The sequence below is a fragment of the Ruegeria sp. ABD4_443 genome (assembly GCF_056160865.1).
In genome coordinates this window covers 1-56,141 of the sequence record NZ_JBSWYA010000010.1, presented here as the reverse complement: position 1 = coordinate 56,141, position 56,141 = coordinate 1, and the positions used below count along the sequence as shown (strand labels likewise).

The 56,141-nt window shown below is 60.9% G+C and carries 56 protein-coding genes (1 of these 56 running past the window's edge); 26 read left to right on the top strand and 30 right to left on the bottom strand.

Annotated features, from left to right (window positions below; all coding sequences use genetic code 11):
* The 8 genes from ACXAG8_RS16495 to ACXAG8_RS16460 all read left to right on the top strand — a co-directional run.
* A protein-coding gene (locus ACXAG8_RS16495) for a MaoC family dehydratase (protein WP_475229397.1) crosses the window boundary here: on the top strand, window positions 1-757 show its 3' portion. It extends 272 nt beyond the left edge of the window; 757 of the gene's 1,029 nt are visible here — the last part of the coding sequence; its start codon lies off the left edge, out of view; its stop codon occupies window positions 755-757.
* 78 nt (window positions 758-835) lie between these two features.
* Window positions 836-1,501 carry a DUF1194 domain-containing protein gene (locus ACXAG8_RS16490; RefSeq protein ID WP_475229216.1) on the top strand — a complete coding sequence of 222 codons (666 nt, stop codon included), beginning with the start codon at window positions 836-838 and terminating at the stop codon, window positions 1,499-1,501.
* A gap of 215 nt (window positions 1,502-1,716) precedes the next feature.
* The gene (gene sdhC / locus ACXAG8_RS16485; RefSeq protein WP_475229209.1) at window positions 1,717-2,100 is read left to right on the top strand and encodes a succinate dehydrogenase, cytochrome b556 subunit; all 384 of its coding nucleotides are present in this window, start codon (window positions 1,717-1,719) and stop codon (window positions 2,098-2,100) included.
* A gap of 11 nt (window positions 2,101-2,111) precedes the next feature.
* Entirely contained in the window at window positions 2,112-2,483 is a 372-nt protein-coding gene (locus ACXAG8_RS16480) for a succinate dehydrogenase, hydrophobic membrane anchor protein (RefSeq protein ID WP_475229206.1), read from the top strand.
* A 24-nt stretch (window positions 2,484-2,507) separates the two neighbouring features.
* Complete coding sequence (sdhA, locus tag ACXAG8_RS16475) at window positions 2,508-4,316, top strand: succinate dehydrogenase flavoprotein subunit (RefSeq protein ID WP_475229203.1); 1,809 nt, start codon at window positions 2,508-2,510, stop codon at window positions 4,314-4,316.
* Window positions 4,317-4,327: 11 nt separating this feature from the next.
* The gene (locus ACXAG8_RS16470) at window positions 4,328-5,107 is read left to right on the top strand and encodes a succinate dehydrogenase iron-sulfur subunit (RefSeq protein ID WP_475229200.1); all 780 of its coding nucleotides are present in this window, start codon (window positions 4,328-4,330) and stop codon (window positions 5,105-5,107) included.
* Window positions 5,108-5,242: 135 nt separating this feature from the next.
* The gene (locus ACXAG8_RS16465; RefSeq protein ID WP_475229197.1) at window positions 5,243-5,389 is read left to right on the top strand and encodes a hypothetical protein; all 147 of its coding nucleotides are present in this window, start codon (window positions 5,243-5,245) and stop codon (window positions 5,387-5,389) included.
* 350 nt (window positions 5,390-5,739) lie between these two features.
* On the top strand, window positions 5,740-6,585 hold the full coding sequence (locus tag ACXAG8_RS16460; RefSeq protein ID WP_475229194.1) for an urea carboxylase-associated family protein: 846 nt from the start codon (window positions 5,740-5,742) through the stop codon (window positions 6,583-6,585).
* 46 nt (window positions 6,586-6,631) lie between these two features.
* Here ACXAG8_RS16460 and deoD read toward each other — a convergent pair whose 3' ends face one another.
* The 3 genes from deoD to ACXAG8_RS16445 all read right to left on the bottom strand — a co-directional run bounded on the left by deoD (window position 6,632) and on the right by ACXAG8_RS16445 (window position 9,768).
* On the bottom strand, window positions 6,632-7,345 hold the full coding sequence (gene deoD, locus ACXAG8_RS16455) for a purine-nucleoside phosphorylase (protein WP_475229189.1): 714 nt from the start codon (window positions 7,343-7,345) through the stop codon (window positions 6,632-6,634).
* Window positions 7,346-7,363: 18 nt separating this feature from the next.
* Window positions 7,364-7,681, bottom strand: a complete 318-nt coding sequence (locus tag ACXAG8_RS16450) for an H-NS histone family protein (RefSeq protein ID WP_475229186.1) — start codon at window positions 7,679-7,681, stop codon at window positions 7,364-7,366.
* A 119-nt stretch (window positions 7,682-7,800) separates the two neighbouring features.
* On the bottom strand, window positions 7,801-9,768 hold the full coding sequence (locus tag ACXAG8_RS16445) for a methylmalonyl-CoA mutase family protein (RefSeq protein ID WP_475229178.1): 1,968 nt from the start codon (window positions 9,766-9,768) through the stop codon (window positions 7,801-7,803).
* 146 nt (window positions 9,769-9,914) lie between these two features.
* Between ACXAG8_RS16445 and ACXAG8_RS16440 the strand changes: the two genes are divergently transcribed.
* From ACXAG8_RS16440 to ACXAG8_RS16415, 6 genes are all read left to right on the top strand, one after another.
* Window positions 9,915-11,303, top strand: a complete 1,389-nt coding sequence (locus tag ACXAG8_RS16440) for a 1-acyl-sn-glycerol-3-phosphate acyltransferase (protein WP_475229171.1) — start codon at window positions 9,915-9,917, stop codon at window positions 11,301-11,303.
* A 115-nt stretch (window positions 11,304-11,418) separates the two neighbouring features.
* Window positions 11,419-12,705: a crotonyl-CoA carboxylase/reductase gene (gene ccrA / locus ACXAG8_RS16435; RefSeq protein ID WP_475229164.1), complete on the top strand. Its 1,287-nt coding sequence runs from the start codon at window positions 11,419-11,421 to the stop codon at window positions 12,703-12,705.
* A gap of 206 nt (window positions 12,706-12,911) precedes the next feature.
* Window positions 12,912-13,130, top strand: a complete 219-nt coding sequence (locus ACXAG8_RS16430; RefSeq protein WP_475229159.1) for a hypothetical protein — start codon at window positions 12,912-12,914, stop codon at window positions 13,128-13,130.
* Window positions 13,069-13,788 (top strand): helix-turn-helix transcriptional regulator, encoded by a 720-nt coding sequence (locus ACXAG8_RS16425; protein WP_475229151.1) that lies wholly within the window; start codon window positions 13,069-13,071, stop codon window positions 13,786-13,788. The genes ACXAG8_RS16430 and ACXAG8_RS16425 overlap by 62 nt, the downstream gene beginning before the upstream one ends.
* An 83-nt stretch (window positions 13,789-13,871) precedes the next feature.
* Window positions 13,872-14,510: an acyl-homoserine-lactone synthase gene (locus ACXAG8_RS16420; RefSeq protein WP_475229144.1), complete on the top strand. Its 639-nt coding sequence runs from the start codon at window positions 13,872-13,874 to the stop codon at window positions 14,508-14,510.
* A 59-nt stretch (window positions 14,511-14,569) separates the two neighbouring features.
* Window positions 14,570-16,102: an ATP-dependent DNA helicase gene (locus tag ACXAG8_RS16415; protein ID WP_475229139.1), complete on the top strand. Its 1,533-nt coding sequence runs from the start codon at window positions 14,570-14,572 to the stop codon at window positions 16,100-16,102.
* A 26-nt stretch (window positions 16,103-16,128) separates the two neighbouring features.
* Here the strand turns inward: ACXAG8_RS16415 and ACXAG8_RS16410 are convergent, their stop codons facing one another.
* The 13 genes from ACXAG8_RS16410 to ACXAG8_RS16350 form a co-directional block, all read right to left on the bottom strand.
* Complete coding sequence (locus ACXAG8_RS16410; protein ID WP_475229136.1) at window positions 16,129-16,893, bottom strand: TIGR02186 family protein; 765 nt, start codon at window positions 16,891-16,893, stop codon at window positions 16,129-16,131.
* 1 nt (window position 16,894) lies between these two features.
* Window positions 16,895-17,815, bottom strand: coding sequence for a sulfite exporter TauE/SafE family protein (locus ACXAG8_RS16405; protein ID WP_475229128.1), 921 nt, complete (start codon window positions 17,813-17,815; stop codon window positions 16,895-16,897).
* 362 nt (window positions 17,816-18,177) lie between these two features.
* The gene (locus tag ACXAG8_RS16400) at window positions 18,178-19,146 is read right to left on the bottom strand and encodes an ABC transporter permease (protein ID WP_475229124.1); all 969 of its coding nucleotides are present in this window, start codon (window positions 19,144-19,146) and stop codon (window positions 18,178-18,180) included.
* The gene (locus tag ACXAG8_RS16395; protein ID WP_475229117.1) at window positions 19,146-20,240 is read right to left on the bottom strand and encodes an ABC transporter permease; all 1,095 of its coding nucleotides are present in this window, start codon (window positions 20,238-20,240) and stop codon (window positions 19,146-19,148) included. Before ACXAG8_RS16395 ends, ACXAG8_RS16400 begins: the two co-directional genes overlap by 1 nt.
* Before the next feature lies 1 nt (window position 20,241).
* A complete protein-coding gene (locus tag ACXAG8_RS16390; protein ID WP_475229108.1) occupies window positions 20,242-21,771 on the bottom strand; it encodes an ABC transporter ATP-binding protein in 1,530 nt (509 codons plus the stop codon).
* 94 nt (window positions 21,772-21,865) lie between these two features.
* Complete coding sequence (locus ACXAG8_RS16385) at window positions 21,866-22,864, bottom strand: BMP family lipoprotein (protein WP_475229099.1); 999 nt, start codon at window positions 22,862-22,864, stop codon at window positions 21,866-21,868.
* Window positions 22,865-23,024: 160 nt separating this feature from the next.
* Window positions 23,025-23,423, bottom strand: a complete 399-nt coding sequence (locus ACXAG8_RS16380; RefSeq protein WP_475229090.1) for a GNAT family N-acetyltransferase — start codon at window positions 23,421-23,423, stop codon at window positions 23,025-23,027.
* 11 nt (window positions 23,424-23,434) lie between these two features.
* Window positions 23,435-24,025, bottom strand: coding sequence for a tRNA (adenosine(37)-N6)-threonylcarbamoyltransferase complex dimerization subunit type 1 TsaB (tsaB, locus tag ACXAG8_RS16375; protein WP_475229083.1), 591 nt, complete (start codon window positions 24,023-24,025; stop codon window positions 23,435-23,437).
* Window positions 24,015-24,575: a NifU family protein gene (locus ACXAG8_RS16370; RefSeq protein WP_475229075.1), complete on the bottom strand. Its 561-nt coding sequence runs from the start codon at window positions 24,573-24,575 to the stop codon at window positions 24,015-24,017. Before ACXAG8_RS16370 ends, tsaB begins: the two co-directional genes overlap by 11 nt.
* Window positions 24,576-24,644: 69 nt before the next feature.
* Window positions 24,645-25,238 (bottom strand): DsbA family protein, encoded by a 594-nt coding sequence (locus ACXAG8_RS16365; RefSeq protein ID WP_475229069.1) that lies wholly within the window; start codon window positions 25,236-25,238, stop codon window positions 24,645-24,647.
* Between the two features lie 9 nt (window positions 25,239-25,247).
* On the bottom strand, window positions 25,248-25,703 hold the full coding sequence (locus tag ACXAG8_RS16360; protein WP_475229065.1) for a universal stress protein: 456 nt from the start codon (window positions 25,701-25,703) through the stop codon (window positions 25,248-25,250).
* A gap of 75 nt (window positions 25,704-25,778) precedes the next feature.
* Window positions 25,779-26,642, bottom strand: coding sequence for a branched-chain amino acid aminotransferase (locus tag ACXAG8_RS16355; RefSeq protein ID WP_475229060.1), 864 nt, complete (start codon window positions 26,640-26,642; stop codon window positions 25,779-25,781).
* A gap of 58 nt (window positions 26,643-26,700) precedes the next feature.
* Window positions 26,701-27,162: an Lrp/AsnC family transcriptional regulator gene (locus ACXAG8_RS16350; RefSeq protein ID WP_475229054.1), complete on the bottom strand. Its 462-nt coding sequence runs from the start codon at window positions 27,160-27,162 to the stop codon at window positions 26,701-26,703.
* Window positions 27,163-27,291: 129 nt separating this feature from the next.
* Between ACXAG8_RS16350 and ACXAG8_RS16345 the strand changes: the two genes are divergently transcribed.
* Window positions 27,292-28,341, top strand: coding sequence for a Glu/Leu/Phe/Val family dehydrogenase (locus tag ACXAG8_RS16345; protein ID WP_475229048.1), 1,050 nt, complete (start codon window positions 27,292-27,294; stop codon window positions 28,339-28,341).
* Window positions 28,342-28,402: 61 nt separating this feature from the next.
* Here the strand turns inward: ACXAG8_RS16345 and trpS are convergent, their stop codons facing one another.
* Window positions 28,403-29,431, bottom strand: a complete 1,029-nt coding sequence (gene trpS, locus ACXAG8_RS16340) for a tryptophan--tRNA ligase (protein ID WP_475229041.1) — start codon at window positions 29,429-29,431, stop codon at window positions 28,403-28,405.
* Window positions 29,432-29,517: 86 nt separating this feature from the next.
* Between trpS and ACXAG8_RS16335 the strand changes: the two genes are divergently transcribed.
* Window positions 29,518-30,204: a rhomboid family intramembrane serine protease gene (locus ACXAG8_RS16335; RefSeq protein ID WP_475229034.1), complete on the top strand. Its 687-nt coding sequence runs from the start codon at window positions 29,518-29,520 to the stop codon at window positions 30,202-30,204.
* Here ACXAG8_RS16335 and murJ read toward each other — a convergent pair whose 3' ends face one another.
* Genes murJ through ACXAG8_RS16320 form a run of 3 tightly spaced genes read right to left on the bottom strand, consistent with a single transcriptional unit; the run spans window position 30,205 to window position 35,694 of the window.
* Window positions 30,205-31,746, bottom strand: a complete 1,542-nt coding sequence (gene murJ / locus ACXAG8_RS16330; RefSeq protein WP_475229025.1) for a murein biosynthesis integral membrane protein MurJ — start codon at window positions 31,744-31,746, stop codon at window positions 30,205-30,207.
* Window positions 31,743-34,562, bottom strand: coding sequence for a [protein-PII] uridylyltransferase (locus ACXAG8_RS16325; RefSeq protein ID WP_475229018.1), 2,820 nt, complete (start codon window positions 34,560-34,562; stop codon window positions 31,743-31,745). Before ACXAG8_RS16325 ends, murJ begins: the two co-directional genes overlap by 4 nt.
* Window positions 34,522-35,694 carry a penicillin-binding protein activator gene (locus tag ACXAG8_RS16320; protein WP_475229015.1) on the bottom strand — a complete coding sequence of 391 codons (1,173 nt, stop codon included), beginning with the start codon at window positions 35,692-35,694 and terminating at the stop codon, window positions 34,522-34,524. Before ACXAG8_RS16320 ends, ACXAG8_RS16325 begins: the two co-directional genes overlap by 41 nt.
* Window positions 35,695-35,782: 88 nt before the next feature.
* Here ACXAG8_RS16320 and rsmI point away from each other — a divergent pair, with 88 nt between their 5' ends.
* From rsmI to gshB, 3 genes are all read left to right on the top strand, one after another.
* A complete protein-coding gene (gene rsmI / locus ACXAG8_RS16315) occupies window positions 35,783-36,640 on the top strand; it encodes a 16S rRNA (cytidine(1402)-2'-O)-methyltransferase (protein ID WP_475229011.1) in 858 nt (285 codons plus the stop codon).
* A gap of 1 nt (window position 36,641) precedes the next feature.
* Window positions 36,642-37,013: a YraN family protein gene (locus tag ACXAG8_RS16310; RefSeq protein ID WP_475229003.1), complete on the top strand. Its 372-nt coding sequence runs from the start codon at window positions 36,642-36,644 to the stop codon at window positions 37,011-37,013.
* A gap of 61 nt (window positions 37,014-37,074) precedes the next feature.
* Window positions 37,075-38,007, top strand: coding sequence for a glutathione synthase (gene gshB, locus ACXAG8_RS16305; protein ID WP_475228995.1), 933 nt, complete (start codon window positions 37,075-37,077; stop codon window positions 38,005-38,007).
* Here the strand turns inward: gshB and ACXAG8_RS16300 are convergent.
* From ACXAG8_RS16300 to cobU, 4 genes are read right to left on the bottom strand one after another with little or no spacing between them, the layout of a single operon-like run.
* On the bottom strand, window positions 38,004-39,518 hold the full coding sequence (locus ACXAG8_RS16300; RefSeq protein ID WP_475228989.1) for a YifB family Mg chelatase-like AAA ATPase: 1,515 nt from the start codon (window positions 39,516-39,518) through the stop codon (window positions 38,004-38,006). The two genes, gshB and ACXAG8_RS16300, sit on opposite strands and share 4 nt — an antisense overlap.
* A gap of 47 nt (window positions 39,519-39,565) precedes the next feature.
* Window positions 39,566-40,450, bottom strand: a complete 885-nt coding sequence (locus ACXAG8_RS16295; RefSeq protein WP_475228984.1) for a glutathione S-transferase — start codon at window positions 40,448-40,450, stop codon at window positions 39,566-39,568.
* 58 nt (window positions 40,451-40,508) lie between these two features.
* Window positions 40,509-41,087, bottom strand: coding sequence for a histidine phosphatase family protein (locus ACXAG8_RS16290; protein WP_475228977.1), 579 nt, complete (start codon window positions 41,085-41,087; stop codon window positions 40,509-40,511).
* Window positions 41,084-41,605, bottom strand: coding sequence for a bifunctional adenosylcobinamide kinase/adenosylcobinamide-phosphate guanylyltransferase (cobU, locus tag ACXAG8_RS16285; RefSeq protein ID WP_475228970.1), 522 nt, complete (start codon window positions 41,603-41,605; stop codon window positions 41,084-41,086). Before cobU ends, ACXAG8_RS16290 begins: the two co-directional genes overlap by 4 nt.
* Before the next feature lie 100 nt (window positions 41,606-41,705).
* Between cobU and ACXAG8_RS16280 the strand changes: the two genes are divergently transcribed.
* From ACXAG8_RS16280 to ACXAG8_RS16255, 6 genes are all read left to right on the top strand, one after another.
* On the top strand, window positions 41,706-42,584 hold the full coding sequence (locus ACXAG8_RS16280; protein ID WP_475228963.1) for an RNA polymerase factor sigma-32: 879 nt from the start codon (window positions 41,706-41,708) through the stop codon (window positions 42,582-42,584).
* A gap of 59 nt (window positions 42,585-42,643) precedes the next feature.
* Window positions 42,644-43,405 carry a ChaN family lipoprotein gene (locus tag ACXAG8_RS16275; protein ID WP_475229394.1) on the top strand — a complete coding sequence of 254 codons (762 nt, stop codon included), beginning with the start codon at window positions 42,644-42,646 and terminating at the stop codon, window positions 43,403-43,405.
* A gap of 73 nt (window positions 43,406-43,478) precedes the next feature.
* Window positions 43,479-44,675, top strand: a complete 1,197-nt coding sequence (gene coaBC, locus ACXAG8_RS16270) for a bifunctional phosphopantothenoylcysteine decarboxylase/phosphopantothenate--cysteine ligase CoaBC (protein WP_475228956.1) — start codon at window positions 43,479-43,481, stop codon at window positions 44,673-44,675.
* 15 nt (window positions 44,676-44,690) lie between these two features.
* The gene (gene dut, locus ACXAG8_RS16265; protein WP_475228948.1) at window positions 44,691-45,146 is read left to right on the top strand and encodes a dUTP diphosphatase; all 456 of its coding nucleotides are present in this window, start codon (window positions 44,691-44,693) and stop codon (window positions 45,144-45,146) included.
* Window positions 45,146-46,195: a HesA/MoeB/ThiF family protein gene (locus ACXAG8_RS16260; protein WP_475228941.1), complete on the top strand. Its 1,050-nt coding sequence runs from the start codon at window positions 45,146-45,148 to the stop codon at window positions 46,193-46,195. Before dut ends, ACXAG8_RS16260 begins: the two co-directional genes overlap by 1 nt.
* Before the next feature lie 322 nt (window positions 46,196-46,517).
* Window positions 46,518-48,533, top strand: coding sequence for a M3 family metallopeptidase (locus ACXAG8_RS16255; protein WP_475228934.1), 2,016 nt, complete (start codon window positions 46,518-46,520; stop codon window positions 48,531-48,533).
* 3 nt (window positions 48,534-48,536) lie between these two features.
* Here the strand turns inward: ACXAG8_RS16255 and ACXAG8_RS16250 are convergent, their stop codons facing one another.
* From ACXAG8_RS16250 to ACXAG8_RS16225, 6 genes are read right to left on the bottom strand one after another with little or no spacing between them, the layout of a single operon-like run.
* The gene (locus ACXAG8_RS16250; protein WP_475228927.1) at window positions 48,537-49,469 is read right to left on the bottom strand and encodes a 2-hydroxyacid dehydrogenase; all 933 of its coding nucleotides are present in this window, start codon (window positions 49,467-49,469) and stop codon (window positions 48,537-48,539) included.
* A gap of 15 nt (window positions 49,470-49,484) precedes the next feature.
* Entirely contained in the window at window positions 49,485-50,624 is a 1,140-nt protein-coding gene (gene rodA / locus ACXAG8_RS16245) for a rod shape-determining protein RodA (protein WP_475228920.1), read from the bottom strand.
* Window positions 50,621-52,570: a penicillin-binding protein 2 gene (gene mrdA / locus ACXAG8_RS16240; RefSeq protein WP_475228912.1), complete on the bottom strand. Its 1,950-nt coding sequence runs from the start codon at window positions 52,568-52,570 to the stop codon at window positions 50,621-50,623. Before mrdA ends, rodA begins: the two co-directional genes overlap by 4 nt.
* Complete coding sequence (locus ACXAG8_RS16235) at window positions 52,567-53,103, bottom strand: rod shape-determining protein MreD (RefSeq protein WP_475228905.1); 537 nt, start codon at window positions 53,101-53,103, stop codon at window positions 52,567-52,569. Before ACXAG8_RS16235 ends, mrdA begins: the two co-directional genes overlap by 4 nt.
* Window positions 53,096-53,998, bottom strand: coding sequence for a rod shape-determining protein MreC (gene mreC / locus ACXAG8_RS16230; protein WP_475228900.1), 903 nt, complete (start codon window positions 53,996-53,998; stop codon window positions 53,096-53,098). The genes ACXAG8_RS16235 and mreC overlap by 8 nt, the downstream gene beginning before the upstream one ends.
* 58 nt (window positions 53,999-54,056) lie before the next feature.
* Window positions 54,057-55,103, bottom strand: a complete 1,047-nt coding sequence (locus ACXAG8_RS16225) for a rod shape-determining protein (protein WP_039523195.1) — start codon at window positions 55,101-55,103, stop codon at window positions 54,057-54,059.
* A 154-nt stretch (window positions 55,104-55,257) separates the two neighbouring features.
* On the opposite strand from ACXAG8_RS16225, the gene ACXAG8_RS16220 reads away from it, so the two are divergent.
* Window positions 55,258-56,043, top strand: a complete 786-nt coding sequence (locus tag ACXAG8_RS16220; protein WP_475228896.1) for a 23S rRNA (adenine(2030)-N(6))-methyltransferase RlmJ — start codon at window positions 55,258-55,260, stop codon at window positions 56,041-56,043.
* The last annotated feature ends 98 nt before the right edge of the window (window positions 56,044-56,141 follow it).

Genomic DNA, 56,141 nt, shown 5'->3' with positions numbered 1-56,141 from the left:
GGGCCGCTGGCTGATGCCGGTTTACCCTGGCGACACCCTGCGGGCCGAGTCCGAGGTGATCGGTCTCAAGCAGAATTCGAACGGCAAGACAGGCGTGGTCTGGGTCCGCACCCGCGGCTTGAATCAGCGCGACGAGGTGGTGATCGAATATGTACGCTGGGTGATGGTGCGGAAATCGGACCTTGGTGCATCGGCCCCTGAAACCGTCGTGCCCGATCTGAAGGCAGTGTTGGCGCCGGGGGACCTGGCGATTCCCGACGGTTTGGATTTTTCGGGCTACGATTTCGCGCTGGCGGGCGAGGCGCATCGCTGGGGCGATTACGTGATCGGCGAAACCATAGATCACGTCGATGGCGTGACGGTGGAAGAGGCCGAGCATATGCTGGCCACGCGCCTGTGGCAGAATACAGCCAAGGTTCATTTTGACCTGACATTCCGGCCCGATGGCCGTCTGATTTACGGGGGCCATGTGATCTCGATGGCGCGGGCGCTTTCCTTCAACGGATTGGCCAACGCACAGATGATTGTCGGCTTGAATGGCGGCGCGCATGCCAATCCCTGTTTTGCGGGTGACACGATCAAGGCCTGGTCCGAGGTGCTGGACAAGGCGGAAACGGGCGTTCCGGGTGTCGGCGCGCTGCGACTGCGGCTGGTCGCAACCAAGGGTGGCGCGCCCTTTGATCTGCGCAACGCCGAGGGGCGGTACAATCCCGACGTTCTGCTGGACCTCGATTATTGGGCGCTGATGCCGACCTGACTGGGGCGGGCAGGCGGTTGAGGGCTGCGTTGACGGTCAAGTGAACGCAGGTCCGGTTTTTCGTGATACCCTGCGACCATGAACCGGGTCTGCAACTTTGTCGCCGCCGTCTTTTGCATCGCACAGCCTGCGGGCGCCTGCGATCTTGCCCTGGCCTTGGCGGTGGATGTGTCAGGGTCGGTCGATGGCAGCGAATTCCGGGTTCAGATGGACGGCCTTGCGGCGGGTCTGCGCGATCCGGTTGTCTCTGAGGCGCTGGTGCGCGGGCAGGCCATGCTGATGCTGGTGCAATGGACCGGGTCTTCGCGTCAGACGGTGTCCATTCCCTGGACGCAAGTGGACAGCTTTGTCAAGCTTGACGGTTTTGCCGACCAGGTCGCATCCACGCCGCGGACCTGGCGCAATTTCTCGACCGCCATCGGTGAGGCACTGGAAATGACAATGGCCAGCTTTGATGCCGTAGGCCCCTGCGCGCGCCACCTGATCGACCTGTCCGGTGACGGCGTATCCAACGAAGGGGTCGAGCCGTCCTCGGTTCACGGCGCGCTGCGACGCCGCGACATAACCGTGAACGCAATCGCGATTGAGGAAAGCGAACCCGAACTGACCGCCTATTTCTTTGAGAACGTGATCGTGGGTGAGGGCGCGTTCGTGGTCTCGGCCTCGGGGTTTGAGGATTACCCCGAGAAAATCCGCCGAAAGCTGCTGCGTGAGGTGACACAGCAAACAGCAGAGGTCAGATGACCTGACCGAGGAATCGGGCTGACCCGCCCGGCGCGCTGAAAACGCTAACATTGCGGACTGCCGTCCATTTTTGTGATCACGGCATTATTTCTCGTGATCACAAAAGGGCTTTATCCGTGTTTTTGCGGCAATTTGGCCCTTTTTTGCACCTGCAGCGCGTGACAGGGTCACAAAAAACAGTAAAACCTTCGGTAGCCAACCGCAAAGGAGCCGCCATGGCCGATGTAAAACGGGGAAACCGCCCGCTATCGCCACACTTGACGATCTACCGACCGCAAATGACGTCCGCGTCGTCGATCATGGTCCGGATCACGGGAATTGCGGCGCTGATCCTGTCTGCGCTTGTCGTTTGGTGGCTGCTGGCCGCCGCAACGTCCGAAAGCGCCTTTGCCTTTATCGACACGCTGATCAGAAGCTGGCTGGGTGATCTGGTCATGTTCGGCGCCACCTGGGCCATCTTTTACCACATGCTTGGACGGTTGCGTCACGTCATCTGGGACCTGGGTTATTGCCTGGACGTTTCGGTCGCCGAGAAACTGGGCATCGGCATGTTCGTTCTGGCAACCGTCCTGACGATCATCACAGCTTTGGTGGTATAAGGAATATGGCCATGCAATACCTCACCGACCGTAAACGCGCGCAAGGGACTGGTGCCGGCCGTCAGGGCACTCATCACCACTGGGAGATGATGGTCAGCTCTACCGCTCTTGTCATTCTTGTGCCTTTGTTCGTCTTCACCTTCGGTTGCGCGCTGGGCGGCAGCTACGACGATGTTCTGGCCTATTACAGCCGTCCGTTTCCCGCCATCGTGACGGCACTGACCCTTGTCGTGGTCGTCAAACACCTGATGCGAGAAGCGCAGATGGCAATCGAGGACTATGTCCACGGGGTTGCCGAAAAGCTGGCGCTGATGGGTGTCGCGGCCTTTTCGTACACGTTGATTGCCGCCGGGCTTTTCGCCCTCGTCAAGCTCGCCCTGTAATTCGTGCGGTAAGGAACAAGAACGATGACAGCAGCATACGAATATGAAACGCATGAATATGACGTGGTCGTTGTCGGCGCCGGTGGTGCCGGTCTGCGTGCCACGCTGGGCATGGCCGAACAGGGTCTGCGCACGGCTTGTGTAACCAAGGTGTTCCCGACGCGCTCGCACACCGTCGCGGCGCAGGGCGGTATCGCGGCATCCCTGTCGAACATGGGGCCCGACCATTGGCAGTGGCACATGTACGACACCGTCAAAGGGTCGGACTGGCTGGGTGACACGGACGCGATGGAATACCTGGCGCGCGAAGCGCCCAAAGCCGTCTATGAACTGGAACATTACGGTGTGCCGTTCAGCCGCACCGAAGAGGGCAAGATCTATCAGCGCCCGTTCGGCGGCCACACCACCGAGTTCGGCGAAGGCCCCGCCGTACAGCGGACCTGTGCCGCCGCCGACCGGACCGGTCACGCGATCCTGCACACCCTGTATGGCCAGTCGCTGAAGAACAACGCCGAGTTCTATATCGAATACTTCGCCATCGACCTGATCATGTCCGAGGACGGGCAATGTCAGGGCGTCGTCTGCTGGAAGCTGGACGATGGCACGATGCATGTCTTCAACGCCAAGATGGTTGTTCTGGCCACCGGCGGTTATGGCCGCGCCTATTTCAGCGCGACCTCGGCGCATACCTGTACCGGCGACGGTGGCGGTATGGTTGCCCGCGCGGGCCTGGCGCTGCAGGATATGGAATTCGTTCAGTTCCACCCGACCGGCATCTACGGCTCGGGCTGCCTGATTACCGAAGGCGCACGCGGCGAAGGCGGTTACCTGACCAACTCTGAAGGCGAGCGGTTCATGGAGCGTTATGCGCCCCAGTACAAGGACCTCGCCCCGCGCGACTATGTTTCGCGATCCATGACAATGGAAATCCGCGAAGGTCGCGGTGTTGGCAAGGACGGGGATCATATCCACCTGAACCTCAGCCACCTGCCCGCCGAGGCCCTGGCAGAGCGCCTGCCCGGCATTTCCGAGTCGGCCAAGATTTTCGCAGGTGTGGATGTCACGAAGGAACCGATCCCGGTTCTGCCGACCGTGCATTACAACATGGGTGGCATCCCGACGAACTACTGGGGTGAGGTTCTCAATCCGACCGAGGCCGATCCGACAGCCGTCGTGCCGGGCTTGATGGCGGTGGGCGAGGCCGGTTGCGCCTCGGTCCACGGGGCCAACCGCCTTGGGTCGAACTCGTTGATCGACCTTGTGGTCTTTGGCCGCGCGGCCGCGATCCGGGCGGGCAAGGTCGTCGATTCCGAGGCACCGAACCCGGTTCTGAACCAGGCATCCGTTGACAAGGCCTTTGATCGCTTTGACGCGGTGCGCAACGCCAGCGGCGCAATTCCAACGGCCGATCTGCGGCTTGAGATGCAAAAGACGATGCAGGCAGATGCGGCCGTCTTCCGCACGGCCAGGACCATGGCCGAAGGCGTCGACAAGATGACAGCCATCGCGGCCAAGATGGACGACCTGCAGGTCACGGACCGGTCGCTGGTCTGGAACAGCGACCTGATGGAATCGCTTGAGCTGACCAACCTGATGCCCAGCGCGCTCGCCACCATCGTCAGCGCCGAGGCGCGCAAGGAATCTCGTGGGGCTCATGCGCACGAGGACTTCGCAGAACGCGATGACGAGAAATGGCGCGTTCACACGGTGTCGCGTGTCGACGGCAACGCGGTTGATCTCAGCTATCGCCCGGTCATTGCTGATCCGCTGACGACCGAAGACGAAGGTGGCATCAGCCTGCAGAAAATCGCGCCCAAAGCGCGTACATTCTAAGGAGAGGAACCATGGTACAACTGACCCTCCCCAAGAACTCGCGTATCACCACCGGCAAGACATGGCCCAAGCCCGAAGGCGCCAGCAATGTCCGCAAGTTCAAGATCTATCGCTGGAACCCGGATGACGGGCAAAACCCCAGGGTCGATACGTATTTCGTCGATATGGACGATTGCGGCCCGATGGTCCTGGATGCGCTGATCTACATCAAGAACAAGGTCGATGCGACCCTGACCTTCCGCCGGTCCTGCCGCGAGGGTATTTGCGGGTCCTGCGCGATGAATATCGACGGGATCAACACGCTGGCCTGTATCTACGGCATGGATGAAATCAAGGGCGACGTGAAAATCTACCCGTTGCCGCATATGGAAGTGGTCAAGGACCTGATCCCGGACCTGACCCATTTCTATGCCCAGCATGCCAGCATCATGCCGTGGCTGGAAACCAAGACCAACCGCCCGGCAAAGGAATGGAAGCAATCGATCGAAGACCGCAAAAAGCTGGACGGTCTGTACGAATGCGTCATGTGTGCAAGCTGTTCGACCTCGTGCCCCAGCTATTGGTGGAATAGCGACAAGTATCTTGGCCCGGCGGCCCTTTTGCATGCGTATCGCTGGATCATCGACAGCCGCGACGAGGCGACGGGCGAACGGCTGGATCAGCTTGAAGACCCCTTCAAACTGTATCGCTGCCACACGATCATGAACTGCGCCAAGACCTGTCCCAAGGGTTTGAACCCGGCCAAGGCAATCGCGGAAATCAAGAAGATGATGATCGACCGCACCGTTTAGGCACGGTAAAATCCGGCACTTGCCGCATTGCGGCAAGTGCATGGCCCGTTTGCAAAAATATGCGCTGTCATTGTCAGGCGACAGGCATATGCTCGCATCAGGGAGGAGTGATACGATCGAAACGGGGTCACTCTGATGAATACCAAAACCAAGAAATCCGTGGATGACGCAGCCAAAGCTCTGGAACTGCTGGAACAGGCCTGGGCCTATTACACGCCCGAACCCGTAGTGCCCGCAGCCGAACACGAACCGGAACTGTTCGAATACGCAAACGCTGCTTAAGCAGAACCATATTGCATGTCAGGTTCCGGCGGCGCGGCTTGCCAGACCGCCGGCCTTGAATTCGTCAACGGGATAGGCGATCCACAGGGATGCCTGTCCTGATCCTTCTTCTTGCTGCCGGGGTCTTCGCCTATTTCGTCTGGCGTTCCCGCACATCCTCTCTGACGCGCGAGTGCCGCTGGCGGCTTCACCGCCACGAAGGCAAATGGTCCTGCGCCTTTTGTGGTGCGGTTTCGCATTCTGCCGAACAACCTTCGATCTGCCTCAAGGGCAAGCCCTAGACGCAGGCCGGGTGTTTCCTGCAAGGTCAGGCGGAATGACCCGATTACAGGACAGCGGACCTTGCGACCATGACAACACCTCCACCCGATGCGGCCGCGCGCCGCGCGATTGCGCCCGTCATCTGTTACCCCAACGATACCGTACCGGCCCCGAACCTGGATATGTTGCGCCGGGCGCGGCGGCAGGCGACCAAAACGGGTGAAACCCTGGTTCCCCCGCGCGATGCGCGGTGTTTCGAGGTTCCGGCTGGGCAGTTCTTTCGCATTACATCGGTCGAAGGCCCGCAGGTCGGGGACCTGAACCTGTGGAACCGGGCCAACCTGTCCGAGCGGTTCTATTCGGGCAAGACCCGCGCCCTGCACGGCACTCACCTGACATCCGGTGAACGAATGTGGTCCAGCTTTCCCGCTTTGCGTCCCATGGCGACGATCGTGACCGATACGCTGGATTGGTATGGCATTGACGAGTTTGGCGGGGCGGTGCATGACGTGATCGGTACGCGATGCGATCCGTATACGGGCAACCTGCTGAGCGGGTCGCAATACCATCATTGCTGCCATTCCAACCTGACCCGCAGCCTGGCGGACCACCTGTCCATCCCCCTCGATGAGGCCGAGCCGTTGGTGCATGACGTTCTGAACGTTTTCATGTGTACAGGGTTCACCAGGGACACCGGGCAGTATTTCATGAAAGCGTCCCCCGTCCGACCGGGCGACTATCTGGAGTTTTTTGCTGAAATCGACCTGTTGGGAAGTCTCAGCGCCTGTCCGGGCGGCGATTGTTCGTCCGAACATTCCTCGGACGTTGCCGCATGTCATCCGTTGCTTGTCGAGGTTTTCGCGCCGCCATCCGGGGCTTTGGAGGGATGGGAAAGCCCGGCTGTGAACGGGTATGACAGGTCGCATGGGGCCTGACGGGGCCAAGGCGCGCGGGACAGACCGCGCGCCCTGAGTATTGCGTTCACGATGCCTCGGCGAATGCCGCCTGCAGCGCTATTTCGACCATGTCGCCAAAACTGCGCTCGCGATCTTCGGATGGCAGGGCCTCACCGGTCAGCAGGTGATCGGACACGGTAAGAACGGCCAGCGCGCGGCATTTATGGCGCGCGGCCAGTATGTACAGCTCGGCCGCTTCCATTTCGACGCCAAGAATTCCGTGGCGCACCATCTGTTCGTTCAGGTCCGGCCGTTCATCGTAAAACACGTCCGAGGAATAGATGCCGCCGATATGTGTCGGGGTGCCCTTGTCCTGTGCGGCCTTGGCGGCGGCCTGAAGCAAGGACCAATCCGCACATGGCGCAAAGTTCAGTTCCTTCAGGATACCGCGTGACGGCGTGCTGAGCGTGGTGGACGTCATCGCCAGAATGACGTCGCGCAGTTTGACATCGGGTTGCATGCCACCGCAGGACCCGATCCGGATCAGCGTCTTTGCGCCAAAATCCCGGATCAGTTCATTCGCGTAAATCGAAAGCGACGGCATTCCCATGCCGCTGCCCTGAATTGTGACCCGGTGTCCGTTCCATTCCCCGGTGACACCCAGCATCCCGCGCACGTTATTGACTTGTCGAATGTCGGTCAAAAACGTTTCGGCAGCCCATTTCGCGCGATAAGGATCACCAGGCAATAAAACGGTTTCGGCTATTTCGCCTTTGCTGGCACCAATATGAATTGTCATTTTGATACAATTCCCGGATCAGATTTCCAGATCGGTGATATCGGAACCCGACGCCAGCGCTTCATGAACCCAGCGCGGCTTGCGTCCGCGCCCGGTCCAGGTCTGGGACGGGTCAGCAGGGTTGCAGTACTTGGCGCGCGCCTTTGCCAGATTTGCCGCACCCGCCGCCGTTGGCGAAAGTTCCGACAGGGAAAACCCGAACTCGGCAGCCGCCTTTTCCGCAGCTTTCAAAGCCTGCTTTCGTTCACGCGCTTCCGCACCCTTCAGCGCCTTTTCGACCTGATCACGCAAATCGACAAGGTCCTTGCGCGTCATGTTTTCCAGATTGATCCCCATCGGTATTCTCCATGCCGTTTTTTCCGCCGGGTACTTGCCCCGGATCGGATTTCATTTATCGGCACTTTCTACTCCAATTGCATTGGAAATAGAAACGGGGAAAAATGCAGAAAAGACGCCTATTCTGCTGCCAGGGTCCGAGGGTCAACCAAGGTGACAATATCGCCCATAATGGCATTCAGCTCGAAATTCTTGGGCGTATAGATTTTTGCAACACCCATTGACCTGAGCGCCTCGGCGTCTTCGTCGGGAATGATGCCGCCGACGACGACGGGTAAGTCATCCAGCCCTGCGGCGCGCAGCCGGTCCATGACGTCCTGAACCAGCGGCAGATGGCTGCCGGACAGGATCGAAAGGCCGATGACATGGGCGTCATCCGCAATGGCCGCCGCGACGATTTCTTCGGGGGTCAGGCGGATACCTTCGTAACTGATGTCCATCCCGCAATCCCGCGCGCGAAAGGCGATCTGTTCCGCGCCGTTGGAATGGCCATCCAGGCCGGGTTTGCCGACCAGGAACTTCAACCGGCGCCCAAGCTTGTCGCTGACCGCGTCCACCGCGGCGCGCAGATCGTCCAGACCTTCGGTTTTGTTGGACACCGATCCCGACACGCCCGTCGGGCCCCGATAGGTGCCATAGACCTTGCGCATTTCTTCGGCCCATTCTCCGGTCGTGACACCGGCCTTCGCGGCAATGATCGAAGGTTCCATGACGTTCGCGCCGGATTTCGCCGCAGCCCGCAAGGCAGCCAGCGCCGCCGCCACAGCCGCGTCATCCCGTTCGGCCCGCCATGTATTCAGCCGGTCAATCTGCTCTTGCTCGACCGCGGGGTCGACGACCATGATGCCGCCATCCTCGGTCTGCAGCGGCGATGCCTCGCCCTCGGTCCATTTGTTGACGCCCACGACCACGGTTTCGTTCCGTTCGATCCGGTTCAGACGCTCGGCGTTTGAATCGACCAGCCGGGATTTCATGTATTCGATCGAGGCAACCGCACCGCCCATCGATTCCAGGTTGGCAAGCTCGGCCCGCGCGCCTTCTTTCAGGTCTTCGACCTTGGCGTCCACAACCGGGTTTCCGTCGAACAGGTCGCCATATTCAAGAAGATCGGTCTCATAGGCCAGGATCTGCTGCATGCGCATCGACCATTGCTGATCCCACGGGCGCGGCAGGCCCAGTGCCTCGTTCCAGGCGGGCAATTGAACCGCGCGGGCACGGGCCTTTTTCGACAAGGTCACGGCCAGCATTTCGATCAGGATTCGATAGACATTGTTTTCGGGCTGCTGTTCGGTCAAACCCAGCGAGTTCACCTGAACGCCATAGCGGAACCGGCGAAACTTGGACTCGGTGATGCCATAACGCTCTTGCAGGATTTCGTCCCAAAGATCGACAAAGGCGCGCATTTTGCACATCTCGGTGACAAAGCGGATACCTGCATTCACAAAAAATGAGATGCGACCACACAGCGCCGGAAAGTCCTGCGCCGGAACGCGGGGGCGCAGTTCGTCCAGGACCGCGATGGCAGTCGCCAGGGCATAGGCCAGTTCCTGCTCCGGCGTCGCACCGGCCTCTTGCAGGTGGTAGGAACAGACATTCATCGGGTTCCATTTCGGCACGTTGGAGTAACAATATTCGGCCACATCCGCGATCATCTTGAGCGACGGCTTGGGCGGGCAGACATAGGTCCCGCGGCTCAGGTATTCTTTGATCAGGTCGTTTTGAACCGTGCCCTGCAGCTTGGAGATATCCGCGCCCTGTTCCTCGGCGGCGGCGACATACAGGGCCAGCAGCCAGGGCGCCGTAGCGTTGATCGTCATCGAGGTGTTCATCTGTTCCAGTGGAATCTGATCGAACAGCACCCGCATATCGCCCAGATGGCAGACGGGCACGCCGACCTTGCCGACCTCGCCCCGTGCCAGCGTATGGTCGCTGTCATACCCGGTCTGGGTCGGCAGATCGAAGGCCACCGAAAGCCCGGTCTGACCCTTGGCCAGGTTGGCCCGGTAAAGCGCGTTCGAAGCCCGTGCGGTAGAGTGACCGGCATAGGTTCGAATAAGCCAGGGGCGGTCTTTCTGCATCTGCGTCATTATCTGGGCCTCGCGCTTGGACAAGCAAGAAAATTACGTACACGGCTTCTAAATCGTAATTTTCGGGATATGTCAATTCGCTGCGTCGCGGCATGGGTCAGTTTCTTCAGATTGTGAGCGCCGCCTTTTAATGGCAGTCTGCGGGCATGACGCAGACCGTGGAACTTCCGCTTTGGCTGTTCGTGCTGATCGTGGTGTTCGCTGCGGTCACTTTCGCGTCGCATTTTCTGTTTCCTTCGGTGCGCTGGTTCTTTCGGCGGCGCCTGGAAAGGGCAGTGGCCCGGCTGAACCAGCGGCTGCAGCGGCCCATTCAACCGTTCAAGCTGGCGCGGCGCCACGATATGATCCAACGGCTGATCTATGATCCGCAGGTCGCGCGCGCGGCACAGGCCCATGCGCATGAAATGAATATTCCAGAAGCCGTCGCCTTTGAAACCGCGCGGCGTTATGCCCGCGAAATCGTTCCGTCCTTTTCGGCCTTCACCTATTTCAGCTTTGCGATCCGGGCTGCGCGCATGCTCAGCAACGCTTTTTATGACGTTCGCCTTAGCTATGAAAACGAACAGGCGCTAAAGGACCTGGACCCCGATGCGACGGTTGTGTTCGTGATGAACCACCGCAGCAACATGGATTATGTTCTGATCACATACCTGGCGGCCCGTCATTCCGCCTTGTCCTATGCGGTCGGCGAATGGGCGCAGGTTTGGCCGCTTAGCCGATTGATCCGGGCGATGGGGGCATATTTCATTCGCCGCAAGTCGGGCAGCGAGCTGTATCGTCAGGTCCTTGCCAGCTATGTCCGGTTGGCGACCGAGGCCGGTGTGACCCAGGCGATGTTCCCCGAAGGCGGGCTGAGCCTGACCGGCGCATTGGGGCGGCCCAAGCTGGGGCTTTTGAAATACATTATCGACGGGACATCGGATAATGGGCGCGACGTTGTCTTTGTACCCGTGGGGCTGAACTATGACAGGGTGTTGGAGGATACGATCCTGACCGCCGCCGCTTCGGGGCCCGAACGCCGGTTTCGTGCCCGTATCGGCGTGATCACCCGCTGGACGCTGAAACAGGTCTGGCGCAGGTTGATCGGCCGCTATACCCGGTTCGGCGTGGCCTCGGTCCGGTACGGCATGCCGATTTCCCTGCAAGCGTTTCGCGGTACCGACAGGTCGGACCTGATGACGGGTCTGGCCCGTGAGCTGATGCAGCGGATCGACCGGGCGATCCCTTTGGTTCCGGCCCCCGCCATATGTTGGGTGGTCCGCGAGCAGCAGGAGATTCGCCAGGATGCCCTAGTTGCAACCGTCACCGATTTGCTTCAGCGCCGCAGCACGCAGGATACGCCCACCGAAACCCAGGTTGCCAGCGCGCTTGATCAACTGCTCGAGCGGCGAATCCTGTGCCGCGAAGATGGGGTTATCCGACCGTCCGGGCGCAGGGCCGACCTGTTAAATTACTATGCCGCGTCATCTTGCCTGGATGGCGCGACCGGTTTTGCCGCATCTGCAAAAGAAAATTCTGCGACTGCTGGGTCATAAAATTACAAATTCGCACCGAAAACTGTTGCAATATTTCTTTGCGGGCAATATTTCATCCTGTGAAACCCGCGATTCTGCATCGCGGCAACGACATGGCAGATTAAAGGAGGCCACAATGGCTTTGGACACCGACAGCGGTATCGCGTCCTACGAGGCACCCGAGAAAGACCTCTATGAAATGGGCGAAATCCCCCCGATGGGATATGTGCCCAAACAGATGTATGCCTGGGCCATCCGCAAGGAACGCCACGGCGAGCCGGACACGGCGATGCAGCTGGAAGTCGTCGATGTCCCCAAGCTGGACAGCCACGAAGTTCTTGTTCTGGTGATGGCCGCTGGCGTGAACTACAACGGGGTCTGGGCGTCGCTTGGCAAGCCGATCAGCCCGTTTGACGGCCACAAGGCCCCCTATCATATCGCTGGGTCGGACGCGTCGGGGATCGTCTGGGCCGTGGGTGAAAAGGTCACCCGTTGGAAAGTTGGCGACGAGGTTGTGATTCACTGCAACCAGGACGACGGTGATGACGAACATTGTAACGGCGGCGATCCGATGTATTCGGACAGCCAGCGCATCTGGGGTTATGAAACGCCGGATGGGTCATTCGCCCAGTTTACCAATGTGCAGGCGCAGCAGCTTATGCCGCGTCCCAAGCACCTGACCTGGGAAGAAAGCGCCTGCTATACGCTGACGCTGGCCACCGCCTACCGGATGCTGTTCGGGCACGAGCCGCACGACCTGAAGCCCGGTCAGAACGTATTGGTCTGGGGGGCCTCGGGCGGTCTGGGTTCATATGCGATCCAGCTGATCAATACGGCCGGCGCAAACGCGATCGGCGTGATCTCGGACGAAAGCAAGCGTGACTTTGTCATGGGGCTGGGTGCCAAGGGCGTTCTGAACCGCAAGGATTTCAACTGCTGGGGTCAGCTGCCTACGGTGAACACGCCGGAATATGCCGAGTGGTTCAAAGAGGCCCGCAAATTCGGCAAGGCGATCTGGGACATCACCGGCAAGGGCGTGAATGTCGACATGGTGTTCGAACATCCCGGCGAAAGCACGTTCCCGGTGTCGACCTTTGTGGTCAAAAAGGGCGGAATGGTCGTGATCTGTGCCGGTACCACCGGCTATAACCTGACCTTCGACGTGCGTTACATGTGGATGCATCAGAAACGGTTGCAGGGTTCGCATTTCGCGCATCTCAAACAGGCCGCCGCGGCCAACCAGCTGATGGTTGAACGCCGGTTGGACCCGTGCATGTCCGAAGTGTTCACCTGGAGCGAGCTGCCCGAAGCGCATATGAAAATGCTGCGTAACGAACACAAGCCGGGCAACATGTCGGTTCTGGTTCAGGCCCCGCATACGGGCATGCGGACTTTGGAAGAAGTTCTGGACGCGCGCAGCTAACACCCGCGACACATTCAAATGGCACCAGCGAATCGTTAACGCGGTTGGCTGGTGTTTTCCTTTCCGGGGCCTGCATCAGCGGTTTCAATGGCTTGGAAATTGGGCACCCGCTGTTTTTGGGGAGTAGAAACCGGTGAATAGGCGAAAAAGCCGCACACATGTTATGGTTGTGTTAACACTTCGTTAACTGTTTCGGAGAGACCCTGATGGCGCAAAATAAGTGGATACTGGACGTTCTGTCGGATCTCAACGCCTTTGCCTCGGCAAACGGGTTGAGCGCGCTTGCCGAGCAGCTTGACGATACCAGGCTGATCGCGGCGGCCGAGATTGCGTCCCTCAATGATGAGGCACAAGCGCCCGCGAATGGGAACGGAATTCAATTTGAGCCAAATCCTGGAGGATTTGGAAAGCACCAGCACGCTTGAGGAAATGAGCGCCGCAGCCCTTCGGCTGCGTGATATGCTGAAAATTGATCATATTACATATCATTGGGTGGATGGGGCAGGTGACCAATATGGGTGCACCACCTATCCCGATGCATGGGCCGAACGGTATCGCGAAAAAAGTTATCACCGGATAGATCCGGTAATTGTCGGCTGTTTCCAACGGTTTCACCCGGTAAACTGGAAAAAACTGGATTGGTCCGGGAAAGTGTCAAAGACGCTGTTGCAGGACGCTCTTGAACATGGCGTGGGCAATCAGGGCTATTCGATCCCGCTGCGGGGGCCGGGCGGGCAGTTTGCGCTGTTCACCGTGAACCACACCTGCGACGACCCGGTCTGGGAAAATTTCGTCGAGGTCTATGGGCGCGACCTGATTCTGATTGCGCATTACTTCAATCGCAAGGCGCTGGAGTTCGAGAAGGAAAGACAACCCGATGCCGCCCGCGCCCTGTCGCCGCGCGAAGTTGACGCAATAACCTTGCTGGCGATGGGCTATAGCCGCGCCCAGGTTGCCCATTCCCTGTCAATTTCGGAACACACGCTACGCGTTTACATCGAAAGCGCCCGATCAAAGCTGGGCGCGTTGAACACAACCCATGCCATTGCGACGGCGCTCAGCCGAGGATTAATAGTGGTTTAAGCAGCGCGCGGTCCTCACACCGCAAATTAACCACGTGTTTGTACCCCTTTCGTTCCAGCTTAGGACGACAAGGGGTACAAGTCATGCTGCGCTATTTATATGCCGACGAATTGCACAAATATCCGAAACTGGCCCGGGGCATGTTTCGGGATCGGGCGGACCAGTTCAAAACCCGATTGGGCTGGGATGTTCACGTTAACCAAGCCGGGGAAGAGCGGGACCAATATGACGATCTCAACCCGCTTTATGTCATCTGGGAAGAGGCCGACGGCAGCCATGGCGGCTCGATGCGGGTGATGCCAACGACCGCTCCGGTCATGGTCAACGACGTGTTCGGACACCTGACCGGCGGGGCCCCGATTCGAAATCCGCAGATATGGGAGGTGACGCGATTTTGCCTGAACCGGTCCGCCAGCGCGCATACGGCCGGGGCAATCATGCTGAGCGGCGGCGAGATGATGGAAGGGTTCGGGCTGACACATATCGCCGGGGTTTTCGATGCGCGCATGATACGGATTTATCGCCTTATCGGATCGTCACCAGTGGTCTTGGGGTCCGAAGGGTCGGGGCGCGATCAGATATCGGTCGGATTGTGGCCCTATTCACCCGAAGACTGCAACCGCGTGGCCGAACGGGCGGGTATCCCGCGCGACCTGTCGCGTATGTGGTTCACGTCCGCCTTTGGTCATAACCGGCAGCACAGGTTCGCGCTCAGCGCGTGAGTTGCGGAAATCCAAAGTGGTATCTGGTGGCGGGTGGCGCGCCCATGTAGGGTCGCGCCATGTCGCTGCCACAAGTCACCTTTTCCGAAGACCAGGCCGCCGCGTTCGACAGTATCTCTGAGATGCTGCGCAATGCGGGTGTGGATCTTGATGATGAATCGCTGCTGAAACTGCCCGGCCAGGGTAAGTCGGGGGTCATGGCCGTGGTCGGCAAGGCGGGGTCGGGAAAGACCCTGTTGCTGGCCGAGTTGTACAAGGCGCTGGCGGATTCGGGGGTCAATATCGTTTCCGGGGATTTCGAAAGCCGCAAGTCGCGCGACAAACGAAGCCTTGCGATACTGGCGCCGACCAACAAGGCAGCCAGCGTTCTGCGATTGCGCGGCGTTCCGGCGACGACCATTCATCGGGTCCTGTACACGCCTGTTTACGATCCTGAATATGAGCGCATTGCCGAATGGCTGGCCGGAAATGACGAACGGCCCGAAATCGAAGGGCTGACAGATGACGCGCTGGACCGGGCGGCTGCGTTTTATCAGAACAACAAGTCCATTCCGGGTGCCTTGGCGGCTGCAGGTCTGCGGGGGTCGGATTTTATCACCGGGTGGAAACGCCGGGACGAGCCGCTGGATATCGGGTTTGTCGACGAAGCCTCGATGCTGGATGACCGGCAGTTCGAAGACTTGCAGGAGATTTTTCCAACGCTTCTTATGTTCGGTGATCCGGCTCAGTTGGCGCCGGTCAATCAGTCCGGATCAATGGTGTTTGACGGCTTGCCCGAACCGCGAAAGCTGACCCTGCACAGGGTTCACAGGCAGGATGCGGACAACCCGATTCTGGATCTGGCGCATGCGCTTGCCGACCCTGCGATGGGGTTCGAAGATTTCGAACGCCTGGTCGAGGATACGGCCCGTCGGGACGACCGCGTGGTCTGGGGCCAAAGGGTCGAGGTCGATCTGATGGCGCGTAGCCCGGTTCTGGTCTGGCGCAACGCGACGCGGATACGTCTGATCCAGGCCTTTCGCAACGTACATAACGCGCCGGAAACCGAGTTGTTGGAAGGCGAGCCGCTGATCTGTGACGGTATCGAGTTGCCGCTGAAACACCGCAAGAAGCGCCTGGACCTCGAAGCCCGAGGGCTGATCAAGGGCGCGCAGGTGATCTATCTGGGGCCGGGCCGCAAATCCGGGTTTTCCCGGCTGCATGTCATGGGCGCCGAAGACCCGCGTGTCAGCGCGGCGTCGATCGTCAAGATCGAGAAACCAGACGAGGAAGAACCGTTCATCCCGTTTGCCGCCAGAATGGGGGCGACCTTCCTGCATGGTGCCGCGGTAACGATTCACAAGGCGCAAGGATCGCAATGGGATACGGTTCAGGTCTTTGCACCAGACATCTATGCCGCCGCCCGGATGGGCCGGACCGAGGCCGGGCAGCCCCTGTGGAAACGGCTGGCCTATGTCGCGATCACCAGGGCGCAGGAAAGGCTGATTTGGGTTGTCAGAAACCGGCTTGCCAAACCGACCCATCCGTTGCGGGTTGATGACCTGCACGCAGTGCCGGCGGCGGCCCTGACGCTGGAAGCCGAAGACGGCTGACGCCGACGCTTCGCCTGGTAGCCCGGTCAGTTCTCGCGCAGCAGGCGGAAAGCCGTGGATGCGCCCCAGCCAGCGGCAATGGCGATGACCAGCGACATCAGGCCATAGATGACCGGTTGTTGTCTGGACAGGTTGTACAAAAATCGTTCCAGCCCAACCTTACGCACATCGATCGGGGTTTCAAACTGCGACACCACCTCGCCATTCCGGGTCAGGAAGATGCGGGCAAGATACGCGCCCTCGGTCAGGTCCGCGGGCATATCAATCGAGGTTCGGAAAAGGGTTTGCTGGTCGACGGCAACCGTGTCCTCGCGGATGGAATACAGCCCTTCGTCCTCGCGAATGCGCACCACGGCCTCGGCGAAATCCTGGGCCCCACGGACTGTCATTGTCGCCCCCACAGAGCGGATGGCGCGTTCGATGGAAATGCGGTGGCGAAGGTCCTCGGTGCTGGTGATGATGTCATTGAACGGGGCGCTGGTGGCGACGGCATAAAAGCTGGGTGCCAGATCGACAAGGACGCTGTCGGTATTGATCCAGATACCGAACTTTTTCTCTTTGCGGCGCACCGTCACCGGGTAAGACGGCCCGGCGACAGTCACGATGACCTCAAGCGGGGGGCCATCAGGGATTGGTGTTTCCCGTTTTACCGCCCCAAAGATCAGGATCTCGGACCCGTCAAAATCGGCTGTAATCGCGACCCTATCCTGGCTGAGACCCAGAACCACCTGCTCCTCGGCGGCAAGGGCGGGAAAACAGATCAGGCATAACGCTGCTATCAGGCGCCGCATGTCAGTGCCCCCCGTCAGTGCCAAGCGAGTACAGCTCGGCCGGTTGCAGCAGCAGGTCCAGCGCCAGCTTGCCGCATACCACAAGAACCAGGGCCGCCAGCAGGACCCGCAGTTGTTCGGCTGGCATACGCGCACCGATCACGGTGCCGATCTGCGCGCCGACAACGCCGCCAACCAGCAGCAGGACGGCCAGAACGATATCGACCGTATAGTTCGTGGTTGCATGCAGCATCGTGGTAAAGGCGGTCACGAAAATGATCTGGAAAAGCGACGTGCCGACGACAACCTTGGTGGGCATGCCCAAAAGATAGATCATGGCGGGCACCATGATGAACCCGCCCCCAACGCCCATGATGGCAGACAGGACGCCGACGAACAGGCCGACAATCACCGGCGGGATCACCGAGATATAAAGGCCAGACGTCCGAAACCGCATCTTGAACGGCAGCGCGTGTATCCAGCCCCGTTGACGCCGCTTCGGCGGCACCGACCCTGCCCGGCGCGACCTGCGCAAGGCGTTGAGGCTTTCGACAAACATCAGGCTGCCGATGACGCCCAGGAACACGACATAGCAAAGCTTTACCAGCAGATCGACCTGACCGAGGCTTTTGAGATAGTTGAAAACAACCACACCCAGCGCCGCGCCAAGCAGCCCGCCCACCAACAGGACGGACCCCATTTTCAAGTCGACGGTTTTTCGTCTGAAATGCGCCAACACGCCGGAAAATGATGATGCAACAATCTGGTTGGCTTCGGTCGCAACGGCGACGGCCGGGGGGATGCCGATAAAGAACAGAAGCGGCGTCATAAGGAACCCGCCGCCAACTCCGAACATTCCCGACAGGATTCCCACCAGCCCGCCCAGGCCAAACAGCAGAAAGGCATTTACGGAAACTTCGGCAATCGGAAGATAAATCTGCATGTCTGTTTCTAGTTACCTTGGGTCTGCCTGTGCAAGGCGGCAAAACGGCTTGTGACATTGTGAACCGCGCGCCCCTTCGTTGGATGCCGGGTCGCCTGCGCGATCAAAGTGACGAAACCCGCAGGGCCGGAACGTCCTTGCGTTACAGGTCTATTATGATTGGCGGGCACGGTCGCGGTATGCGCAGCCAGAGGAGAAAGGCAATCAAAGCCACCCCGCGCAAAAGATGGCGAACCAAAGGGGCTATCCGCAATGGGGCGGGATACTTGCATACCCCCTTAGAACGTTTGCGGCATGCAAAATCAACTCTGCATGCCGCTTTGCAGCGAGCGAGGGCAAAAATAATTTGCGAACCCGCCCTGTTACCGTTCCTTGACGTATGGCTCTCCGCCTGCCCGGGGGGGGACCGCCTTGCCGACAAACCCGGCCAGGATGACAACAGTCAGGATATAGGGCAGCGCGTCCATCACCTGAACAGGGATGACCACCCCGCCAAGGTCGATATTCTGGAACCGCAACGCGACCGCCTGCAGCAGACCGAACAGCAGACATGCCCCCATTGCGTGCCATGGGCGCCATTTCGCAAAGATCAGGGCTGCCAGTGCGATGAAACCGCGGCCTGCTGTCATTTCCTTGACGAATCCGGCCTGCAGGGCAGTTGCAAGATAGGCGCCCGCGATGCCGCAAAGCACGCCGCAAATCGCAACGGCGGCATACCGCAATCCCACGACCGAAACGCCAGCGGTATCAACCGCCGCGGGGTTTTCCCCCACTGCACGCAGCCGCAGCCCGAACCGGGTTCGAAACAGGATCCACCATGTCGCGGGAACCATCAGGAACGCGACATAGACCAGCACCGAATGCCCCGAAAGCAGCTCGGAATAGATCGGGCCGATTACGGGCACGCCGCTTACGGCTTCGGCAAAGGGAAACTCGATCGGAACGAACCGCCCGCCTCCGAACAGCGACGGCGTGCGCCCGCCCTGTTGAAACCAGCTTTGGGCCACCAGAACAGTCATCCCCGCCGCCAGAAAGTTGATTGCAACGCCCGAGATCAGCTGGTTGCCCCGGAACGTGATTGACGCCAATCCGTGCAGCCCCGACAGGACCAGCGATGACGCGATACCGGCAAGCAGGCCCAGCCACACCGACCCGGTCACGGCGGCGACGGCGGCGGAAAAGAACGCAGCCATCAGCATCTTGCCTTCCAGGCCGATGTCGAAAATGCCCGCGCGTTCGGAATAAAGCCCGGCAAGGCAGGCCAGCAAAAGCGGCGTGGCCAGGCGAATCGTGGAATCCAGTACCTGGATGAGGGTCAGAAAGAACTCCATTACTCTGCCCCCCTACGCAGTCCGAGAAACAGTTTTTCCAGCGGCATGCGCACCATGTTGTCCAATGCTCCGGTGAACAGGATGACCAGCGCCTGGATGACGACGATCAACTCGCGCGGGATCGAGGTCCACAAGGCCAGCTCTGCGCCGCCTTGGTACAGGAACCCGAACAGGATCGCCGCCAGGAATACGCCAAACGGGTGCGAGCGGCCCATCAACGCGACCGCGATCCCGATAAAGCCCGCGCCTTCGGTCGAGTTTAGAACCAGTCTTTCGGCCTCTCCCATGACGTTGTTGATGGCCATGAGGCCCGCCAGAGCCCCGGAAATCAGCATCGCGATGATGGTGATGCGCACCGGCGAAATGCCTGCATAGACCGCGCCGGTTTCCGAGTGGCCATAGGCGCGGATTTCATACCCAAGGCGCGTGCGCCAGATCAGCGCCCAGACCACCACACAGGCCAGCAGGGCCACGAAGAACGAGATATTCGCGGGCGCACCCCGGAACATCACGTTTTCCGCGGTCGAGAACATCGACTGGAAGGTCGGCAGATGCACGGTTTCCGCAAATCGCGCGGTGGCGGGGTCCTGCGACCCCTGCGGCCGCATGACGTTGACCAGCATATAGTTCAGAAAGGCGGCCGCGATAAAGTTGAACATGATCGTGGTAATCACGATATGGCTGCCGCGTTTGGCCTGTAGATAGGCGGGGATGGCAGCCCAGGCCGCGCCGAACAGCATCGACGCCGCGCAGGCGGCCAGCAGGGCGATGCTCCAATGCGGCCAGGGGACATACAGACAGACCACGGCAACGCCAAGCCCGCCCAGCATCGCCTGACCCTCGCCGCCGATGTTGAACATCCGGGCATGAAACGCAACGGCGACCGCAAGACCGGTGAACATGAAATTGGTGGCGTAATACAGCGTATAACCCCAGCCATAGGTCGAACCCAGCGCGCCCGTCACCATCAGGTTCACGGCTTCGATCGGGTTCTCGCCGATGGCCAGGATGACCAGTGCAGACAAAAGGGCGGCCAATAGCAGGCTGATCAGCGGGATCAGGACAACATCGGCCCATTTGGGCATTTTTTCCATGCTACGCGGCCTCCCCCGCAACACCGGCCATCAACAGGCCCAGTTCTTTTTCGTCGGTATCCTGGGGCAGGCGTTCGCCCATGATATGGCCGTCGAACATGACGGCAATCCGGTCGGACAGGGAAAAGATCTCTTCCAGTTCGACGGAAACAAGCAAGATGGCTTTGCCTTGATCACGCAGGGCGACGATCTGTTTGTGAATGAATTCAATCGCGCCGATATCAACGCCGCGGGTCGGCTGACCGACCAGCAGCAGGTCGGGGTTGCGCTCGATCTCGCGGGCGACGACGATTTTCTGTTGGTTGCCGCCCGAAAAGTTCTTGGCAGCCAGCCAGCCGTCTGGCGGTCGCACGTCGAATTTTTCGATCTTGGCTTCGGTGTCGGCCCGCAAGGCGGCGTTGTCCATGAATATTCCGCGTTGATAAGCGGGATCGCGGTGATAGCCAAAGGCGACGTTTTCCCAGGCGTGGAAATCCATGATCAGCCCTTCGCGCTGACGGTCTTCGGGGACGTGGGCGATACGCTGCGCGCGCCGCGCTTGCCCGTCTGATCCGTGACCGCTCAGGGCCAGCGGCTCTCCGTTCAGGCGGATTGTCCCCTGGCCGGGGCGCATGCCGCCCAGAACCTCAAGCAATTCGGACTGGCCATTGCCTGCAACGCCCGCAATCCCGACGATTTCGCCGGCACGAACGGTCAGGTTTATGCCCTTCACGCGCTCAACGCCGGACGAATCGCTGACCCGCAGGTTTTCGATCTCAAGCACGGGGGCGCCGGGCTGTGCCGGGGTCTTGTCGACCTGCAGCAGAACCTTGCGCCCGACCATCAGTTCGGCCAGTTCCTGGGGATTGGTTTCCGAGGTCTTGACCGTGGCCGTCATCTGCCCGCGCCGCATGACCGAGACCGTATCCGTCGCCTCCATGATTTCGCGCAGCTTGTGCGTGATCAAGATGATCGTTTTGCCTTCCTCTCTGAGCCGGTCGAGGATGCGGAACAGCTGATCCGCCTCGGCGGGCGTCAAAACGCCGGTCGGCTCGTCCAGAATCAGGATTTCCGCCCGGCGGTACAGCGCCTTGAGGATCTCGACCCGCTGCTGCATGCCCACGCCGATCTCGTCGATGCGCTTGTCGGGGTCCACGAACAGTTCGTATTCTTCCTCAAGCTCTTTCAGCTCTTTGCGAGCCTTGGCCAGCGAAGGTCCCAAAAGGCCGCCATCTTCGGCGCCCAGGACGATGTTTTCCAGAACGGTGAAATTCTCGACCAGTTTGAAGTGCTGAAACACCATCCCGATGCCCGCGGCAATCGCAGCCTGGCTGTCGGGTATCTCGGTCTTTTGACCGTTGATCCAGATTTCACCTTTGTCGGCCTTGTAAAAGCCGTAGAGGATGCTCATCAGCGTGGATTTGCCCGCACCGTTTTCACCGATGATCCCATGGATCGTGCCGGGGGCGACGCTGATCGAGATGTCCTTGTTTGCTTGAACCGGCCCAAAGGCTTTGGAAATCCCTTTGAGCTCAATGGCGGGGACGGTCATGTCATGTCCTTAATTGCCCAGAAGGCCGCCCGGCCCAAAGGCCGACGCGGCAAAGTGAAAACACGGCGGGGACAGGACCCCGCCGTGCAAGATATCAGAACTGAAGCGCCGGGCAGCTGTCGTTCTCATAGTAGCTTACGACCGAAACATTGCCGTCGATGATTTCCTGACGGGCTTTGTCCACGGCGGCCTTCATCTCGTCCGAGATCAGGGCGGCGTTGTTGTCATCCAGCGCGACGCCGACACCTTCTTCGGCCAGGCCCATGGTGAAGACGCCGGTTTCAACATTTTCACCAGCGCTCATCGCGTCATAAACCGCGACATCCACGCGTTTCAGCATCGAGGTCAGGACCTTGCCGGGATGCAGGTGGTTTTGGTTGCTGTCCACGCCGATCGACAGAATGCCTTCGTCGGCTGCGGTCTGCAGGACACCAACACCGGTACCACCGGCGGCGGCATAGATCACGTCAGCACCCTGGCTGATCTGTGCCTTGGTCAATTCCGACCCTTTCACCGGGTCGTTCCACGCGGTCGGGGTGGTGCCGGTCATGTTGGCGACGATATTGATGTCCGGGTTTACGGCCTTGGCGCCTTGGGCATAGCCGCAGCCAAAGTGGCGGATCAACGGGATATCCATGCCCCCGATAAAGCCGACCGTGCCGGATTCGGATGCCATGGCGGCCATCATGCCAACCAGGTACGACCCTTCATGTTCGGCAAAGGCAACCTGCCGGATGTTCGGAATATCCAGCCAGTTCACGTCGACGGCCACGAATTTGGTGTCAGGATAGTCACCGGCCACGGCCGCCAGCGGGTCCGCCATCGCGAAGCCCATCGTGATGATCGGGTTTGCGCCGGATTCGGCGAAACGGCGCAGGGCCTGCTCGCGCTGCGCTTCTGACTGAAGCTCGATTTCGTGGTAGGTGCCGCCGGTTTCCTCGGCCCAACGCGACGCACCGTTATGGGCGGCCTCGTTAAACGACTTGTCGAACTTGCCGCCCAGGTCAAAGATCAGGGCAGGATCGGCAAGGGCTGCACCGGATGTCAGCGCGACCGCAGCCGCAGCACCCATCAAGGATTTCATCAGGGTCATAATATACTCCCGTTGGTTTTTATAGATTCGGGGCAGGGGCGTTGGCCCAGCCCCGCTCAGAGCGAGCAGAACTGCTGTGATGACGGCAATTAAGGCCGTTTGAATCTGTGGTGGTCAACCGCTTTTTTGACCATTTGGTCCCAGAATCGCCTTCCTGTCGTCAGGGCAGGCTGCGATCCATCAAAATTGCATCAACGTTTTCTGCATTGTCGCGCGCATAATACCCTTGCCGCAACCCGCATTGCGCATAGCCGCAGCGCCGGTAAAGCGCTATTGCCGGGCCGTTGTCGGCGGCCACGTCCAGCAATGCCCGTGTGGCCAGCAAGTCGGATGCGCGCCGGTGCCAGGCTTGCATGCAGGCAAACGCAAGACCCTGCCTTTGGAATTGCGGGTCCGTGGCTATGGTCAGCAATTCGGCCTCGCCCGCGATAACCTGGAAAACCGCGAAACATGAGGCCGAACCGACCACATGCGTAAAAGGGTTGTCCAAAAGGCTGGCGAATTCTGCCGCAGACCAGGGCCGGGCCTGGTCGAACGCCGCGGCATGCGTGCGGGCCATCCGGGCGGGCGTCATCCGTCCAGCAGCACGGGCGGCGTGTCCCGCGAGGGGGCGGCATCAGCTGCCCGGACATAAAGCGGGGCAGGCGCATCGCGCGTTTCAGGAAAGCGATGCGCCGCGATGCGCGCAATGGACTGAACGTGATCGCTCGGGTCCGGGCAAAAATGCAACGGCCCCACCTGTTGTGCCTGGGCCAGGGGCATCAGCTGTGGGCCGGTTTCGGGCAGGTTGATGTAAACTTGGTCGCGGGGCGCTGGTATTGCCGCAATTTGGCCCTTTGGCATCAAGGCCCCTATCGCGTCAAAGCCCGACACCCCGACTGCGGGAACACCAAGCCCCAAGGCAAGCCCCCTGGCGGCTGACACGGAAATCCGGATTCCGGTGAAATTTCCCGGACCGACGCCGACACCGATTGCATCAAGGTCTTTCCAGTCGATTTTCGCGTCCGCCAGCACCTCTTGCAGCAGGGGCATCAATCGCTCGGCCTGTCCGCGGTTCATCGCTTCGGCCCGGCAAACCCTGATTTCCCCACCGCACAACAAAGCGGCCGCGCAATGCGCGGCCGATGTGTCAAATGCCAGAATCTTTGAGTCAGACGGCAACGGGGCGTACCTCGGTAACCTCGGGGATGTAGTGGCGCAGCAGGTTCTCGATCCCCATTTTCAGGGTCAGGGTCGACGATGGGCACCCTGCACAGGCCCCTTGCATATGCAGGTAGACGACGCCCTGTTCAAACCCGTGAAAGGTAATGTCGCCACCATCCTGCGCCACGGCGGGCCGTACACGGCTGTCAAGCAAGTCCTTGATCTGGTTTACAATCTCGGCGTCTTCGCCGGAATGTTCCGCGTGGCCCGAGGCCGCGGCCTCGGTCGACATGACCGGTTGGCCGGATTGGTAATGTTCCATCACCGCGCCCAGAACGGCTGGTTTGATGTGATCCCACTGAACGTCATCCGACTTGGTCACGGTGACGAAATCGTTGCCGAAAAATACACCTGTCACGCCATTTACCGCGAATATCCGCGTTGCAAGCGGTGATTTTTCCGCCGCGTCAGCAGTTGGAAAATCCGCGGTTCCCGCTTCCAGAACTGTTTGACCGGGAAGGAATTTCAACGTGGCCGGGTTGGGCGTGGATTCGGTTTGGATGAACATGGCAGAGCTCCGTTTGCGTTGCACCTGATATGCGCGCAGCCGCGTGGGAAGTCAAGTTTTGGAACCGTTCTAAATTTGGGCTGCCCAGTCCAATGCGGCATCCAACCGGTCGTCGCCCCAAAACAGCTCGGACCCCGCAACAAAAGATGGGGCACCAAATATGCCCAGCTTTTTCGCCCGATCGACCTGGTCAAAAAGCGCGGCCTTGATGTCCGGGTCCCTGGCGCGGTTCAGACGTGCCGCGGGTGTATCGCAGGCGGCAAGGCATTCTGCAAGAACATCCGGGTCCGATATATCGCGCCCATCGCCAAATTCGGCGGCGAATACCGCGCGCGCGAAAGCGGCCCGCTGGCCCATATCGTCAAGCGCCAACCCCAGGCGCGCGGCCGTCAGGCTGGATTGCGGAAAAATCTGCTGGCGCTGAAAGGCCAGCCCCCGGTCTGCGCAGATACGCTCCATATCGCGCCACATATAGCGGCCCTTGGCTGGATACAGGCGAAAGGGTGAACTGTCCCAACCCTGCGCGGCAAAAATAGGACCCAGCAAGAAGGGTTGCCACGATACCGCAACGCCCTTTTGCCGGGCGGCCTGTTCGATCCGGACCGCGCTGAGATAGGAATAGGTTGAGGCGAAGTCGAACCAGAACTGAACCTGCTTCGTCATAATCCTGCCTCAGGTGATTTCTTCCAGTTTTTCCTTGCTCAGATCACCGGGTACGATGGTGATCGGGATCGGCAGGCTGCCCGAGTTGCGGGTCAATTGTGTGACCAGCGGGCCGGGGCCCTTTTTGTCGGTGCCCGCGCCCAGCACGAGCACGCCGATCTCGGGGTCGGACTGGACATGCGATATGATCTGCGGAACCGGGTCGCCCTCGCGGATGGCCAGTTCGGGTTCGATGCCCTGTTTGTCGCGCATCCATTTCGCAAAAACCTCGAAATGGGCATGAATGCGTTCGCGGGCTTCTTCGCGCATGACTTCGGCGACGCCGATCCAGTGATTGAATTCATCCGGTGGGATTACCGACAGGATGGTGACGCCTCCGCCGGTATGCGCCGCGCGCATCGCCGCGAAGCGCATCGCATTCAGGCATTCGCGGCTATCGTCAAGAACGACCAGGAACTTGCGCATGAGTGTCCTCTTTGGTTTCGCGGATCATGCCCGACCAAGCCGCGTCTGGCAACTCGAACCCGAGGCCGCTTTCCCTTAGCGTTCGCTGGCGGCCCAGTCCCAGTACAGGCTGCGGGCGCGGCGGGCCATGGGACCGATTTGGTATTGGGTATCATCCAGCGCGGTGACCGGCGTGACCTTGTTCATGTTCCCGGACATGAAAACCTCGTCCGCGTCGTGGAAATCATCGAACCCCAGGATGGTTTCATGGACGGTCACACCGTCTTGCCGCAGGTTCTGGATGTGGCGGGCGCGGGTGATCCCCGCCAGAAAGGTGCCGTTGGGGGCAGGGGTAAAGACCTCTCCGTCCTTGACCAGAAAGATATTGGCGGTCGCGGTTTCGGCAACATTGCCCATGGCATCCGCCACCAGCGCGTTCGAAAACCCCTTGGACCGGGCCTCGGCCAGCATGCGGGCGTTGTTGGGGTACAGGCATCCTGCCTTGGCGTTGACCACGGCGGTTTCCAGAACCGGGCGGCGAAACCGTGTTGTTGTCAGCGTTGCGCCCGCGGTTTCGGGGGCCATTGGAATTTCTTCCAGGCAAATGGCAAAGCCGGTGCTGCCTTCCTGCGGGACAATGGCCGTCGCGTCGCCGTCGATCCCCCAATACATCGGGCGGATATAGACCGCCGCGTCCTCGGCGCAGGCGTCAAGCCCTTCGCGGACCAGTTCGACCATACGCTGGGTCGGGATGGACGGTGTCAGCATCAGGGCCTGGGCGGACCGGTTCACGCGATCGCAATGCGCCTCAAGATCCGGGGCCATGCCATCGAAATAGCGCGCCCCGTCAAAAACGGACGACCCCAGCCAAGCGCCATGATCCGCCGCCCGCATGATCGGGGCATCCCCATCATGCCATGCGCCTTCGAAATAGGTTCGGATGTTTTTGCCGACTGCCATCTTGTCCTCCGTCCGGTCCGGCGAAAACTAGGGCGGCCCGCTGCCAAGGTCCAGCGGATTATCCGGTCGTCAAAGGCAGCGTGTCGCGCTTGAGCATGGTCCGCAAAGCAAAGTTTGACCGTAGATTTCGGATGCCTGGGATTTTCATCAATCGGTTCTCAAGAAAGGAATCAAAGGCGTTGAGGTCTTGGGCCACGACCCGAAGAAGAATGTCGCGCGACCCTGTCATCAGGTAGCACTCCATCACCTCGTCACAATGGCGGATCGCCCGTTCAAAGGCATCAATCGCGCTGCGGTCTTGTTTTTCAAGTTCGACGGAAACAAAGATCGTGACGGAAAACCCCAGCTTTTCAGGGTTCACCTGCGCGGCATACCCGGTCAGGACGCCGTCCCGTTGCAGCCGGTCAAGCCGCCGCGCGCAGGGCGTCGCTGACAGGCCTACTTGCTCGGCCAGGTCGACAACTGTCATGCGGCCATCTTTTTGCAGGGCACGAACAATCTTTCGGTCGATTTGATCCATTGGAGTATTTCTCTATCTTTTTCGTCTTGGTTAATGGATACCACCAATAATTCAGTCTCTGCCAGTGTATATTGGCGAAAATCGCTCGTCGTGGCGTGGCAAAATTCGGGCAGAACGCCGGAGGACCCGATGGAAATTACCGCGATAGACGCACCTGGCCACGAACATGTGGTCGCATTCAAAGACACAGCGACCGGCCTTTTGGGGTATGTCGCGATCCATTCAACGCAGCTGGGGCCCGCCGCCGGGGGCGTCAGGATGCGCCCTTATGCGCATCCGGCCGAAGCCCTGGACGACGCGCTGCGTTTGTCGCGCGGCATGACATTCAAGAACGCCGCTGCCGATTTGCCGCTGGGCGGTGGCAAGGCGGTTATCGTCGGGGACCCGTCTGCGGACAAAACTCAGGGCTTGCTGCAGGCTTTTGGTCGCGTGGTCCAAAGTCTGGACGGGCTGTACTGGACCGCCGAAGACATGGGCATGACCCCCGCAGACATGGCGCAGATCGGTGCCAAGGCTGACTTCGTCGCCGGGCTGGCCGACGGGGATTTCGCCAGCGGCGACCCCTCGCCGATTACTGCGCGTGGGATTTTCAACGCCATACGGGTCACCGCGAAACATCGGTTCGGATCGGACGATCTGTCCGGCCGGGTTGTTTCGGTGCAGGGTTTGGGCCATGTGGGCGAACATCTGTGCAGCCTTCTGCATCACGAGGGCGCGCAACTGGTCGTCACCGATATCGATCCGCAACAGGCTGCGGCGGTTGCAGAAAAATTTGGCGTGCAGCGCGTTGCACCCGATGCCATTTACGCGGTCGAGGCCGACATATTCGCGCCCTGCGCCATTGGCGGCATTCTGAACGAAACCACGATTCCGGTCTTGAAGGTTGCCGCCGTGGCCGGGGGCGCGAACAACCAGCTTGCGACCGATGCAGATGCACAGCGCCTGCATGAACGGGGCATCCTGTACGCACCTGATTTCGTGGCCAATGGCGGAGGCATCGTCAATGTCGCAACCGAGATTCTGCAGATTTCGGATCGGCAGGCCTGGGTTGGTCAACGGCTTGAGGCGTTGGAACGGACAATGGACCGTATCCTGACGCGCGCCGGGCACGAAACGGTCAGCCCCCATGCCGTGGCAGAGCAGATCGTTCAGGACGTCTTGCGCGCGCAGGCGGCCTGAGGGCGCGCGCTGTCGAAACGCAACGCCGCCCATATCGGGCGGCGTCACGCCTGTGCGGGTCTCAGCGTTTGCCTGCCCCGACCATCCCCACGATTTCATAGGTGCGGTCCAGAATCGGCCCCGCAATCGCGCGGGCCTTTTCCGAGCCACGGGCCAGAATCCGGTCGATCTCGGACCGGTCGTTCATCAGGCGCGCCATTTCTGTCGAAATCGGCGACAGACGGGCCACCGCCAGATCGGCCAGCATCGGTTTGAAGGTCCCAAATTGCTTGCCGCCGACTTCGGCCAGGACCTGTGCAACGGTCTGATCGCTGAGCGCGGCGTAAATGTTCACCAGGTTGCGCGCTTCGGGGCGGCCCTCAAGACCGTCCACATCCGATGGCAACGCGTCCGGGTCCGTCTTGGCCTTGCGGATCTTTTTGGCAATCGCGTCGGCGTCGTCGGTCATGTTGATGCGGCTCATGTCCGACGGGTCGGATTTTGACATCTTCTTTGCCCCGTCCCGCAGGCTCATGACACGGGTTGCGGCTCCTTCGATCACCGGCTCGGTTATCGGAAAGAAGTCGACGCCAAAATCGTTGTTGAACTTGGTCGCAATGTCACGGGTCAGTTCCAGGTGCTGTTTCTGGTCGTCACCTACCGGCACATGCGTGGCGTGATAGGTAAGAATGTCCGCCGCCATCAGCGACGGATAGGCAAGCAGACCCAGCGATGCGTTCTGCTGGTTCTTGCCGGCCTTGTCCTTCCACTGGGTCATGCGCTGCATCCAGCCCATGCGGGCGACACAGTTGAAAATCCAGGCCAGTTGCGCATGTTCAGGCACCTGGCTTTGGTTGAACAGGATCGATTGTTCGGGGTCGATGCCGGCTGCAATGAAACCTGCACACAGCTCGCGGGTGGAATGGGCCAGCTCTGCCGGGTCCTGCCAGACGGTGATCGCGTGCAGGTCGACCATGCAGTACACGGTTTCCATGTCCAGCCCCTGCATGTCCACGAACCGTTTGAGCGCACCCAGGTAATTGCCAAGGTGCAGGTTTCCCGAAGGCTGGATGCCGGAAAACACGCGTGGCGTGAATTGGGTCTCGGTCATCAAAGGGAACTCCCGTCTGGAAAAATCAGTCCCCGTCGCTTACCCATGAGGCAAAGGGACGTCAACAGCCGCGAAAGGCCAGCCCAATGAGCAGTGAACACTATACCCCCGCCGTGAACCCCCTGCCGCCGGTCGTGGTGGCGCTGGTCCTGTTCATCATGGGGGTCGAGCTGGCGTTCACCTTGGGAAGCCGCGGTCTGATCGGCGGGCCAACGGCGGTCGGGTGGCGTCTGGATGCAATCCAGACCTATGCGTTTTCCGCCGACATATTTGACTGGATGATCCAAAATGGACGGTGGCCGTTTGAACATGTGATCCGGTTCGTGACCTACCCCTTTGTTTCGGGCAGTTTCACGCAGGCTTTGTTTGTCTGCGTATTCGTACTGGCCATGGGCAAGATGGTCGGAGAGGTTTTCGGCGGGTTGCCGATGCTTATCATCTTTGTCCTGTCGGGGGTCGGCGGTGCCTTGGCCTATGCCTTGTTTCTGGACCCGCGATACCCGCTGATTGGCGGTTTCCCACCCGTCTATGGGCTGATCGGGGCGTTCACCTGGCTGTTGTGGCGCAAGCTGTCATTGGTGGGCGAAAACCAGGCGCGGGCGTTTCAACTGATTGCCGTCCTGATGGGCATTCAATTGCTTTTTGGGCTGCTGTTCGGGGGCACCTCGGACTGGGTCGCCGATCTGGGCGGCTTTGCCACGGGGTTTTGCCTGTCCTTTTTCCTTGCACCCGGTGGCTGGGCTCGGATCGTCGGGCGCATCCGCCGCGATTGATCAGCGCCGCCGCAGGGCCTGACGGAACTCGGCCAGTTCAAAGGCTTTGAACAGGTGCCCCAGAAAGAAATAGGTCGCAGCGGCAACCTTGATCAGGATGAGAAGCGCCAGGTACCGCCACCCCGACATCTGGAAGGCCCAGCCAAAGAGGTGAATTCCGGCATACAGCACGGCCCCCATGCCGCATGAGGCAGCTACGATCCGCCAGGCCCTGCGCTTGAAGCGATCGTCAAAACGAGCCTCTTCCCCCATTCGCCGCGCCCCTATGATCAGCAGGGCGACCATGGCCCAACCCGCGACCGAGGCGGCAATTGCGGGCGCGATCCATCCGACAAGCGGATACAGCCCAAAGGCCAGCGCCGCGTTGATGACCATGGCGACCATGGCATAGCGAAACGGCGATTTGGTATCTTCGCGCGCAAAGAACAGCGGTTGCAGCAGCTTTTGCAGCATGAACGCAGGCAGGCCGATTCCGTAAACGGCCACGGCCAATGCGGTGGCCGAGGTGTCGGCACTGCCGAACTGGCCCCGTTCGAACAGGACCGAAACCAGCGGGTTCGGGATGATCACAAAGGCCACCGTGGACGGAATGGTCAGCAACAGCGTGAATTCACCGGCCCGCGAAAACGCGTTTCGGGCGCCGTCCTTGTCGTCGGCACGCAGGCGGCGCGACAGGTCAGGCAGCAAAACGATGCCAACGGCGATTCCGACAACCCCAAGCGGCAACTGATACAGCCGGTCCGCGGCAAACAGCCAACTGACGGCCTTTTCCGTTTTTGACGCAACCAACTGTCCGACAACCAGGTTGACCTGGGTCACCCCCATTGCCAATGCGGCCGGTACAGCGACGCGTACCATGTGCCGCATCTGAGGGTTCAGGCGGGGCATGCCGGGCCGGATGCGAATGCCCGCGCGTTCGGTCGCAACCCAGACAAGGGCCAGCTGTGCCACCCCTGCGATGGGAATAACGGCAATAAGCCAACGAATGACCTCGGCGCCGGACAGGGCTGCGGTGATCAGGGCAGAGCAGGCGAATATGTTCAGCAGGACAGGCGCAGCCGCAGCCGCGGCAAACCGGCCTGTCGCATTCAGCACGCCGGAAAACAGCGCGGCCAGGGACATGAACAGGATATAGGGAAAAACCACATACCCGTAATCAACCGCCAGATCGAACCGCTCGTCGCCGTAAAACCCTTCGGCGGTCAACCATACGAGGCCGGGCATAAAGATCATGCCCAACCCGACCAGGCCAAGCACGGCGGCGGCCAACAGGTTGAAGGCCTGCTGGGCAAAGCCCTGTGCGTCTTCTCCGGCTTCCAGCCGTTTTGAGAACATCGGGACAAAAGCGGCATTGAACGCGCCTTCGGCAAAGAACCGGCGGAACATGTTGGGCAGGCGAAACGCGGCCACAAACGCGTCCATGACGGGACCCGGACCGATATAGGCAGTCAAAAGGATCTCTCGGAGAAACCCCAGTATCCGGCTTGTCAACGTCCAGAACCCGACCGTGAACAGGCCCGAGAACAGCCGGATCTGTTTCATGAGGCCGCGCGCTCCGCACCTTCGACGATGGCCTTGCGCAGTTTCGCCTCAAGACCGCGCTGTTTGCTTTCCGAATGATATTTCAGCCCGAACATGTCCTTGACATAGAACGTGTCCACGACCTGTTCGCCATAGGTCGCAATGACCGCATTGGCGATGTAGACATTTGCGCTGGCCAGAGAGCGTGTCAGATCATACAGCAGGCCGGGACGGTCCCGGGTGTCCACCTCGATGATCGTGTAGATTTCAGAGCCGTCATTATCAAAGGTGACATGGGTCGGCACGTCGAACGCCCGTTCGCGCTTTTTGATCTTGTCGCGCGACTTCAGGGCTTCTCCGGCGACGACTTCGCCCTTGAGCGTTTTCTGGATCATCTGGGTCAGGCGCGGCAGGCGGCTTGCCTCGAACGGGTGCCCTTCGGCGTCCTGTATCCAGAACGCATCGGTGACGTACCCGTCCTTGGTCGTATAGCTGCGCGCATCCACGACATTTGCACCGACAAGCGCCAGTGCCCCCGCAATTCGGGCAAAGATACCCGGATGGTCGGCCATGGTGAAACACGCCCGCGTGGCGTCGCGGTCTTCGTCCGGGTGCAGGCGGATTTCCATCGCCCCTGCATTTCCGCTGCTTTCAAGTTCGCGGAGCATTTCGGCGAATTCGACATGGGTGGACAGGTTCAGACCTTGCCAATACGGGCCATAGTGCCGGCCTGTTTCGGTCTTGAGGTCGGCCTTGTTCCAGCTTTGCAAAGCGCCGCGCAGGGCCTTCTTTGCCTCGGCACCGCGATTGGCGCGGTTCAGGTCTTCCATCCCGGTTTGCAGGGCATTTTTCGTTTCGGCGTAAAGCGCCCGCAACAAGGTAGCTTTCCAGTTGTTCCACGTGTTCGGGCCCACGCCGCGAATGTCGCACACGGTCAGAACGGTCAAAAGATCCAGCCGCTTGACGGATTTGACCGCCTTGGCAAAGTCGCGCACTGTACGCGGATCCGAGATGTCGCGTTTCTGGGCCATGTCCGACATCAGCAGGTGATACCGCACAAGCCATTCCACGGTTTCGGTTTCCGACTTGTTCAGCCCCAGCCTCGGCGCGATCTTCCGCGCCATTTGCGCGCCGAGGATCGAGTGGTCCTCGGGGCGCCCTTTGGCAATGTCATGCACCAAAAGCGCCACGTAAAGAACGCGCCTGTTAACGCCGCGTTCCAATATCGAAGACGCCAGCGGTAGCTCTTCGATCAATTCTCCGCGCTCGATCTGAGCAAGGTTCACGATGCATTGGATCGTGTGCTCGTCCACCGTATAGCTGTGATACATGTTGAACTGCATCATCGCCACGATGTGTTCGAATTCAGGGACAAATGCAGACAGCACGCCAAGCTCGTTCATCCGGCGCAGGGCGCGTTCGGGGTTGCCGTGTTTCAGCATGAGGTCCAGGAAAATGCGCTGGGCCTCTTTGTTGTTGCGCATGTCCTCATCGATCAGGTTCAGGTTGGCCGTGACCAGGCGCATCGCGTCGGGATGTATCAGCATCCCTGTGCGCAATCCTTCTTCGAACAGCCGCAACATGTTGACCTTGTCCGCCAGGAACTTGTCCGGGTCGGCCACGTCCAGGCGTCCGTGTACCACGCTGTAACCGGGTTTCATCCTGGGGCGCCTGCGGAAAATACGCTCCAGCAGGGGCGCGTTTTTCATATGCAGGGCTTCCAGCTTGGTCAGGAATATCCGGGTCAACTCTCCGACGCGGGTCGCTTCCCGGAAATAGCGTTGCATAAAGATTTCGACGGCCCGGCGGCCCGCGCGGTCCTTGTACCCCATGCGGTCCGCGACTTCGACCTGCAGGTCAAAGGTCAGCTGTTCCGTCGCCCGGCCGGTCACAAGGTGCAGATGCGAGCGCACGGCCCACAGGAAATCTTCGGCCTGAACAAATGTCTCGAACTCTTCGGGTGCGAACAGGCCCAGCGGGACAAGTTCGGCAACGTCTTGCACGCCATAGACATATTTGGCGATCCAATACAGCGACTGCAGGTCCCGAAGCCCGCCCTTGCCCTCTTTTACATTGGGCTCGACCTTATAGCGCTCACCTTGTTTGTGGTGACGCTCGTCGCGCTCATGCAGCTTGGCCTCGATGAACTGGCGTTCGCTGCCCTTGAAAAGATCGGCTTTCAACCGGGTTTCCAATTCGGCCGCAAGGGCATTGTCACCGGCCAGAAAGCGCTGTTCCAGCATGGCGGTGCGGATCGTGAAATCCTCGGCGCCCAATCGCAGGCAGTCGCGGATGGTGCGCGAGGAATGGCCGACCTTCAGGCGCAGGTCCCAAAGAATATAGAGCATGGATTCAATCACGCTCTCGGCCCAGGCGGTAATCTTGTACGGGGTCAGGAACAGCAGATCGACATCCGATGCCGGGGCCATTTCGCCGCGGCCATAACCGCCAACCGCCATAACCGCGATTTTCTCGCCCTGGGTCGGGTTTGCCAGCGGATGGATGTACTGGCTGGCCACCTGCATCGCCGTACATACCAGCCCGTCGGTCAGATAGGTGTAGGACCGCGTCAGGGGCCGGGCATCGAACGGCTTGTCTGCAAAAGCAGACGATATAGCCGCGCGCCCGGCTTTTTGCGCGTCGCGCAGGATACGCACGGTTTCGCCGCGAATGGCCGCGGCGTCCTTGCAGTTTTCGATGGCATCAGACAGTCGGGAATTGATCCCGGCACTGTCAAAGATTTCAGAGGCCTCGCAGATCAGCGCGCCGCTTGGCGCCCGGATAAGCGCCGGTAGATCAGAAACCGGCGCCAGAGAAGCTTTGTGGGGCAGGGTCAATCACAACCACCTGTTTGTTCTGGATCGTGGCCACCGCCAGACCGCGTTCGTTCGTGCCGTTGGGACGCAGACGGAATATGCCGCCGACGCCCTGGAAACCGGCGTTCTGTGTTAGGGCTGCTGCTGTCAGGGCATCCGATTTGCCCTGGCCGACCAGCGCGCCAATCGCGGCGATCCCGTCATAGGCTAGGCCGCTGATCGGGTGCGGAGCCTCGCCATAGGTCGCGTTATAGCGTGTGCGGTACGCCTGTGCCTTGGCAGGGTCCGGCAGGGCGAACCAGCCCCCTTGCACGCCAGGAAGTTCCAGCGTCTGCGGCGGGATATCCCACCGTGTCAGGCCGACATATTGGGTTGTTGCGGGCGACAGCCCGGCCTCGGGCAGCAATTGGCTGTACAGCGGCAATGCGCCGGCCGTGGTCGCGGTCAGGAAAATCGAATCGGCCCCCGAGGAATCGACGGCGGCCTTGATCGACGGGACCGAGTTGATGACGCCCTGCTGCGACCGGTCAAAGGCAACGCTTCCTGCATTGTTGACCCGGCTGCCGCTCAGCGCGTTGGCGATTGCGGCCTGACCCAATTGTCCGGCGGCGTCCTCGCTGTGCACGATGACCATGCCGTTCTTGCCCTGCGATCCGGCATAGTTGACCAGACGTCTGGCTGTATTGTCAAAGGTCGGGCCCAGCACGAAGACGTTGCCGCCGGCGATGCTGGTGTTGTTCGAAAAGGACAGAACATTGACCTTGTTGTTCAGAACCGCCAGTCCGGCGGCATTGGCAGCCTGAGCGTAGACGGGGCCGATAATGATCTTGGCGCCGTCCGACACCGCCTGTTGCGCGACGGTTGATGCCGTGTTGGGGTTGCCGGCCGTGTCATAGACCCGCAGGTCGATCGTGACGTTTTGCAGATCCGACATCGCCATGCGCGCCGCGTTTTCAAGGCTGCGCGCCAGTGCGGCGTCGCCGGACTGTGCCGATCCCTTGGGAACCAGCAGCGCGACCGGAACGGGTTTGGAGGCGTTGATCGAGGGGCCGCCACCGATCGCTCCGGGTTCACAGGCGGCCAGAAATGCGGCTGCGGCCAACGCAAGGGCGGACTTCGCCAGGTTGCGTACGGGCTTGCAAACAGTAACCATCTAAATGAAAACTCCCTGATCCGGCGGCTTGAGATGCTGCTATACTATCAGGCCGCGATAATAAACGTCACGCTGTGAGGGTCCAGCTTTGAATTTCCAAAAGATCAGTTTGACTGCCGGGCTGTATTTTGTCGCCACGCCGATCGGCACCGCGCGCGACATAACGCTCAGGGCGCTGGACATTCTGGCCTCGGCGGATGTGATCGCAGCCGAGGATACACGCAGCCTGCGCAGGTTGATGGAAATACATGGCGTGCCACTGGAGGGGCGGCGGATACTGGCCTATCACGACCACAGCGGTCGGGGCGCGCGCGAAAAAATCATCCAGGCGCTGGGACAGGGGCGGTCCGTTGCATATGCATCCGAGGCCGGTATGCCATTGATCGCAGATCCGGGATACGATCTGGGACGGTCCGTGGCCGAAAAAGGGTTCCCGGTCACATGCGCGCCGGGCCCGTCGGCGGCGCTGGCGGCGCTGACCCTTGCGGGATTGCCAACCGATGCGTTCTTTTTCGCGGGTTTCCTGCCAAATGCCACCAAGGCGCGCCGAACCAGGATCGAAGCGTTGCGCTCGATCCCGGGAACGCTGGTTTTTTACGAATCCCCCAAACGTGTTGCTGGCTGCCTGGCCGATCTGGCCGCCAGCCTGGGGCCTGAACGTCAGGCTGCCTTGTGCCGGGAGCTGACCAAGAAATTCGAAGAAATTCGCCGCGGAACGCTGTCGGAACTGGCCGAAGAATTCGCGGAAAGGACGGTCAAGGGCGAAATCGTGCTGTTGGTGGACCGTGCCCGTTCGCAAGCTGTTAACGATTCTGACATAGAAGAGGCATTGTTAAAGGCTCTGCAGTCCCATTCGGTCCGCGATGCGGCTGACCTGGTGTCAGAAATGTTCGAATTGCCGCGGCGGCCGATCTACCAAAGGGCGTTGAGTTTGGGGAACAAATGACATGACCGGCAAATCGGTGCGCAGTTCGCTGTCCTATCACGCGGGGAAGGCCGCCGAACTGCAGGTGGCCGAAGATTACGAGCGGCGCGGGTATTGCGTGCTGCATCGCCGGTGGCGTGGCGCCGGGGGTGAGATTGACCTGATTGTGCGCAACGCCGATGGGCTTGCCTTTATCGAGGTCAAGAAAAGCTCCAGCTTCGATACGGCGGCGGCGCGTATCAGCCGCAGGCAGATGGACCGAATCTGTGCCTCGGCCGCGCAATTCGTGGAACAGGAACCGGCGGGCCAGTTGACCGAAATGCGTTTTGATGCGGCGCTGGTCAATTCCTGCGGGCAGGTGAAAATCATTGAAAACGCCTTTGGCGCCTTCTGATCCCCATTGAACCCTCGCGGTCTGTGCGCCATGTATCTGGCTGAAACACGAGGGACACGCCATGAAAATCGCCTTTCAGATGGACCCGATCGGGGACGTTGACATCAACGCCGACAGCTCATTTCGGCTTGCCGAAGAGGCGCAGGCGCGCGGGCACCAGCTTTTCTTCTATGGGCCCGATCAGTTGGCCTATCAGGAAGGGCGCGTGACGGCGAAGGGTCATGACATGACGGTGCAGCGGGTGCCGGGCGATCCTGCCGTTCTGGGACCCGAACGCGATGTCGATCTGGCAGAGTTCGACGTTGTCTGGCTGCGCCAGGACCCGCCTTTTGACATGCATTACATCACGTCGACGCATTTGCTGGACCGGCTGGCCGGGCAGACGCTTGTGGTCAACGATCCGTTCTGGGTGCGCAACTATCCGGAAAAGTTGCTGGTGCTGGACTTTCCTGATCTGACGCCGCCGACGACGATTGCGCGCGACCTGCGCACCATCAAGGCGTTCAAGGAAAAACACGGCGACATCATCCTCAAACCGCTTTACGGAAATGGCGGTGCCGGGGTGTTCCGGCTGGATGCAAGCGACCGCAACCTGACCTCGCTGCACGAATTGTTCACCGGTTTCTCGCGCGAGCCTTTGATCGTTCAGAAGTTTCTGCCCGATGTGCGCAATGGCGACAAACGCGTCATCCTGGTGGATGGCGAACCTGTCGGGGCCATCAACCGCGTTCCTGCCGAGGGGGAAACCCGGTCGAACATGCATGTCGGCGGGCGCCCCGAAAAGGTCGGGCTGACAGAGCGGGACATGGAAATCTGCGCGGCGATCGGGCCGCTTTTGAAAGAAAAAGGGCAGGTTTTCGTCGGCATCGACGTGATTGGGGATTACCTGACCGAAATCAACGTGACCTCGCCGACCGGCATTCAGGAACTTGAGCGTTTCAACGGCGACAACATTGCCCAGAAGATCTGGGAGGCGATCGAAGCCAGGGTCTAACCCGCGACATTCGCCGAGATGCGATAGCTCAGGGCCTCGGCGATATGGGGGCGGCGAATATCAGGTTCACCGTCAAGATCCGCAATGGTGCGCGCCACCCTAAGGATGCGGTGAAAGGCACGGGCCGACAGGCCGAAACGTTCGGCGGCCTGCATCAACAGGGCTTTGCCCTCGGCATCCGGCGCGGCGATTTCTTCCAGTCGTGAGCCTTCGACATCCGCGTTCTGGCGGATGGCGGGCGAGCCGCTGAACCTGTCCGCCTGAACTGCGCGGGCCTGTTCGACCCGCGCCGCAACGGTGGCAGAGCTGTCGCCGGACGGCGGCAGGTCCAGATCGGTAAAGCTGACAGGGGGCACTTCGATCCGCAAATCGAACCTGTCCATGAGAGGGCCGGAAATCCTGCCCAGGTAATCTTCACCGCATCCCGGCGCGCGTGAACAGGCGCGGGCCGGTTCCGTCAGGTACCCACATTTGCAGGGGTTGGCCGCGGCCACCAGCATGAACCGGCAGGGGTATTTCACATGCGCATTGGCGCGGGCGATCATGACCTCACCGGTTTCGATCGGTTGCCGCAGTGTTTCCAGAACGGTGCGCGGGAATTCCGGCAGCTCGTCCATGAACAGGACGCCGTTATGGGCCAATGAAATCTCACCCGGCTTGGCCCCTTTGCCGCCACCGACGATGGCGGCCATCGATGCGGTGTGATGGGGTTCGCGAAAGGGTCGCGCACGGCTGATGCCGCCTTCGTCCAGCAACCCGCATAATGAGTGGATCATTGACGTTTCCAGCGCCTCGACCGGAGACAGGGCTGGCAGGATACCCGGCAGGCGTGACGCCAGCATTGATTTTCCCGACCCAGGCGTTCCCGTCATGATCAGGTGGTGCCGCCCGGCGGCCGCGATTTCCAGGGCTCGCTTGGCCCGCTCCTGCCCCTTGACGTCGCGCAAATCCCGGTTGCCAGGAGGCAGAAGAACCTCGCCGGGTTGGGCCGCTTGCAGGGGGGCCTGTCCCGAAAAGTGGCGTACGACATCGCCCAATGTCGCAGCGCCAATCACCTGCGCCGCATCGACCCAGGCGGCCTCGGCGCTGGAACCGCAGGGGCACAGAAGCGCGCGGCTTTCGCTGGCCGCCGTCATCGCCGCAGGCAGCGCCCCAACAACCGGAACAAGGGACCCATCCAGGGACAATTCGCCAAGCGCAACAGCGCCCTCGGCCGCGTCGGCGGGGATGATGTCGAGCGCTGACAGCAGCGCCACGGCGATGGGCAGGTCGAAATGGCTGCCTTCCTTGGGCAGGTCGGCTGGCGAGAGGTTGATCGTGATCCGCTTGGACGGAAGCGCGATGGCCATCGCGCTGAGCGCGCTGCGCACACGGTCGCGGGCTTCGGAAACGGCCTTGTCCGGCAAGCCTACGATCGAAAAGGCGGGCAGGCCGGGCGAGACCGCGCATTGCACCTCAACCGGGCGGGCTTCGACGCCTTGAAAGGCAACTGTATGCGCGCGGGCGACCATGGCGTTCCTGTTCTTGGTTAACAGGACGTTGCTGCCATGGCCTCGGTTTAAGTTTGGTTAACGCGCGCCGTCATTTCCAGGAATTTCGGCCAGGCACCCGGATCGGCAACGGTCTTGTCGCGGCAGAACGCGTTGCAGAACCCCCAGCGCCGTCCGTTCAGCTCCAGGAAATGGGTGACGGGCTGGCCGGAATAGGGGCAGGCGTCGTTTTCAGCAGGGCCGGGTTCGACGGGGCGTGCGTCTGTCGCTGTGCCCACGGGCCAGGCGCGCGGTTCCAGAGGCTGGGGATAGGGAAACGGGTCATAGGTGACCGTCAACCCCATCGCCCGCCATTGCCGCACCTTGGGGTCGGCCAGCAATTCAAGGCAATAGGCGCGATTGGCATCTGAAACGGGCAGGTCATACCCAATGATCCGGGCCGCGACCGGAGTATAAAAGACATCGGCCAGGGAATATGCACCAAAGAGCGGCCCGGTTTCGGCGCCGGAAACAGCGCGGGCATGCGCCCATAGCGTTTCGATCCGGTCCAGATCCGTCAACGTGGCTTGCGACGGTGCAAACCCTTGCCAGACATGCAAAAGCTGCATGGGGCATTCGCCGCGCAACCCGCTGAACCCGGCCGTCATTTCCGAACACAGCCAGCGGGCGGTTGCCCTTGCCGCGCTGTCGCTTGGCCATAGTCCCGCATCGGGGTTGAGCTCGGCCAAGGTTTCCGCCATCGCAAGGCTTTCGCCGATCACCGTGCCGTCAGGCAGCCGCAGGGCGGGCACCAGACGAGCAGGGGCCAGGGGTGCCATGTCAGCTGCCATGGTTCCGGAATACAGCCCGACCATGTGGCTTTGATGCGATAGGCCAAACTTTTCCAGCATCAGCCAACCGCGCAAAGACCAGCTTGAAAACAGCCGGTCACCGATAAAAAGATCATAAGTCATAGCGTTACGATGATTGATCCGGTCGACTTGGTAAATCAGAGATTTGTGCGCAGGCCGATCACGGGCAGTGATTTATCCGCCCTACGGTCCATGCGCCCTTTTCAAAGGCGATTTCGGAAACCGAAAGGTTGTCGATGCGGTGCGCAAATGTCTGTTGGGCGTCCAGGGACAGGGCACGCTGCAGCTGGGTCAGGATCACGCCGAAATGGGCGACAACCACGATATCGGCACCGGGATGGTTTGCTATCAGCAGGTCAATCGCGGCATCGACCCGGCCGCGCACCTGGTTCCAGCTTTCGCCGCCGGGGGGGCGGACATCTCCGGGGGTGTCCCAATAGGCAAAGGCGCGCTCGGGGTCTTCGGCCTCGATCTGGGAAAAGGATTTCAGCTCCCATTGCCCGAAGTGGATTTCGCGCAGGTCCGGGTGGTGCGGCAGGCGTTGGCGGTCGGCCTGGATCGCCGTGGCGGTGTCCACCGCCCGCGTCAGATCGGACGACACGAGCAGGGCCGATGGTGGCAGGTAAGCCTGCAAACGGGCCAGCACGTCAAGGTCGCTGAGATCGGCTGGCAGATCGGACCAGCCGACCATGGTCTTGGCATGGGTGGGTCCGTGTCGCACCAGATGCAGGCGGGTCACGGCATCTGACCCTTCAGAACCCGCGGCAAACCGGCAATGACCTGCACCACCAGATCGGCCTGGGCTGCAATCGCGATGTTCAAACGGCCTTGCGCCTCGCGGAACCTGCGGGACAAGGCGTTTTCCGGCACGATACCCTGCCCGACCTCGTTGGAGACAACAATGATCTGCGCGGGGCAGGCCGCGCAGGCGTCCAGAAACGCGGTTTGGGCCTGGGCAATGTCATGTTCTGCCAAAAGGTGATTGGTCAGCCACATGGTTGCGCAATCGACAAGGCAAACCTGGCTTGGTCCAAGCTCTTTCAGAGCAGGAGCCAGATCAAATGGCGCCTCGATCGTGTCCCAACCTGTGCCGCGTTGCCTAATATGTTGGCAAATTTTGCTGCGCATCTCGTCATCAAACACTTGTGAAGTGGCGACGTAAACGCGGTTTTTTCCTGATGAAACAGCAAGTTGCTCGGCAAATGCCGATTTGCCAGAGGCTGCGCCGCCCAATACAAAGGTTAAATTGGGATGCACTTTTGTTACCTTTCTAGTGATCCACCCGGCTTGATCCTGCGTATCGACCCCAGAACAGCATGGCAAGTCCGACCGCGCCTGCCACAAAAGGGAGAGTTGCATGGCACTGGACAATCCAAACGACCAGATCATGACCCGTCAGGCCATGAAGGCCGAATTGCTGGATGCCGAGACCGAGCTGCGCCTGGCCTATGCATGGCGAGATAACCGCGATGAACAGGCTTTGCACCGGTTGATAACGGCATATATGCGCCTTGCGATTTCCATGGCCGCGAAATTCAAGCGCTACGGCGCCCCGATGAACGACTTGATCCAAGAGGCGGGACTGGGGCTGATGAAAGCCGCGGATAAATTCGATCCCGATCGCGGAGTGAGGTTTTCGACCTATGCGGTCTGGTGGATCAAGGCCAGCATTCAAGACTATGTCATGCGAAACTGGTCGATGGTCCGGACCGGTTCAACCTCTTCCCAAAAGTCGCTCTTCTTCAACATGCGCCGGGTTCAGGCCAAGTTGGAACGGGACGCGGCGACAGACGGTCTGGAATTGGATCGTCATCAGTTGCACCAGTTGATTGCTGCTGAAATTGGCGTTCCGCTCAGGGACGTAGAGATGATGGAAGGCCGCCTTTCGGGCTCGGATTTTTCACTGAACGCCGTGCAATCGGCGGATGAGGACGGGCGCGAGTGGATTGACGCGCTTGAGGACGACCGCGAACAGGCGGCGGAAACGGTTGCGCATCGGCACGATACCCATCAGCTGAGAGAATGGCTGATTTCCGCGATGCAGGCGCTGAATGACCGCGAGCGGTTCATCGTGCAGGAACGCAAACTGCGCGACCCTGCGCGAACCTTGGAAAGCCTGGGGCAGGAACTGGGGTTGTCCAAGGAACGCGTGCGTCAGCTTGAGGCGGCGGCCTTCGCGAAAATGCGCAAGAACCTTGAAGCGCAATCCCGAGAGGTGCAACACTTCTTCGCATGAGAAATCTTGCGATTCTGGCCACCGCGATCGTGATCTTTGGCTGCCCCGGACAAGGGGCAATGGCCGAAAGCCTGCTGTCCACGGAACTGCGCCAGCAGATGTCGAATGCCGACGTCGTTATTCTGGGCGAAACACACGACAACCCGCAGCATCACCTGGTTCAGGCCGAGGCAGTCGCGGCAATCGCGCCGACCGCTGTCGTTTGGGAAATGGTAACAGAAGAAGGCGCGCAGCGATTGGCGCAGAAGGCTGCCTCGAACCCGCAGGAACTGTCGGAAATCCTGCGATGGGCCGAGTTGGGCTGGCCGCCGCTCAGTATGTACTATCCGATATTCGGCGCGTCGGATGCGCCAGTCTATGGCGCGATGGTGCCGCGCTCGGCCGCCCGTCTTGCGATGGAGCGGGGGGCCGCCACCGCCCTGGGGTCCGATGCGGCGCGGTACGGCCTGACCGTCCCGTTGCCCGCCCCGGAACAGGCCGCGCGCGAGGCGGATCAACTGGCGGCGCATTGTGATGCGGTTCCGGCAGAAATCCTGCCGCAGCTTGTTGCGATACAGCGGTTGCGCGACGCTGTTCTGGCGCGTGCGACCCTTCAGGCGATTGATGATACCGGCGGACCGGTTGTTGTCATAACCGGTAATGGCCACGCCCGCAGGGACCGGGGTATCCCCACTTTCCTTTCGCGCCTTCGGCCGGGGCTGAAAGTCTTTGCGCTGGGCCAGTCCGAGGGCGGTGAAATCGCAGGTGCGTTTGATGCGGTTGTCGACAGCCTCCCGGTGGACCGCGAAGACCCCTGCAAGGCCTTCCAGGTGCAGGACTGACAAGGCATTTACGCTGGAACTTGGCACAGGCGTTGCCTAATGTCAGGGCCGACCGGGACGGGAAGGGCTGAACATGCTGGCATCCAAACGTATTCTGCTGATCATCGGGGGCGGGATCGCGGCCTATAAGTCGCTGGACCTGATCCGCCGCCTGCAGGACCGCGGCGCGGTCGTCACCCCTGTGTTGACCCGCGCGGCCGAAGAATTCGTGACGCCGCTGTCTGTTTCGGCGCTGGCCGGTGAAAAGATATATCGCGACCTGTTCGACCTGACTGACGAGGCCGAGATGGGGCATATTCAGTTGTCGCGCTCTGCCGACCTGATCGTGGTTGCCCCGGCCACGGCCGACCTGATGGCCAAGATGGCCACGGGGCTGGCCAATGATCTGGCCTCAACCCTGTTGCTGGCCACCGACACACCGGTTCTTTGCGCCCCGGCGATGAATGTTCGCATGTGGGACCACCCGGCGACCCGACGCAACCTGGAACAGCTGCAGGCGGATGGTATCCGTTTTGTCGGCCCGAACGAAGGGGACATGGCCTGTGGCGAATACGGGCCGGGCCGCATGTCCGAACCGCTTGAGATCGTCGCCGCCGCCGAGGCTGCGCTGGGCCAGGGCCCGCTGCGCGGCAAGCGGGTTCTCGTGACATCCGGCCCGACGCACGAACCGATTGACCCGGTGCGCTATATCGCCAACCGATCTTCGGGCGCGCAAGGCGCCGCAGTCGCGCGGGCCTTGTCTGCGCTGGGGGCCGATGTGGTGTTTGTAACGGGTCCGGCGGATGTTCCCCCACCGCAAGGGGTTCAGGTGGTTCGGGTCGAAACCGCGCAACAGATGTCTGATGCGGTGGATGCCGCGCTGCCGGTCGATGCGGGTGTTTTTGCGGCGGCGGTCGCGGATTGGCGTGTTGCCAGCGCCTCGGACAGGAAGCTGAAGAAAAGCCGCGACGGCATGCCTGCGCTGGAATTTGCCGAAAACCCCGACATCCTGAAGCGGGTTTCCCAGTTGGCGGATGGTCGCCCTGCGCTGGTCGTCGGGTTTGCGGCCGAAACGGATGACGTGGTTGAACATGCCACCGCAAAACGTACGCGCAAGGGGTGTGACTGGATCGTGGCCAATGATGTCTCGCCAGGGACCGGGATCATGGGCGGTTCTGAAAACGCGGTGACACTGATCACGGAACAAGGTGCTGAAATCTGGCCGCGCATGGACAAACACGCCGTGGCCAAACGTCTGGCGCAACAGATCGCGGATGCGCTTGAGGACTAAGCAAGAGGAACAGAGATGGTTGCAATTCGTGTGATCCGCGAGGATGGCGCAGACCCGTCCATCGCCTTGCCGTCTTACGAAACCGCAGGGGCGGCGGGCGCAGATGTGCGGGCAAATCTGCCCGGCGGTGGCTCGGTCATGATCGCGCCCGGTCAGCGGGCCCTGGTGCCCACCGGTCTCAGGGTCGAAATCCCGCCCGGATATGAGGTCCAGGTCCGCCCCCGTTCGGGGCTTGCATTGAAACACGGGATTACCCTGCCCAACGCGCCGGGTACGATCGACAGCGATTATCGCGGGCCGTTGGGGGTGATCGTCCTGAATGCCGGGACCGAGATGTTCGAGGTTGCCCATGGGGACCGCATCGCGCAACTGGTTGTTGCCCCGGTGGTGCAGGCGGCGTTTGATCTGGTCGAGACTCTGGACACCACGCAGAGGGGCGCGGGCGGTTTCGGCTCGACGGGGCGCGGCTGATGCTGCTGGTATTCTGTCTTGCCGCCGCGCTGTGGGCCGGGGGGTATCTGGCTGGCGTGTCGCGCGCTGCGCGTGCGGCTGCGGTCGGCGTGCTGGTGCTGGGCGTCATAATCGCCCAAGCGGTCCTGCCCTTCGGGCATCCGCTGCGCGCGGCGACCGGCGGGTCTGCCGCCCTGTGGCTGATATTGGCTGGTACGGCGGTTCTTGTTCTGGTTTACGGATGGGGGCTGAAGGCCCTGCGCGCCCGCGCGGCCCGCGCCGCAACGCAGGAGCAAGCGATGCCATCCGATCAGTTTTCAGAAACCGAGCTTGAGCGCTATGCCCGCCACATCGTTTTGCGCGAACTGGGCGGGCCGGGCCAGAAACGGATGAAACAGGCCCGCGTTCTGGTTATCGGCGCGGGCGGGCTGGGCGCGCCCGCCCTGCAATACCTGGCGGCCGCCGGAGTGGGCACGATCGGCGTGATAGATGACGACGAGGTCGAGAATGCCAACCTGCAACGGCAGGTCATTCACCGGGATGCCGACATCGGCACGCCCAAAGTGTTTTCGGCGCAACGGGCCATGCAGGCCCAGAACCCCAACGTGACCGTCCTGCCCTATCACCGGCGCTTGACCAACGAAATCGCGGCAGAGCTTTTTGCCGATTTCGATATGGTTCTGGATGGGACCGACAATTTTGAAACCCGCTATCTTGCCAACCGGGCCGCCGCTGCCCTGGGCAAGCCGCTGATTTCGGGCGCCCTGTCGCAATGGGAAGGACAGTTGAGCGTTTTTGACCCGGCCAATGGCGCCCCCTGTTACCAGTGCATCTTTCCCCAGGCACCGGCACCCGGCCTTGCGCCCTCATGTGCCGAGGCGGGCGTGATCGGCCCTTTGCCGGGGGTGGTGGGGTCTATGATGGCCGTCGAGGCGATCAAGCTGATCACCGGCGCGGGTCAGGCCTTGCGCGGCGAGATGCTGATCTATGACGCGCTTTATGGTGAAAGCCGCAAGATCACCCTGTCGCGTCGCGCCGATTGTCCGGTTTGCGGCGAGACCGAGGAATAGCCCAGGCTGAACAGGTGCGACGCCTGCCGCGCGCAGAGGCGCCTACCCCGGCGCCTCATCCAGATCGGCAACCGTCGGGTTGGCTCGGCGCGTGTAGGTATACGGGCTGTCGGGTGTCAGATCATGGGCGGAAAATCCCGCGATATCGTCAGACAGAAAGGTCGCGCTCTTGTGAACTGGCGGGGCCGATGCCCGGGTCGCGGGGTCCGGGGTGGCACTGCTGACCTATCTGGCGATGTGCAAGTGCATTTGCATCGAATTGCTCTGCAGCACTGGACCATCGGTTTCAGGCTACATAGCTTGACCGACAAAGGAGACCTGAATGACCAATCCGATCCTGTCCAACTGGACCACGCCGTTTCAAATCGCGCCGTTCACCGAGATATCTGACGAGGACTTTTCGCCCGCGCTGGAACAGGCCATGCAGGCCCATGACAGCCAGATCCAAGCAATCGCAAACAATGCAGAGCCGCCGACATTCGCCAACACGATCGAGGCGCTGGAAACCGCGGGCGAGGCGTTGGACAAGGTTCTGTCCGTGTTCTTTACGGTTGCCGGGGCCGACAGCAACCCGGCGCGCGAGGCCTTGCAGCGTGACTTTTCCCCCAGGATATCGGCGCATTTCTCGGGCATCTCTTCGAACAAGGCGCTGTTTCAGCGGATCGCCGATTTATGGGACAGGCGTGACACGCTGGACCTGACGGATGAACAGGCGCGTGTGCTGTTGCTGACCCATCGCAGTTTCGTGCGGTCGGGCGCGGCCCTGCACGGGGCCGAGGACATGCGGATGCAAGAGATCAAGGCAAGGCTGGCATCCTTGGGAACCGCGTTCACGCAGAACCTGCTGGCAGACGAACGCGACTGGTTCATGGACCTGTCCGAAGACGATCTTGAGGGGCTGCCGGATTTCGTCATCGACGCCGCGCGCGCGGCCGGTGCGGAAAAGGGCGCGGCTGGTCCGGTGGTAACGCTCTCGCGGTCGCTGATCGTGCCGTTCCTGCAATTCTCTGCCAGGCGGGATTTGCGCGAAACGGCCTATCGCGCCTGGGCCGCGCGCGGGGCCAATGGCGGCAAGACCGACAACCGCGAAATCGCGGCTGAAATCCTTGCGCTGCGCGAGGAACGGGCAAAGCTGCTTGGATATGACAGCTTCGCCGCTTTCAAACTTGAAACGGAAATGGCCCGGACGCCGGACCGGGTGCGTGACCTGTTGATGCAAGTTTGGGAACCTGCCAGAGCGCGGGCGGACTCGGATGCCGAAATCCTGACCGGGCTGATGCAGGATGACGGGGTGAACGCCCCGCTTGAAGCCTGGGACTGGCGCTATTACGCCGAGAAACGCCGCAAGGCCGAACATGATCTGGATGAGGCCGCGCTGAAGCCTTACCTGCAACTGGACCGCATGATCGAGGCTGCGTTTTCCTGTGCCCATCGCCTGTTCGGGCTGGAATTCGCACCGTTGGATGTTTCCCTGTATCACCCCGACTGCCGCGCCTGGGAAGTCACGCGCAATGGCAAGCATGTTGCAGTATTCATCGGGGATTACTTTGCGCGCGGGTCCAAGCGCTCGGGGGCGTGGTGCAGCGCGATGCGGGCGCAGGCCAAGGTGCCGGCAGAGCAGGCGCCGGTCGTGATCAATGTGTGCAACTTTGCCAAGGGCGACCCGGCGCTGCTGTCCTATGACGACGCGCGGACCTTGTTTCACGAATTCGGTCACGCCCTGCATCAGATGCTGTCGAACGTGACTTATGAAAGCATATCAGGAACATCGGTCGCGCGGGATTTCGTGGAATTGCCCAGCCAGTTGTATGAACATTGGCTGGAGGTACCCGAAGTTCTGTCAGAATTCGCCACCCATGCCGAAACCGGCGAACCGATGCCGCCGCAGATGCTGGACAAGGTTCTGAAGGCCGCAAATTTCGACCAGGGTTTCCAGACGGTCGAATATGTTGCCTCGGCCCTGGTTGATCTGGCGTTCCATGACGGGGCGGCACCCGCCGATCCGATGGCCATGCAGGCCGAAATCCTGACCGATCTTGGAATGCCGCGGGCCATCGGCATGCGCCATGCAACACCGCATTTTGCACATGTCTTTGCAGGCGATGGGTATAGTTCGGGTTATTACAGCTATATGTGGTCCGAAGTTATGGATGCCGACGCCTTTGCGGCATTCGAAGAAGCAGGCGGAGCTTTCGACCCGGTAAAAGCCAAGGCGCTTGAGGAACACATCCTGTCCACCGGCGGCTCGCGCGAGGCGGAAGAGCTGTACCTTGCATTCCGCGGTCGCCTGCCGGGTGTCGATGCCCTGTTGAAAGGGCGTGGCCTGATCGCGGCCTGATCGTCAGTAACCACGCGCCCTGTCGACAAGGTGAACGAAGGGCGCACCGGTTTCGCCGCGACGAATGTTGTCACAGATTACCTGCGCCGCAGTTGCGGGGCGGGTTTCCGACGCGATATGCGGGGTGACGGTCACGTTGGGATGCGCCCAATACGGGTGATCGGGCGGCAGCGGTTCCACCCGGAATACGTCCAGCGTCGCATGGCTCACCTGTCCCAAGCTCAGCGCCTGTAACAGGGCGTCATCATCGATCAAGGGACCTCGTCCGGGGTTGATGATACGCGCGCCCTTGGGCAGCAGCGCCAGGGTGTCCGCGTTCAACGTGTTTTCTGTCTCGGCGGTGTCGGGCAGCAGCAAAATGACAATCTCGGCCGAGGAAAGCGCGGCGCGCAATCCTTCGGCGCCATGCTGGCAAACAACACCGGGAACGGTCTTGGGCGTTCGGCTCCAGCCTGTGACGTGAAACCCCAGGGCGGCCAGCGCCCGCGCCGAGGCCTCGCCCAACGTGCCCATCCCCAGAACGCAGACATGTCGCTGGGTGGCGAGCGGCGGCGCGTCCGGTGTCCAGACACCGTCCTGCACCGTGATATGTCGATCCATCCCGAGGTGATAGCGCAAGACATGCCCGACCACCCATTCGGTCATGCCCTGCGTCAGCCCGTGATCAACCATGCGCGCCAGCGGGACCGTCAGGGTTTTGTTGGTCGCAATGGTCTCGACCCCGGCCCAAAGGCTGAGCACGGCCTTGAGCCGGGTAAAGGGCGTGAAGTCCATCAGCCCGCTGTTTGGGGCGTAAACGACATAGTCGACATCGCCGGGCGCAATGTCCGTGGACAGGCAATAGTCCAGCCCGGCCTCGTCCAGCCCGCGCCGCAATAGCGGTTCATAAATCGGCCACAGGGCAGGGCGTGCCGAAAACAGGATATTCGCCGTCATTTCGAGCCTTTCGCGTCAGCGGGGGCGGTGGATATGGGCGCTTTGGACAATTCCGAACGCTGCCATCAGAACCAGCATCGCAGAACCGCCATAGCTGACCATGGGCAGGGGAACGCCCACAACCGGGGCCAGCCCCATCACCATCGACATGTTCACCGCAAAGAAAAGAAAGAAGTTCAGCGCGATGCCAAGCGTCACCAGTGACGAAAACCGGTCCTTTGTCGACAGCGCCGTGACCATGCAAAAGACCAGGATAAGCCCATAAAGCAGCAACAGCGTTATACCGCCGACAAAGCCGAATTCCTCGGCCAGGGTCGTAAAGATGAAGTCGGTGTGTTTTTCTGGCAGGAAATTCAGGCGCGACTGTGTGCCCTGCATGAACCCGCGCCCGTTCCACCCGCCAGACCCCAGCGCGATCTTGGATTGCGTAATATGGTATCCGGCGCCCAGCGGGTCGGTCGAGGGGTCCAGAAAGGTGTCGATGCGGCGGAACTGATAATCCTTGAGCAGTTGCCAATCCGTGCCACGGCTGTTGAAGACGGCGGATACCAACCCGATACCTGCGGCGATAACGGCTGCGAAATAGGCCCAGTGCACGCCGGCCAGAAACATCAGACCTCCGCCCGCTGCCAACAACAGGATCGACGTACCCAGATCCGGCTGGCGCAGCACCATGAAGGTCGGTATCAGGATCAACAGGACCGGGACGGTAACCCAAAGCGGTCTTGAGGTCTTGTGCGACGGAAGCCAGTCGTAATAGGCCGCCAGCAACATCACCAGGGTGACTTTCATCAGCTCTGACGGCTGCAGCCGCATGAACTTGAGGTCGATCCAGCGCTGCGCGCCCATGCCGACAGTGCCGAACAGTTCCACATAGACCAGCAGAAGGATCGAGATGATATAGGCCAGCACCGACATGTTGCGCCAGAACCAGATCGGCACCAGCGCCACGATGAACATGACCGCAAGGCCCAGCCCGAACCGTTCCATCTGCGGCTCTGCCCAGGGCATCCACGAACCGCCCGCGACCGAATACAGCATCAGGAACCCGGCGCTGGCCGCGCTGATCAGCAGCAGGGTCAGCGGCCAGTTCATATACAGAAACTTGCGAAATCCCGATGGCGTGGATTTGACGGCGTATTCAAGATAGCTCATGCGCGGTCCTTTTCGTCAGGACGCGCCTTGGGGCGGCGGTCGCCTTCCAGCTTTTTCTGCTGTTCCTTGATGCGTTCCCGATCGGCGACCGGATAGGCCTCAAGCGGCGGTGTGCCGTCATAAAGCGCCTGCAGCATGATGTCCCGCGCAATCGGGGCCGCGGCCTTGGAGCCGCCGCCGCCATGTTCGACAACCACCGCCACCGCGTATTTGGGGTTGTCATAAGGGGCAAAGCTGACGAACAGGGCGTGGTCGCGGCGTTCCCAGGGCAGGTCGGCGTTTCTGATCACGCCAGCCGCCCGTTCGGCCTTGGTGATGTTCCGGACCTGGCTAGTGCCGGTCTTGCCGGCCATCCGGAAATCGTCGGCAATGATCCGGCTGCGATAGGCCGTGCCGCGTCTGTCGTTGGACACCGCGAACATCGCCTTGCGCACTTGTTCCAGGTTGTACGGGTTCACGTCCAAGGGCTCGCCCGCGCCGGATGGCTGTTCGATCCCGTTGACCGACCGTACAAGCCGGGGTGACACTGCACGCCCTGTTGCAATCCGGGCGGTCATGACCGCCAGTTGCAGCGGCGACGCCAGCATGAACCCCTGACCGATCGAGGCGTTGGCCGTGTCGCCCACCAGCCAGTCCTGCCCGTGTACGCGCTGTTTCCATTCCTGGTTCGGTGCCAGACCGGCGGCCACGGCCGACATCGGTATGTCATGCTTGACCCCAAGCCCGAAGATGCGCGCCATATCCGAGATCTTGTCGATCCCTGTGCGCAGCGCCACGTCATAGTAGTAGACGTCGCAACTGCGCTTGAGCGACAATTGCAAATCAACCGTCCCGTGACCGCCCCGTTTCCAACAGTGGAAACGACGACTGCCGACCTTCAGGTGGCCCGGACAGTAAACCGTGTTGGACGGCCCGATCACACCGGCCTCAAGCGCCGCCATCGCGGTAATCATCTTGAAGGTCGAGCCGGGCGGATAGGTGCCTTGCACCGTCTTGTTCGCCAAGGGCCGGTACTTGTCCTGGGTCAGGGCCCTGTAATCGGCCACCGAGATCCCGCGCACAAACAGGTTGGGGTCGAAACTGGGGGCCGAGCTGATTGCACGGATGTCGCCGGTTTCACAATCAATCACCACGGCTGCGGCGCTTTCGCCTTCCAGGCGGGCCTGGGCGTATTGCTGCAGATCGGCATCGACGGACAATTGCAGGTCCGACCCTGCCTGCCCTTCTCGGCGGTCCAGTTCGCGCATGACGCGACCGGTGGCATTGACTTCGACCCGTTTGGCACCGGCCTTGCCGCGCAATGAGGTTTCCTGTTTGGCTTCCAGCCCGACCTTGCCGATCTGAAACCGTGGTATGCGCAGAACGGGCTCGGGGTCTTCGATCTGGCTCAGGTCATAGTCGCTGACCGGGCCGACATAGCCGACCACATGGGCAAAATCCTCATAACGGGGATACTGGCGGGTCAGCCCGACTTCGGGGGTGACGCCGGGCAGGGCCGGGGCGTTGACCGCCACCTTCGAGATGTCCTCCCATGTGACCTGATCCGCAAGCGTCACCGGCAAGAACGGGGCCGAGCGCCGGATTTCGGTGCGCGCCCGTTCAATCTCGGCCCCGTTCAACGGGATCAGTTCGGAGAGTTTGCCGATAACCTTGTCCAGATCACCGGCATCCTCGGGCACGACAACGATGCGGTACGAGGGCGAGTTCTGGCCGATGATTTGCCCGTTCCGGTCATAAATCTGGCCGCGTTTGGGCGGAATAAGACGGATATTGATCCGGTTTTCTTCGGCCAGCAGGCGGTATTGGTCGGCCTGTTCGACCTGCATGAACCGCATCCGCGCCGCCAGCCCGCCGATAAAGGCGGCCTGAAGTCCGCCCAGCACCAGGGCGCGTCGCGGCAGGCGCTTATAGGCAAGACCCAGAGATTTTGGCTTGCGTGGTTTCATGCGCGTACTCCGACCGTGCTGGCATCTGCGGCGGAAATGCGCCGCACACCCAGAACGCTTTGGCTAAAGCCTACTACAGCGGGATAGATCGCGATGGTCAAAATCAGTTGAACAAGGACCGGGCCAAGAGCTGCTTGCTGCACGGAAAAGACTGACAGGAACACGCGGTTCAGAACAAAGACCGCAGCCGTTACGGCAGCAACCGAGCTCCATTCAGCCAGAAACCCGATGTCGCGCATGCTTGGCGCGGCCGAGCGCAGATAGGACGTCCCCAGCACAACCAGCGCGGCCAGCAGGCCCGGCGGGCGCTGCAGCAGAAGGTCTGACATCAGCATGACCATGGCAACCACCAGTATGGGAACATAGTCGGGCCTGCGCAAAACCCAGGCAAAGGTCAGCGCGATCATTGCATCCGGGAACGGCCAGCGATCCGGTTGGGTGTTCAATGGCAGCAGGTGCAGGAACACCACGGCAAAGGCCAGCAAGACGTAGGTGCCCCGCATCAGCCACAGGTATGAAGCCGCCTTATCCATCGTCGGGCTCTTCGGGCGTCAGGAAAGCTTCGGGTCGGGGCGGGCCGACGATATTGCCGGGGTCCTGTATCGCGGGCGCGGACTGATAGCGCAGGACGCGCAGGAATTCGAGTCGTTCGAAATCGGCAGACAACCGCACCCGCAGCCGTCCGCCGGGGTCGGTGCTGACCTGCCCGATCAACAGCCCGGCCGGAAACACGCCGCCATCGCCCGAGGTGATGACACGGTCGCCAGGGCGGACCAGTTCGCGGTTTTCCAGAAACTCGATAACCGGCGCTGCGGTGTTGTCCCCGGCTATCAGGGCGGTCTGCCCCGAGGGTTGGATGGTCGCCGGTATCGCGCTTGAGGCATCGGTCATCAGAATGACGCGCGCGGTTTCGGCCCCGACGCCGGAAATACGTCCGACAAGCCCGATCCCGTCCATCGCGGCCCAGCCATCCACGATCCCGTCCCGTTGACCAACGTTAAGCAGGACGGATTGGCGGAACGGTGACCCGCTGTCGGCCATCACGACGCCGGTTATGTAGGTCAAGCGCGGGTCCAGGCGCACGTTGTTGAGGTCCAGCAAGCGCGCATTTTCCTGTTCAAGCTGCAAGGCGGCTTCTTTCCAGGCGCGCATTCGGCGCAATTCGCTGCGCAATTCCTGGTTCTGTTCGCTCAGGCGTTGATAGCTTTGGAAGTCGCGGACCAGGTTGACGGTCGCGGTCACCGGCACCATGGCCCAGTCCATGGACGGCACCACCGCATCCACGACTTGGGCGCGGAACCGTTCGACGCGCGGGCTGTCGATGCGCCAGACCAGAAAGATGCCCATTAGGCACAGCACCACGATCCCCATGAACAAGCGGCGCAGGGGGGTCGTGTAGTCATCGCGCTGTGATCGGTCTTTTGCCACAGGTTACCTTCCCGTGCTGCCCGCGCCGACATTATCCTAACCCCGAAGGGTGCGCGCCTTAGCTTTCGTAGTCAATCGCGTGGCGCAGCTGCTTTTCGTATTCCAACGCCTTGCCGGTCCCCAACGCCACACAGTTGAGGCTTTCGTCGGCAATCGAAACGGCCAGCCCTGTCTGTTCGCGCAGCGCCAGGTCCAGATCGCCCAGCAGCGCGCCGCCACCGGTCAGCATGACGCCGCGGTCAACAATATCTGCCGCCAGGTCGGGGGGCGTGGTTTCCAGCGCGGTCATCACCGCCTCGCAAATCTGCTGGACGGGTTCCGACAGCGCCTCGGCCACCTGGGCCTGGCTGATCTCGATTTCTTTGGGAACACCGTTCAGCAGGTCGCGCCCGCGGATATGCATCGACTGGCCACGGCCATCGTCGGGCATACGGGCGGTGCCGATGGTGGTCTTGATCCGCTCGGCGGTGGATTCGCCGACCAGCAGGTTCTGCTGACGGCGCAGGTACGAGATGATGGCCTCGTCCATACGGTCGCCACCCACGCGGACCGAGCGGGCATAGACGATGTCGCCCAGCGACAGAACCGCGACCTCGGTCGTTCCGCCGCCGATATCGACGACCATGTTACCGGTCGGATCGGTGATCGGCATGCCAGCGCCAATGGCCGCAGCGATGGGTTCGGCAATCAAACCGGCACGACGCGCGCCCGCTGACAGAACCGACTGGCGGATCGCACGTTTTTCAACGGGGGTCGCGCCGTGGGGCACGCAGACGATGATTTTCGGCTTTGAGAAGGTCGAGCGTTTGTGCACCTTGCGGATGAAGTGTTTGATCATCTCTTCGGCGGTGTCGAAGTCGGCAATCACGCCTTCGCGCATCGGACGGATCGCTTCGATGGACCCCGGCGTCCGACCCAGCATCAGCTTGGCGTCTTCGCCAACGGCCAGAACTTTTTTCACGCCGTCCTTGACGTGATAGGCCACCACGGAAGGTTCCGACAGGATCACACCGCGCCCCTTGACATAAACCAGCGTGTTCGCCGTTCCGAGGTCGATAGCCATATCCGCCGTGAACAGGCCGCCCAGATTGCCAAAGATGCCCATATCTTACTGATCCCGTTTGTCAGAATTTCCACTGCCCGCGACTCGACGGTTCCGGGACGGATGCCTTATAGGGTGCCATCTCGCCCGGTTAAAGGGCTGATTCCGCGACAATCAGCACCTTTCCGCCTTATTGATAAAGACTTTAGAAGGCAACATGCTCTCATATCAACATATTTACCACGCCGGGAATCTGGCCGATGTGCAAAAGCACGCTTTGTTGGCGTGGGTGCTGGGCTACTTGACCCAAAAGGACAAGCCGATCAGCTATGTTGAAACCCATTCCGGGCGGGGTCTTTACCAGTTGGACGCGGATGAGGCCATGCGCACCGGCGAAGCCGCGGCAGGTATCCGGCGGGCACAGCGTGAGGGGTGGTTCGGGCCAAAACACCCGATGGCGCGGGTGTTGCAGTCGGTGCAGGCGCGCCATGGCGCGATGGCCTATCCCGGCTCGCCGCTGATTGCGGCAAACCTGCTGCGGGATCAGGACAGCCTGCATTTCGCCGAATTGCATCCACAGGAATTTGCTGCGCTTTCTTTGGCGCTGTCGCCTTTCGGGGCCAGGGTGTACCGGCAAGATGGGTTTGAACTGGCGCAGTCCTTGCTGCCACCGACGCCCCGCCGCGGGATGCTGCTGATTGATCCCAGCTATGAGGTGAAGGCCGATTACGACCGGCTGCCCGGAGCGATTGCCAAGCTGCATCGCAAATGGAATGTCGGGGTGATCGCGCTTTGGTATCCGATCCTGACCGACAATCGCCACGTTACGATGATCGCAGCGCTGAAAGCGGCAAATTATCCAAAGGCGGTCTGTCACGAGGTCCGCTTTGCCCCCGCGCGCGAAGGTCACCGGATGGTGGGATCGGGCATGTTCGTGATCAACGCGCCATTTGGCATCGAAGACGAGATGGGCCGTTTGTCAAAGCTGTTTGCCAAACTCTGACAGCAGGTCCTGACAATTGCCAAAAGGCTCCCGCTTTGTTTGCCAGCATCAGAGATGCTGTCAAACAAATTGGGCCGGGCAGCGCGCCGCAGGCGCGC

Coding starts and splice junctions, on each gene's coding strand:
- ACXAG8_RS16385 (WP_475229099.1), bottom strand. CDS start 22,864: ATGACCCTGATGAAATCCTTGATGGGTGCTGCGGCTGCGGTCGCGCTG.
- sdhA (WP_475229203.1), top strand. CDS start 2,508: ATGACAGCAGCATACGAATATGAAACGCATGAATATGACGTGGTCGTT.
- ACXAG8_RS16420 (WP_475229144.1), top strand. CDS start 13,872: ATGCTGCGCTATTTATATGCCGACGAATTGCACAAATATCCGAAACTG.
- ACXAG8_RS16365 (WP_475229069.1), bottom strand. CDS start 25,238: ATGACGAAGCAGGTTCAGTTCTGGTTCGACTTCGCCTCAACCTATTCC.
- ACXAG8_RS16465 (WP_475229197.1), top strand. CDS start 5,243: ATGAATACCAAAACCAAGAAATCCGTGGATGACGCAGCCAAAGCTCTG.
- ACXAG8_RS16425 (WP_475229151.1), top strand. CDS start 13,069: ATGGGAACGGAATTCAATTTGAGCCAAATCCTGGAGGATTTGGAAAGC.
- ccrA (WP_475229164.1), top strand. CDS start 11,419: ATGGCTTTGGACACCGACAGCGGTATCGCGTCCTACGAGGCACCCGAG.
- ACXAG8_RS16255 (WP_475228934.1), top strand. CDS start 46,518: ATGACCAATCCGATCCTGTCCAACTGGACCACGCCGTTTCAAATCGCG.
- dut (WP_475228948.1), top strand. CDS start 44,691: ATGGTTGCAATTCGTGTGATCCGCGAGGATGGCGCAGACCCGTCCATC.
- ACXAG8_RS16350 (WP_475229054.1), bottom strand. CDS start 27,162: ATGGATCAAATCGACCGAAAGATTGTTCGTGCCCTGCAAAAAGATGGC.
- ACXAG8_RS16235 (WP_475228905.1), bottom strand. CDS start 53,103: ATGGATAAGGCGGCTTCATACCTGTGGCTGATGCGGGGCACCTACGTC.
- ACXAG8_RS16300 (WP_475228989.1), bottom strand. CDS start 39,518: ATGGTCGCCCGCGCGCATACAGTTGCCTTTCAAGGCGTCGAAGCCCGC.
- ACXAG8_RS16480 (WP_475229206.1), top strand. CDS start 2,112: ATGCAATACCTCACCGACCGTAAACGCGCGCAAGGGACTGGTGCCGGC.
- coaBC (WP_475228956.1), top strand. CDS start 43,479: ATGCTGGCATCCAAACGTATTCTGCTGATCATCGGGGGCGGGATCGCG.
- ACXAG8_RS16310 (WP_475229003.1), top strand. CDS start 36,642: ATGACCGGCAAATCGGTGCGCAGTTCGCTGTCCTATCACGCGGGGAAG.
- ACXAG8_RS16280 (WP_475228963.1), top strand. CDS start 41,706: ATGGCACTGGACAATCCAAACGACCAGATCATGACCCGTCAGGCCATG.
- mrdA (WP_475228912.1), bottom strand. CDS start 52,570: ATGAAACCACGCAAGCCAAAATCTCTGGGTCTTGCCTATAAGCGCCTG.
- ACXAG8_RS16345 (WP_475229048.1), top strand. CDS start 27,292: ATGGAAATTACCGCGATAGACGCACCTGGCCACGAACATGTGGTCGCA.
- ACXAG8_RS16250 (WP_475228927.1), bottom strand. CDS start 49,469: ATGACGGCGAATATCCTGTTTTCGGCACGCCCTGCCCTGTGGCCGATT.
- ACXAG8_RS16275 (WP_475229394.1), top strand. CDS start 42,644: ATGGCCGAAAGCCTGCTGTCCACGGAACTGCGCCAGCAGATGTCGAAT.
- ACXAG8_RS16360 (WP_475229065.1), bottom strand. CDS start 25,703: ATGCGCAAGTTCCTGGTCGTTCTTGACGATAGCCGCGAATGCCTGAAT.
- ACXAG8_RS16395 (WP_475229117.1), bottom strand. CDS start 20,240: ATGGAAAAAATGCCCAAATGGGCCGATGTTGTCCTGATCCCGCTGATC.
- deoD (WP_475229189.1), bottom strand. CDS start 7,345: ATGACAATTCATATTGGTGCCAGCAAAGGCGAAATAGCCGAAACCGTT.
- sdhC (WP_475229209.1), top strand. CDS start 1,717: ATGGCCGATGTAAAACGGGGAAACCGCCCGCTATCGCCACACTTGACG.
- rodA (WP_475228920.1), bottom strand. CDS start 50,624: ATGAGCTATCTTGAATACGCCGTCAAATCCACGCCATCGGGATTTCGC.
- ACXAG8_RS16440 (WP_475229171.1), top strand. CDS start 9,915: ATGACGCAGACCGTGGAACTTCCGCTTTGGCTGTTCGTGCTGATCGTG.
- ACXAG8_RS16390 (WP_475229108.1), bottom strand. CDS start 21,771: ATGACCGTCCCCGCCATTGAGCTCAAAGGGATTTCCAAAGCCTTTGGG.
- ACXAG8_RS16320 (WP_475229015.1), bottom strand. CDS start 35,694: ATGGTTACTGTTTGCAAGCCCGTACGCAACCTGGCGAAGTCCGCCCTT.
- ACXAG8_RS16220 (WP_475228896.1), top strand. CDS start 55,258: ATGCTCTCATATCAACATATTTACCACGCCGGGAATCTGGCCGATGTG.
- ACXAG8_RS16380 (WP_475229090.1), bottom strand. CDS start 23,423: ATGGCCCGCACGCATGCCGCGGCGTTCGACCAGGCCCGGCCCTGGTCT.
- ACXAG8_RS16355 (WP_475229060.1), bottom strand. CDS start 26,642: ATGGCAGTCGGCAAAAACATCCGAACCTATTTCGAAGGCGCATGGCAT.
- murJ (WP_475229025.1), bottom strand. CDS start 31,746: ATGAAACAGATCCGGCTGTTCTCGGGCCTGTTCACGGTCGGGTTCTGG.
- ACXAG8_RS16225 (WP_039523195.1), bottom strand. CDS start 55,103: ATGGGCATCTTTGGCAATCTGGGCGGCCTGTTCACGGCGGATATGGCT.
- ACXAG8_RS16415 (WP_475229139.1), top strand. CDS start 14,570: ATGTCGCTGCCACAAGTCACCTTTTCCGAAGACCAGGCCGCCGCGTTC.
- trpS (WP_475229041.1), bottom strand. CDS start 29,431: ATGACCGAGACCCAATTCACGCCACGCGTGTTTTCCGGCATCCAGCCT.
- ACXAG8_RS16400 (WP_475229124.1), bottom strand. CDS start 19,146: ATGGAGTTCTTTCTGACCCTCATCCAGGTACTGGATTCCACGATTCGC.
- ACXAG8_RS16335 (WP_475229034.1), top strand. CDS start 29,518: ATGAGCAGTGAACACTATACCCCCGCCGTGAACCCCCTGCCGCCGGTC.
- ACXAG8_RS16370 (WP_475229075.1), bottom strand. CDS start 24,575: ATGTTCATCCAAACCGAATCCACGCCCAACCCGGCCACGTTGAAATTC.
- ACXAG8_RS16470 (WP_475229200.1), top strand. CDS start 4,328: ATGGTACAACTGACCCTCCCCAAGAACTCGCGTATCACCACCGGCAAG.
- gshB (WP_475228995.1), top strand. CDS start 37,075: ATGAAAATCGCCTTTCAGATGGACCCGATCGGGGACGTTGACATCAAC.
- ACXAG8_RS16430 (WP_475229159.1), top strand. CDS start 12,912: ATGGCGCAAAATAAGTGGATACTGGACGTTCTGTCGGATCTCAACGCC.
- ACXAG8_RS16450 (WP_475229186.1), bottom strand. CDS start 7,681: ATGGGGATCAATCTGGAAAACATGACGCGCAAGGACCTTGTCGATTTG.
- ACXAG8_RS16295 (WP_475228984.1), bottom strand. CDS start 40,450: ATGACTTATGATCTTTTTATCGGTGACCGGCTGTTTTCAAGCTGGTCT.
- ACXAG8_RS16410 (WP_475229136.1), bottom strand. CDS start 16,893: ATGCGGCGCCTGATAGCAGCGTTATGCCTGATCTGTTTTCCCGCCCTT.
- ACXAG8_RS16405 (WP_475229128.1), bottom strand. CDS start 17,815: ATGCAGATTTATCTTCCGATTGCCGAAGTTTCCGTAAATGCCTTTCTG.
- ACXAG8_RS16445 (WP_475229178.1), bottom strand. CDS start 9,768: ATGACGCAGATGCAGAAAGACCGCCCCTGGCTTATTCGAACCTATGCC.
- ACXAG8_RS16490 (WP_475229216.1), top strand. CDS start 836: ATGAACCGGGTCTGCAACTTTGTCGCCGCCGTCTTTTGCATCGCACAG.
- ACXAG8_RS16260 (WP_475228941.1), top strand. CDS start 45,146: ATGCTGCTGGTATTCTGTCTTGCCGCCGCGCTGTGGGCCGGGGGGTAT.
- ACXAG8_RS16460 (WP_475229194.1), top strand. CDS start 5,740: ATGACAACACCTCCACCCGATGCGGCCGCGCGCCGCGCGATTGCGCCC.